Below are 48,834 nucleotides of genomic sequence, written 5' to 3' on the forward strand. Positions count from 1 at the left end.
GCTCAAGGTATTACACAACGCTAAATGAATATTCAGTTAGGTTGCTTGCCTTGATTAAGCTTTGTGTGCTCAATCCTGACAAGCGCCCACACATATTACCTGATCAATTTGTTAAAGAGCGGGCTTGGCCAACCGCACCGTTCGGTGCAACCTGTTGTCTCAAGCGAGGCGCGTATTCTACCGCAACCCGTTTCAGTGTCAACCGTTTTTTTCGTTTGTTTTCACTGCCTTGGCGGAGAAAACAACGCGCGGTCAGCGCTGATGAGGTGGCGTATTCTACAGCGATTCGGATCGCTGTCAACGCCTCGATATCACTTTTTTTGCTTTGCTAATCGCAGCACCATTACCGAGCAGTGCGCACGCTCAACCACCCGCGAGGTAACCGAGCCGATCAGTATGTTTTCCATACGCGAATAGTTGTGACTGGGCATAACGATGAGGTCGACGTCCAGCTTATTTGCCTGCTTGATTATCTGCTTGGCCGCATTGCCTTCACAGATATGTTCATAGCAATGAGCCAACTCCGGAACGGTTTCCTTGATCAATTGCGCAAGCTCACATTCAAGCTCCTTCAACGCCTTCTCAACTGTATCTTCCGGAAAGTAGGCGGCGACCATTGGCATATTGAGCCCGGGCATTACCGACATCACATGCAGCTCGGCCTCAGGCCCTGCCAAATAGCGTGCTGCCTCACGCAACGCTTCCTGCGCTGTATTTCGGTCCTGCATATCAATCGGCAGCAGTATTTTATTAAACATCATGCCTCCTGTGTCTCTGGTGCAGATGCCCGTCTCCGACGTATCTGCAACCATGCCAATGCAGCCAGCAGCAAGAGAGCTGGTAAATACATCCATTGTTTATCCGGTCGATCTGCCTCAACCTGAATGGACAAAATTTCCCAGTCAAAGTCGAAGCCTGCGTCCTGCGCTGCACTGCCAAATGCAACCAGATCAACAATCACGCTGTCATCATTTATATTGAGCACCAGGCCAGCATTCTCAAGCCGCTCGGCTCCACTACTGCCCTCTTCTAACGGCAGACGAATCAGTCGAGTAACTTCATCGCCATCTATTGTCATTCCCCTCGCTTGAATCATCAGGTGGCCATTGGCAGGAACCTGTTCTGCCAGCCATTCAATCTTCTGAGCCGGTTCGTTGATTACAGGTGGATAAACTTCATCCCACCAGAAGCCAGGACGGAACAGTGTAAATGCGATCAGTAACAGCAACAGGGTTTCATACCAACGGCTTTTCACCAGCCAGTAGCCTTGAGTCGCAGCTGCAAAAATCAGCATGGCAATCACCGCAGTCGCAATGGTGACCAGCAGATGCGGAATGCTCTCTATACCCATCAGCAACAACTCAGTGTTGAAAATAAACATAAAGGGCAAAACCGCTGTGCGGATGTCATAGGTGAAACCCTGAACACCGGTTCTGATTGGGTCTGAGCGTGCTATCGCTGCAGCAGCAAACGCAGCAAGCCCTACGGGCGGTGTGTCATCGGCCAATATTCCGAAATAGAACACAAACAGGTGTACGGCGATCAGTGGCACAATCAGCCCCTGCTGAGCCCCCAGGGTCACGATGACCGGAGCCATCAATGTGGATACGACAATATAGTTTGCTGTTGTTGGCAGCCCCATACCCAACAGCAAGCTAATGACAGCAGTGAACAGCAGCATCAGCATGATATTGCCCGCCGAAATGAACTCAACGAACTCGGTCATAACCAAACCGATTCCGGTCAACGTAACAGTTCCCACGACAATACCCGCCGCTGCAGTTGCCACGCCGATGCCTATCATGTTTCGAGAGCCTGTCACCAGCCCATCAAGCAGATCGCAGAAGCCTTCCTTTACCCCCTGTCCAAACGCACCCTGGGCCCGGAACATGGCTTTTATCGGCTTGTGTGTAAGCACAATCACTACCATGAACACAGTTGCCCAGAACGCGGACAGCCCCGGAGAAAAGCGCTCCACTGTCAGGCACCACACGAGTACAAAAACCGGCAGCAGAAAATAAAGACCCGACTTGACGGTCGGTGCTGTTTCAGGGAGTTCGACTATATCTGAGTCAGGATCATCCAGTTTCAGATCTGGGTAAGCTGCGGAGTGGCGAACCAGCCAGAGATAAGCCACAAATACGATTGCGGCCATAATCCAGTAACTGGCACTACCTATGTAACTCTTGGTCCAACCAAAACCATAATAGAGTCCAAGTGAGACAACACATACGCCCACTATAATACCAACCCAGGTCGCCAGCCTCTGAGCAAGGGTACCGCCATCATTACGCTTCGGCAGACCTTGCATGCCCGCCTTCAACGCCTCCAGGTGCACGATATAAATCAGTGCAATATAGGAGATCAACGCCGGCAGAATGGCATGCTGAATTACTTCAATATAGGAAATGCCCACATACTCAACCATAAGGAAGGCTGCTGCCCCCATGATCGGCGGCGTAAGCTGACCGTTAGTAGATGCTGCAACCTCAACAGCCCCGGCCTTGTAAGCGGGAAACCCCACGCGCTTCATCAATGGAATGGTAAAGGTACCCGTAGTTACAACATTGGCGATGGAAGAACCGGATATAAGGCCTGATAACCCTGAAGACACCACCGCAGCCTTTGCCGGCCCTCCGCGCATGTGCCCCAACAGAGAAAACGAGACCTTGGTGAAGTAGTTGCCGGCGCCTGCCTTTTCAAGCAAAGCGCCAAACAGCACGAACAGAAACACAAAGCTGGTGGATACGCCCAATGCAACCCCGAACACCCCTTCAGTAGTCAACCACTGGTGCGACATCGCCTTGTTAAGGCTTGCACCCTTATGGGCAATCACATCCGGCATGTAAGGCCCTGCGAATGTATACGTCAAAAATACTGCCGCAACGACCATCAACGGTGGCCCCAGAGCGCGTCGAGTTGCCTCAAGCAACAGCAGCATTCCCATAACAGCTACCACCACATCCGCGGTGATCGGTGCACCCGAGCGTCCGGCCAGTTCCGCTTCAAAAATGACCAGATAGGCAGCAGAGAAAGCACCCAGGAGTCCAAATATCCAGTCCTGGATCGGGATGTGGAAACGTGGTGAACGTTTCAGCGCCGGGTAAGCGGTATAAGATAAAAATATGGCAAATGCCAGATGGATGGCACGAGCCTTGGAATCATTGATGGCCCCGAAGTCCAGCATAAAAGGAAGTGGCGAGGCATACCAAAGCTGAAACAGAGCCCAGGCCAGTGCAACCCCCCAGAGAAGGCGCCCAGGCAGGCCCTTGGGAGAGCGAGCACCGCTGTCGGACTGTGCGACCAGTGCCTGAATATCGTCATTGGAGGTTTGCTGCTTGTCTTCCTGAGTCACGATCTACACCCTTGTTTCAGACAGAAAGGAGGGGGTGAGCAGGGGGAGTCGCCCCCCTGCTGCCGGTGCTTAAAGCAGGCCGGCTTCCTTGTAGTACTTCTCTGCACCCGGGTGCAGGGGTGCCGTCAAGGCATCTCGTACCATCTCTTCCTTGCTCAGGTTTTCAAAAGCAGGATGCAATTTGCGGAAGGTGTCGAAGTTCTCGAAAACCGCCTTGACCACATTATAAACCACATCATCAGGCACACTGGCAGAGCTTACAATCGTGGCACCCACACCGAAGGTTACAACATCATCAGGATTGCCCTGATACATGCCACCCGGGATCACAGCCTTGCGGTAGTAGCTGTTCTCATTCACCAACATGTCGATGGCCGCGTCATTCACTTCTACCAGATTGCTTTCACAGGAGGTGGTTGCCTCCTTGATTGCGCCGCTTGGGTGGCCAACAACGTAAACCATTGCATCAATTTTGTTGTCACACAGTGCACTGGCCTGCTCTGAAGCCTTCAGCTCAGATGCCAACGCAAAATCGCTGTTGGTCCAGCCCTTCGCCTTCATGATGACTTCGATGGTACCGCGCTGACCTGAACCCGGGTTGCCGATATTGACCCGCTTGCCCTTGAGGTCATTGAAGTTCTTGATACCAGCGTCGGCTCGCGCAACCACAGTGAACGGCTCGGGGTGAAGTGAAAAAACGGAGCGCAGATCCTTGTTTGCCCCCTGTTCGGCAAAGGCATCGGTGCCATTGTAGGCATGGAATTGCCAGTCGGACTGAGCTACACCCATGTCCAGCTCCCCGGCACGGATTGTATTCAGGTTATAAATGGAGCCACCCGTACTTTCGACCGAGCAGCGGATGCCATGCTCAGAACGGTCCTTGTTAACCAGACGGCAGATGGCACCACCTGTGGGATAGTAAACTCCCGTCACCCCGCCGGTACCGATGGTAATAAAGCTTTCCGCACTCGCCGTTGTTGGTGCGGTCAGACCTGCAGCCATTACACCTGCCGCCATCGCGGCTGAGATCAGTGTTTTTTTCAACGCCATGTTCAACTCTCCTGTTTGATCGGAAATCTGCGGTCACGCACCCGTGCCGGGTCGGACTCAGAGCTTTCAGTATTGGCCAGCATTGCGCCGGCATCAACCTGCAACAGAATTTTTTTACTGCAAAAACCGTAACATGGATCGTTTCCACTTCTATCACGATAACGCAATAATTCAGTTATAGTGTCAGCATGCCCACTCACCAGGGAGTCGTTTATGTACAGTCTGCCTGATCTTGAACCCATCCGTGATTTCGACGCCATAGCGGTTCTGACCAGCGGTGGAGATTCGCCCGGCATGAACCCGGCCGTTCGAGGCGTCGTGCGAGCGGCCCTGAACAGCGGCGTGCAGGTATACGGTATTCAAAAAGGATACAGTGGCCTGGTAGCCGGAGACCTGCGCGTGATGACATCGTCCTCTGTCCGTAACATCGTACAGCGCGGTGGCACCATTTTGAAAAGTGACCGCTGTGAGGCGTTCAAGGACCCAGAGATACGGCAGCAGGCCGCAGCCAACCTGAAAAATGCCGGAATAGGTGCGCTGATCGTAATTGGTGGGGATGGCTCGCTGACGGGGGCTCATCTACTGGCTGAAGAGAGTGACATTGCCGTTATCGGACTTCCTGGCACCATCGACAACGATATCTTCGGTACGGAAGACACCATTGGCTTTGATACCGCCGTCAATACCGCCCTGGATGCCATTGATAAGATCCGTGATACCGCCTCGTCGCATGAGCGTTACTTTCTGGTAGAGGTCATGGGCCGAAACTCCGGCTTCCTGGCCACTCATGTAGGTATTGCCGCCGGTGCCGAGATGGTGATTGTGCCGGAGTACCAGGTAAATATCGAAGAACTGGGGCGCCAGCTATGTGAAAATCGCCGAACAGGCAAGGGTTCCAGCGGCATTATTGTTGTAGCAGAGGGACGTGAGCCCGGCCTTACCTACAGGCTGGCTCAGCAGCTGCAGCAGCAGGGCGAAGATCCAAGGGTCTGCATTCTCGGCCATATTCAGCGCGGAGGGCATCCGAGTGGGCATGATCGGGTACTGGCCTCTGGACTGGGTGCCATGGCCGTAAGCTATCTGCTGGCGGGTTATAACGACATTATGGTAGGCGTGTCCGAAGGTGCCATACTGGATATTCCTCTCGATAGCGTAATCCGTTATCGCAAGGGACTTGACCCGCAACTGTTCGAACTGGCGCTGCTGCTGCACAAATAGAAGGGATATCCATGAACACTCTGATTCGGCTATTTTTCAAGGGATTGCTGGTACTGCTGCCGGCCGTTATCACCTTTTATCTGGTATATGCCATTTTCATGGCCCTGAACAACACCCTGTTCTCGGCGCTTGGCCGACTGTTTCATCAGTTGCTGCCCCAGCTCGAGCCTGGCTGGCCCACCACTCTTCTGGCTATCGCCTCGACACTGACACTGATCACGGTAGTGGGCATACTGGCCAATAACTACCTTGGCCGTTATCTGGTCAGGCGATTTGAGCAACTGATGAAGCGGATACCGCTGGTGAAGCTGCTCTATAACGCTGTAGGAGATCTGTTCAACGCACTGTTGGGTGAGGACAAGCGCTTCAACAAGCCAGTACTGGTTTGCTTGAGCGAAGAAGCAGGTGTGCGTGTTGCCGGATTCATCACAGCTGAGGATTTATCACACTGGGGGTTGAATGAAGAGGTAGCTGTTTACCTGCCACAATCATACAACTTTGCCGGAAACCTGATTATCGTCCCTGCCAACCGGGTTACAGCTCTGGACCAGCCGGCCGGGGACGTTACCACCTTTATCGTCAGTGGTGGTGTTTCCTCAAAGAGTCGGGAACATTAGCCAAACCGACTGGCAATGAACGGATTGGTCAGCCGCTCCTGACCGAAGGTCGACATGGGACCGTGCCCGGGTATGAAACGTATTTCATCGCCCAATGGCAAAAGCTTTTCCTTGATCGAGCGGATAAGGGTGGCATGATCCCCCCGCGGGAAGTCCGTGCGACCAATGGAGCCCTGAAACAGAACATCACCCACCAGTGCCAGTGACGAGTCTGCGTGGTAAAACACGACGTGACCAGGCGTATGTCCCGGGCAGTGTATCACCTGCAGTTCAACCTCACCGAAGTTGACACGATCACCCTCTTCCAGCCAACGGTCCGGCGTGAACACATCCACATTCGGAAAACCGAACATCTGACTCTGCTTGGGCAATCCCTCAATCCAGAACTCATCCTCGTGACCCGGTCCTTCAATGGTCAGGCCCAACTCATGAGACAGCGCAGCGGTTCCACCAGCATGGTCTATATGAGCGTGAGTCAGCAGAATCTTTTCCAGCGTTACCCCTTCTTCGGCAATGGCAGCCTTGATAAGGGGCAGGTCTCCGCCGGGGTCGACCACGGCTGCCTTGCCGGTCTGCTCACACCAGAGCAGAGTACAGTTCTGCTGGAACGGGGTTACCGGGATGATGCGATATTTCATAATTCTCCGCGCATGTTCAGACATTTCGCCCCAGTATATCCCCCTGTTGCCAACAGGCCCAGATCAGGTACTGAAGCGATTGATCTGTTGCTGCAGACTGCGTGACAGCTGCTGCAGCTGTTCACCACTGGCCGCCACGGTATTCGCAGCCGCAACAGTGCTTTCAGAAGCTTGGGTGATACGCAGCAGATTGGAGTTCATCTCTTCCGATACCTGACTTTGCTCTTCGGCCGCCGCTGCCACCTGTACGCCCATGTCACGGATGAGCGCCATCTGTTCCACGATACGGCTCAGCTCCTTGCCCGCATGCTGGGCTGTTGTGACACTGGCATCCGCACGTTCCTTGGAACGCTCCATCACTTCAACAGCCCGCTGAGCAGCCGAACGCAAACGATCGTTCATGCTGCGAATCTCTTCGGTAGAGCCCTGGGTCCGCTGCGCCAGCTGGCGGACTTCATCAGCCACCACCGCAAAGCCTCTGCCGGACTCACCGGCTCGAGCCGCCTCAATCGCCGCATTCAGCGCCAGCAGGTTGGTCTGTTCGGAAATGGCCTGGATCTGACCCAGCACCTGGCCGATCTGAACCGTATCACCTTCCAGAGCCTGAATCACCTCAGCCGCTGCATCAACTTCGCGAGCAAGCGCCTGAATACGTTCAACGGTATCTTCAACGTCATGGTTGCCTTCATCAGCCTCATGATCGGCACTTTCAATCGCCGCCGCCGTCTCACCGGCACTACGGGCAACCTCATGCACACTGGCGGCCATCTCGTTCATGGCGGTGGAGAGCAGCTCAGCTTCCTGCGCCTGTGCATCCAGCGCCGCGCTGGTTTCCTCGGCACTGCGGGCCAACTCTTCAGCACTGGCTGATACCTGGGTCGCCGAGCCGGCAATCTGATGAACCAGATCCTGGAACACGCCCAGAGTTTCATCGATACGCCGACCCACCTTGCCCAGCTCATCCCGGCTGGTCAGCTCGGTACGCACCCGAAGATCACCATTGGCAGCACGCTTCATCACGTCACTGATAATATCAAGAGGCATTATTATCGTGCGTCCGATAGGAATCGCACACAGTATCAGAAGGGCCAAGGCAACGAGCAGCTGAAGACTAAGGTGTATGAGGTCTTCCATGAACGCCGCATTCAAGTCATCCATATATACCCCTGTGCCAATCACCCAACCCCAGGGCTCAAAGGATTTGGCCAGCGTCAGCTTTGGCTGAGGCTCGGTACTGCCGGCTTTGGGCCAAAGATAACTAAATGCCTCTACCTTTTTTCCACCGCCGATCATCGCTGCCATCTGCGCAAATACAGGTACCCCATCCGGGGTTCTTGCTGATTTCAGATTACGACCTGCCTGAGACGTATCGCCCCCATGTACCAAAATGTCGGCGTTGGCATTGAGAACAAAGAAATACTCATTGCCGGCATAGCGCATGTTTTCCAACAGGGTACGTGCCTGCTGCCGCGCCTCATCGCTACTCAGCTCACCTGCAGCTACACGTGCCTGCAAGGAAGCTGTCAGGCTCAGGGTAGTGTCCAGTAATGAATTCAGCTGGGCTTCACGCTCCTGCTGAAGTGAGTGGCGCATATCCAGCAGTGCTGTCGAAGTTAGAAACAGCAACATAAAACCGGCAATACCGATCAACAGCCATAATTTGGCACGAACTCTGAGGTTTTTGAAAAACATGGGGGCCTACCTGCTTAATTCATAATTTGCGCAACTTTCGTCGCCTAATGCACACAGATTAACATAGTGTCTATCGAGGTAAAGATCCTTTAAATCAAATGCTTATATGAACACTGCCTAATCTTTAAACACCTAATGCTTCCAGCACCGATACAACTGTTTTGCCCGCTTGCGAGCCCGCTTTGCGTAGATCTCGTCGGTAAGGACGTCAATTTCGCCAAGCGCGTTTAGACGGGCTGCCTTAATGCCTGTGCTCACCTGATCCAGATCCTCTTGCCGAAAACAGGCACGAGCCTCTTCCATCTGCACAGTCAGTACATCCAGGTCATGCAGTCGTCCCAGAGCACTTCCGAGCGCTTTAACCTGGCTAATCCATTTGGGAGCGGTTTCATCCAGCAACCAACCACTTTGGAACAATAGTAACTTGACCCACTTCCTCCAGCGGTGCATCGGCTCCATGGCATGCTTTTGCAGTGCTTCGTGGGCAAGGCTACTGCCCTTGCGGCAGGTTTGCTTCAGCCCTTTGTGCAGATGTCGTTTACTCATTGAACTCAGATCAATGGCCACAATAGCCTGCTCCAGCCTCAGCAGTGTCTGCACAACCTGCAACAATGCCGGTTCATTCACTGTCACATGTCCAAGTACCTGCACCAACCCCGACAACAATCGTTGGCGAACATCCGGCGGGAGGTCTGCACTCACCCAATCCAGCGTTTCCTTCATGACCTGCGCATCGCGACTGGAGGCAAGCGGCTTGGCCAGTCCCTTGCTCAAACGCTCGAGCCTGCTGTAGTCCGTGGTTTTCAGCCCAGGCTTCAGCAGACGCCAGAGCGCACGCAGGCGCTTACTGTCCACACGTGTCTGGTGCACGATCTCGTTCAGTGATTCGGTATCGGCATCAGCCCGCAGCGCAAGTCGGTCACGCATATTGGTTAGCAATTGCAGAGCAATGCAGCGTATTTCAACGTCCAGCGGCTGACTCGACTCCAGCAGTCTCTGCCGGCTTTTTTCAATTTCTGGTTGCATAACGACTCCCTGTTACTAGCCACCTTCACGCTCAACGCTAACCTCGGGGCGCTCTTGATCACCTACGCTGACCTGAACCTGAATCGGGCTGCAACAGACTGGACAATCCTCTGTGTATTCCTGCTCAGGCTCTGTCACTTCGATCATCAGACTGATCGGCTCACTGCACCAGGGGCACAACAGATCGACATTTTCCAGCGGATTCATGGCATCTACTCCTGCTCAAAAGGTGCCGGCCTGACCTGAAAGCAGCCGGCATCTGGTTACAGCATAGACAGTGGTAGCGCTTGTGCCTAAACTAGCCACAGATTCTTGGTCGGGGTGCCCACACTGGATGGGCTGAGATGAGACCCGCTGAACCTGATCCGGCTTGTACCGGCGTAGGAAATCGAGATGACCGTTACTATCACTCCATGCATGCCCATGGCTGGTGCGGTTTTCTCCCGTACTGGAGCATCCGCATGACACACGCACACACACCCATCGCTCTCACTATCGCCGGCTCCGACAGCGGCGGCGGTGCCGGTATTCAAGCGGATCTGAAGACTTTTTCAGCACTCGGCGTATTTGGCACCTCGGTGATCACCGCCCTGACGGCACAAAACACCCGTGAAGTTCGTGCCATCCACGACGTTCCACCCGCCTTTATCGCCGATCAGCTTAATACCGTGCTGGACGATATCCACATCGATGCGCTCAAGATCGGCATGCTCAGCCGTCCGGAAACCATTACAACCATCGCGACTATTCTGCGTGACCGTGGCCTTCGCAATATCGTGCTTGACCCAGTCATGGTCGCCAAGAGCGGCGACAAGCTGCTGGCAGACGAGTCGGTTGAGGCGCTGCGCAGCGAGTTGCTACCGCTGGCGACCCTGATCACCCCCAACCTTCCGGAGTCAGCCGTATTATTGGGCGCGCCGGAAGCGACCGATACGGATGCAATGCTGACACAGGCCAGAGAGCTGCTGGCACTGGGCCCTCAGGCGGTACTGGTCAAGGGCGGCCACCTGACCGACTCGGCAAGTGACGACAGCGCCGATCTGCTGCTGATGGACGGGCAGACCCACTGGCTGCCGGCCAAACGCATCCCCACCGCCAACACCCACGGTACCGGCTGCACTCTTTCCTCCGCGATTGCCGCCGGATTGGCCAGGGGGCGGGATATGCACACTGCCGTGGCCGAAGCCAAGACTTATATCACGGCAGCCATCACGGCAGCCGATCGGCTACAGGTGGGTTCAGGGCACGGCCCAACTCATCACTTCCACGCCTGGTGGTGAGCCTTGGATATTGAACTTCGTCAAGCCAGCCTGAACTGGCAGCAGCACTGCGTATTCAGCGACCTGAATCTGACACTGCCAAGTGGGCAGTGGACCTGCATTCTGGGCCAGTCCGGTGTCGGCAAAAGTTCCTTGCTGCAGCTGCTCTGCGGCATTGCCGACGAGGCCAGCATCAGTGGCGAGATTCACTGCAGTGATGGCCTGCCACTGGCTGGCCGCGTAGCCTGGATGTCCCAGCAGGATCTGCTGTTGCCCTGGCTGAATTTACAAGACAACGTGTTGCTTGGCGCCAGGCTGCAACAGGGCCGCAAACCCTCAGGCGAACAGCGTGAACTGGCCGGATATTTGCTGCAGCAGGTGGGTCTGAACGATCGAGCCACTGCCCTGCCGGGGCAGCTGTCCGGCGGTCAGCGCCAGCGTGTGGCACTGGCCCGCACTCTGTTTCAGGATCAGCCACTGGTCTGCATGGATGAGCCCTTCTCTGCGCTGGATGCGATCAACCGGCTCAAACTGCAGGACTTGGCCGCCGGGCTGCTGGCCGATCGAACCGTGCTGATGATAACCCATGACCCACTGGAAGCCCTGCGCCTGTCGGATCGTGTACTGGTGCTGCAAGGCTCCCCAGCACGCTTGTCGGACCCGATAGTGCCGATTGGAAGCACACCCAGACCGGTCACCGACCCTGCCCTGCTTGAGCTGCAGGCACAGCTGCTTCAGCTGCTGATGGAAGGTGCCGCATGATGCAGGTTCTGCGCCCACTGATCATCACCACCGGATTGCTGCTGATCTGGCAACTGATTGTCTGGCTGACCGATGCCCCCACATTCATTTTGCCCGGCCCCCTGCGCGTGCTGGAAACTCTGTTCAGTCAGTTTCCACTACTGATGAAGCACGCCGGTGTCACCCTGATCGAGATTTTGCTGGGCCTGATGCTCGGCGTGCTGCTGGGGCTGGCGAGCGCTCTCTCACTGGTAACCTGGGGCAGCCTGCGCCGTTGGCTGCTGCCGGTTTTGGTGGTCAGCCAAGCGATCCCGGTATTTGCACTGGCGCCGGTTTTGATGCTCTGGCTTGGCTACGGCATGACCTCCAAAATCGCCATGGCCACGCTGATCATCTATTTCCCGGTGACCGCTGCCTGCTTCGACGGCCTGCGCCAGACGCCCAGCGGCTATCTGCAGCTGGCGCGCACCCTCGGCGCCAGCCGCCGCGCCCAGCTGTTGCAGATCCGCCTGCCCGCTGCCCTGCCTGCCCTTGGCTCCGGCCTGCGCGTCGCCGCGTCAGTGGCACCCATAGGTGCCGTGATCGGCGAATGGGTCGGTTCCTCCACCGGACTGGGCTATCTGATGCTGCACGCCAACGCCCGCATGCAGGTGGATTTGATGTTTGCCGCCCTGCTGGTGCTGGCCTTCATGGCACTGGCCCTCTATTTCTCCGTCAACCTGATCGCACGACGACTCACCCCCTGGCTGGATGAGTCCACGTCGTCCGCACCCCGAGGTACTTCATAATGAAACGATTGACTGCATTGCTCTGTGGCTGCCTGCTCTCAACACAGGTACTGGCAGCCGACAAGGTCGAGCTGCTGCTCGACTGGTTCATCAACCCCGATCACGGCCCGCTGATCGTCGCTCAACAGAAGGGCTACTTCGCCGAGCAGGGGCTGGAGGTGAATCTGGTGGAGCCTGCCGACCCGTCGATGCCACCCAAGCTGGTTGCCGCCGGCAAGGCCGACATGGCGCTGACCTACCAGCCGCAGCTGCACGTGATGGTTGGTGAAGCACTGCCACTGACCCGCATCGGCACCCTGATCGCCACACCGCTGAACTCGCTGGTGGTTCTGGATCAGGGCCCGATCAAGACCCTGGCCGACCTCAAGGGCAAGAAGGTGGGTTACTCGGTGGGCGGCTACGAGGAAGCGCTGATGCGCGCCATGCTCAAGCCGCACGGCCTGACCCTGAACGATATCGAGATGGTCAACGTCAACTGGTCGCTGTCGCCGTCCCTGATCACCGGCAAGGTCGATGCGGTGATCGGCGCCTACCGCAACTTCGAACTGAACCAGATGGATATCGAGGGCCATCCGGGCCGCGCCTTCTACGTAGAAGAGGAAGGCGTCCCCGCCTATGACGAGCTGGTACTGGTGATCAACAACCAGGATCGGGGTGACAAACGCTTCGCCCGTATGATGGCCGCACTGGAACAGGCGACCCAGTACATCGTCAACCACCCGGATGACGCCTGGAAAGCCTTCGTCAGCTACAAGCCAGACGAGCTCAACACCGAACTCAACCGTCGCGCCTGGGCCGACACCCTGAGTCGTTTCGCGCTGCGTCCGGCAGCACTGGATAAGGCCCGCTACCAGCGCGTCGGCGCCTTCATGCAGGAACAGGGCTTGACCAAAAGCAATCCGCCGGTGGCCGACTACGCCATCGTGCCCTGAACACCCACATGGATAGCTTTGAGCCAAACAAAATGGAAAGCCCGATGACCTTTGCCGATTACCGCCAACAGCACCCACAGCAGCCGCTGAGCGAACAGCTGCGCGGCTACGCCGAAACCGACTGGAACCGGGCGGTGAACCATGCGTTCACCGACGCGCTGGGCGATGACCGCCTGGCCGACGAGGTCTATGCCCGCTACCTGGTGCAGGACTACGCCTTCATCGACACCCTAGTCAACCTGGTCGCCCGCACCCTCGCCAACGCTCCGGCGATGCCGCCAAAAGCCGTGCTGGCCGGCTTCCTGGCGGCGCTGACCAGCGACGAGAACACCTATTTCCTGCGTTCCTTCGAAGCACTGGGGCTGAGCGAGGCCGATTACCTGAACCCGGCATTGCACCCGGTCAGCCGGGCGATCATCGACACCATGAAGGCGTCCGAAGTCAGTTACGAACGCGCCATCATCTGCCTCTGCGTCGCCGAATGGTCCTATTTGAGCTGGTCGCAGCAACAGGCGAAAAAGCCGCGCGGCAGCCGTTTCTATCTGCAGGAATGGATCGACATCCATGTGCTGCCCGAGTTCGAGCAGTTCGTCGCCTGGCTGCGCGGCCAGGTGGACAGCTTTACCGACCGCAATGACGCCACGCTGGAGGAACTGGCCAGGCTGTTCCACCAGATGTGCGTGCTGGAACACCAGTTCTTCAGCGCCAGCCTCGACCCCGCAGCCGTAACCGAACAGGAGGTACCCCGTGTCTGCAAACGTATCTGCGAATAAGTCACTGTACGACCATCTAAAAACCCGGTGTGCCGATGACTGGAACGCCTATATCCAGCACGACTTCGTGCGCCAGCTGGGACAGGGAACCTTGCCCAAGGAATGTTTCCAGCACTATCTGAAGCAGGATTACCTGTTTTTGATCCAGTTCAGCCGTGCCTGGGGTCTGGCCGTATTCAAAAGCGAAGACCTGGACAGCATGCGCTACGCCCAGGCCGGTCTCAACGCCATGCTGGATACCGAAATCGGGTTGCATGTCGACTACTGCCGCGACTGGGGCATCAGCGAAAAACAGTTACAGGCGTTGCCGGAAGCCTCGGCCACAGTAGCCTACACCCGCTATGTACTGGATGCAGGATTCGCCGGCGATCTGCTCGACCTGCACGTGGCGCTGGCGCCCTGCATCATCGGCTATGCCGAAATCGCCAACTGGCTGACCGAACAGCCGGATACCCTCCGCGAAGGCAACCCGTACAACGCCTGGATCGAGATGTACCTGAGCGAGGAATATCAGCAGGCGGCCGCCACCGAACGTGAGCTGCTGGACAGGCTGGGGCAGGATCTTCCCGCCAGCCGTCTGGCCGCACTGGAACAGCGCTTTAGCACCGCCACCCGCATGGAAGTCAGTTTCTGGCAGATGGGCCTGGATCTGGCCGATTAAGCCCCCTGACACGCACAAAAAACGATAAAACCGGAGAGTGAGATGAGTACCCAACAGCCGAGTTCCATGCCCCTTAACCAGAGTGCACAGGTCGACAGGGACTCCGTGCAGCCCTTCCCGAAGTCCCGCAAGGTCTATGTTGAAGGCAGCCGCCCCGATATCCGCGTGCCGATGCGCGAAATCACCCTGGACGATACACCGACCGACATGGGCGGCGAAAAGAACGATCCGCTGTATGTCTACGACACTTCAGGCCCCTACACCGATCCGGACGCCTGCATCGACGTGCGCAAGGGCCTGGCACCGCTGCGTGAAAACTGGATTCTGGAACGTGACGACACCGAGCAGTTGGACGGACTGACCTCCGAATACGGCCGCGCCCGTGCCGCCGACTTGCGTCTGGACGAACTGCGCTTCGAGCTCACTCGCAAACCCCGTCGTGCCAAACCCGGAAGAAACGTGACCCAGCTGCACTACGCACGTCAGGGCATTATCACGCCGGAGATGGAATACATCGCCATCCGCGAGAACATGAAGCTGGCCAAGACCAAGGCTGAGGGCAACATCGTCGCCGAGCAGCATCCAGGCCATAACTTCGGCGCCTACCTGCCGGAGGAGATCACGCCGGAGTTCGTACGCCAGGAAGTGGCTGAAGGCCGTGCCATCATCCCGTGCAACATCAACCACCCGGAACTGGAACCGATGATCATCGGCCGCAACTTCCTGGTGAAGATCAACGGCAACATAGGCAACTCCGCAGTCACCTCCTCCATTGAGGAGGAAGTCGCCAAAATGACCTGGGGCACCCGTTGGGGCTCAGACACCATCATGGATCTGTCCACCGGCAAGAACATTCACGAAACCCGTGAATGGATCCTGCGCAACTCGCCGGTTCCCATCGGTACCGTGCCGATCTACCAGGCGCTGGAGAAGGTTAACGGCATCGCCGAAGACCTGAACTGGGAGGTATTCCGCGACACCCTGATCGAGCAGGCGGAACAGGGCGTGGATTACTTCACCATCCATGCGGGCGTGCTGCTGCGCTACGTGCCGCTGACCGCCAAGCGCATGACCGGCATCGTCTCCCGTGGCGGCTCCATCATGGCGAAATGGTGCCTGGCTCACCACGAGGAAAACTTCCTCTACACCCATTTTGAAGAGATCTGCGAGATCTGCAAAGCGTATGACGTAGCCTTTTCCCTGGGCGACGGCCTGCGTCCGGGCTCGGTCTACGACGCCAACGACGCCGCCCAGTTCGCTGAGCTGGAAACCCTGGGCGAACTGACCAAGATTGCCTGGCAGCACGATGTGCAGGTGATGATCGAAGGTCCGGGCCATGTGCCGATGCACATGATCAAGGAGAACATGGACAAGCAGCTGAAGGAGTGCCACGAAGCGCCCTTCTACACCCTGGGCCCATTGACCACCGACATCGCGCCGGGCTACGACCACATCACCTCCGGTATCGGCGCGGCGATGATCGGCTGGTACGGCTGTGCCATGCTCTGCTACGTGACGCCGAAGGAGCACCTGGGTCTGCCCAACAAGGATGACGTCAAGACCGGTATCATCACCTACAAGATCGCGGCGCATGCGGCCGATCTGGCGAAAGGTCATCCCGGCGCGCAAATCCGCGACAATGCCATGTCCAAGGCGCGCTTCGAATTCCGCTGGGAAGACCAGTTCAACATCGGTCTGGACCCGGACACTGCCCGTGCCTACCACGATGAAACATTGCCGAAGGAATCAGCCAAAGTGGCGCACTTCTGCTCCATGTGCGGACCCAAGTTCTGCTCCATGAAGATCTCCCAGGAGGTCCGTGAGCTGGATGATGCGCAGGTCGCGGCGATCAATGCCCAGGCGGAACAGGGCATGAAACAGAAGTCGGAAGAGTTCAAGGACAGCGGCGCCGAGATCTATCACAAGGTGTGACGGCTGCCGGCAGCGGTGCGCCAGGCTTACAAAGGCCTGCGCGCCGCGATCTGGACCGCTCGGCCGCTGCGGATCGATTCATCCGCCAGCACTTCGTAACCGGTCAGGCTCAGTAGCGCCAGCAAGTCATAGTCGTGATAGCGGTTGTGTTCGAAGTAATCCTCAAACAGGGCAGCCATCGCCTTGGCGTCCTGTTTTTCATCCAGTCGATCCTGACCAAATTTATGGGTCAGAAAACTGCCCAACGGCTGGCGCACCATATCAACCAGAATCAGTACACCACCCGGCTTAAGCCAGTCATGCAGTTGCTGCAACAGCACCAACGGCTGATGCAGTTCGTGCAATAAACGGTTCGCCAGCACCGCATCTATGGATTCGGCTTCAAACAGATCTGCCGGTGGGTCATTCAAATCAGCCACACGAATGCTGAAGTCGTAGTCGTCCTCGCAAGCCTGCTCCAGCATGTAAGGGGCTGCTTCAACCCCAACCAGATCCAGCTCGGGGCCGCTCAAGGACAAATCTCGCAGAAACAGCCCCGGGCCACAGCCCAGGTCTACCACCCGGCTGCCACGGGACAAAACAGGCTCTGCATGCTCTGCCCAGAAGCGGCGGAACAGGTCATCATGGTTGCGCGCATGTCCCTCTAGGGTTCGCTGAGCCGCCACAGAACCATCACCACCGTGGTGACGGGTCAAATAGTCCCTGAGGGTTTGAAGTTGATCCGACATTGATATCTCCCAAAAAACAAGGCCGGACAGTGCCCGGCCTTGAATCCTCTTCAGTGCAGCAGCCTGCAGATCAACTCAGCGAACGGCCATTGATATAGGCCTGCTCAGCCACAGCCGTCCATTTTTCAACCTGAGCCCGATAGGCCACGAAGGAGTCATACACTTTCTTGGTGATGGCATCCTTCTGCGCCTCTTCCGCCACCACTTCATCAGAGATTTCACGCAGCTTGCGCATCACGTCTTCCGGGAAGTTGCGCAGCTCGACGCCGTGCTCGCTCACGAGCTGTTCCAGCGCACGGTTGTTCTTCACCATGGACTCGGCCAGCATATCCTGGTTGGCTACCCGCAGTGCCGCACGCACAATTGCCTGCAGATCATCGGGCAGAGCCTCAAACGCTTCCTTGTTGATGAAACATTCCAGCGTGGTGCCCGGCTCATGCCAGCCCGGGTAGTAATAGTATTTAGCTGCCTTGTGCAGACCGAACGCCAAATCGTTGTACGGACCAACCCACTCGGTGGCATCAATGGCACCGGACTGCAGTGACGGGAATATCTCACCACCGGGCAGCAGTACCGGAGTACCACCGGCACGCTTGAGCACCTCGCCACCCAGGCCCGGGATACGCATTTTCAGACCCTTGAGGTCCTCAACGCTGTTGATCTCCTTGTTGAACCAGCCGCCCATCTGCACACCGGTGTTACCGGCAGCTCCGGCAACCAGGCCAAACTGGTCATACACTTCCTGCCACAGCTCCATGCCACCACCGTGGTAGAGCCAGCCGTTCATCTCCTGAGCCGTCAGACCAAAGGGTACGGCAGAGAAAAACTGAGCGGCCGTACTCTTGCCCTTCCAGTAATAGGCGGCACCATGACCCATTTCCGCCGTACCGCGGGAGACGGCATCAAAGATCTCCAATGCCCCGACCAGCTCACCGGCACCATACACCTTCACTTCGATGCGGCCATTGGTCATCTGCTTGATCATATCGGCCAGATGGTTGGCACCCGTGCCCAGGCCCGGGAAGTTTTTCGGCCAAGTGGTGACCATCTTCCATTTGTATTCCGGCGCGGCCATCGCCTTACCGGATACCAGGGTACCTGCTGCGACTGTAGCGGCTCCAGCACCCTGAATGAATTGTCTGCGTTTCACGGCTCTTGTTCCTTATGCTTTATAATTTGTTGTTAAGCGTGGATAACGTTTTTGAAATTAGCATGCTCTCATACAGGCTGCAATTACCTGAATGCAGGCCAGAACAGCACTTGAGCAGCATTGGGCCGATACCGTTTTCGTTGTTATACTCCTGACCTTCTGCTGATAATCGGATGTGACGGAGATGAACTCCTTCAACCTGCTCAAATCAATTGCTGAAGCCCGCTCTGACCTGCGCAAGTCTGAGCAGAAAGTGGCTGACTATGTGCTGGCCAACCCCAATGACGTAATTCACATGCGTATTGTGGATCTGGCATCCGAAGCACAAGTCAGTGAACCGACCGTAGTACGCTTCTGTCGTGCGCTGGATTACGATGGCTTTCAGGACTTCAAGCTGACACTGGCTCAGGGTCTCGCCAGCAACGCCAGCTATGAACAGTTCTCACTCGATTCCAAAGACACAGTGATCGAGTTTAAGCAGAAGATCTTCGACTCCATGATCGGCAACTTGATCAATATCCGCGATCAGCTTGATCCCGGCACCCTGGAAGAGGCGATCGACTGTCTGGCAAAGGCAAACCGGGTCGAGTTTTACGGTTTCGGGGCATCGGCACCGGTCTGTGCCGATGCCCAGCACAAGTTTTATCGGCTGATGGTATCGGCAGCTGCCTATTCCGACCCTCACATGCAGACCATTTCGGCCCTGACGCTTGGTGAAGGTGATGCCGTTGTAGCCATTTCCCAAACGGGCCGTACCAAGGATCTGCTGCATACCGTCAAACTGGTGAAGGACAAGGGCGCAACCGTGATTACCCTCTGTCCGGGCAACACCCCCCTTGCCGATCTGGCAACCATTCCCATTCATGTCGATGTGGAAGAGGACAAGGATCTGAGCACGCTGATGTCCTCGCGCGTCGTACACTTGGTCATCATTGATGTCCTGGCCGTTGGCGTGGCCATGAAACTGGGACCGGTACTGTTGGATCACCTCAAGACCATCAAACGCAGCCTGCGCAGCCTGCGCCAGAACGACAAGCGAATTCCCACCCTGCGCCGCGGATCAGACAGCGAGGATGACGGCGAATAGAGCCGTCATTCATCTCGCTGCAACACGAAGCCTCTACCCTGATGCATACCGGTGATTTGAAATTCGGCGCCGGTTAGGGTAAATAAAAAACTCCTGGAGTGTTTGCTGTCATCGGACAGACACCTTCTGTCTCCCGATAGCGGCAACCCTGAGATCGGAGAGAGGCTATGCTGATACGGAAAGAACAGGATCTGGACCCGATTCAGACTGAGGTTTTCGACATCATGGTTGGATACGATGTTGAACAGAAAATCCGGCGCAAGCAACACGCGACCAAACGCCTGCTTGAGGCCCGAAGAGCCATTGAGCGTCATCAGGAGGAAAAGGAGCTGATGACCTGGCTTGACCGCGAATCCTGGTTCGACGACGAACGCTGAACCAATAGTGAAGCCAGCTTGATTGCTGGCTTCACTCTTTCCGCTCTCAGGAGCGGGGGTAGAGGATATTCAGCGGTACCGACCCACCACCATCGACCACGACGGCGGCATGCTCACGTGTCAGCTGACGAGGTTCTGATACACCGCAGGCATGGGCAATCATTTCAACTTCATGCACCAGGTTGTGGTGAAAGTTGGCTACCCGCTCTGCCTTTACGTCCGGTACCAGCCCTTTGTGCAGTTTGGGGTTGTGAGTGGTAATGCCGGTGGGGCAGCTGTTTTTGTTGCACTGCAATGCCTGAATACAGCCCAGCGCAAACATGAAACCACGTGCGGTCACTACAAAGTCAGCCCCCAGACAGATCGCTGCCGCCACATCGGTCGGGTTGATCAACTTGCCCGATGCGATCACCCGCACCCGGTTGCGCAGGTTATGCTGGATAAGTTTATTGACCAGCAGCGGAAGACTCTCGCGCAGTGGTAGGCCAACGCTGTCCATCAGCGGCATGGGGGCTGCCCCGGTGCCGCCGTCAGCACTGTCCAGGGTAATGAAATCCGGTGCCGACTCACTGCCTCGATTTGACACAGCTTCACAGAATGCATCCAGCCAATCCGTACTGCCCAGCACCAGCTTGAAGCCGACCGGTTTTCCGGTCACTTCACGCACATGTGCAATAAAATCCAGCAGGTCATCAATACTGGATATTTCCGGGTGGCGATTGGGGCTGATCGAGGCCTGCCCTTCCGGAATGCCACGCGCCTCGGCAATCTCGGCTGTCACCTTGTCACCCGGCAATATGCCGCCCTTGCCCGGCTTGGCACCTTGGCTCAGCTTGATTTCGAACATTTTGACCTGTTCAATCGCGGCCATTTTCGCCAGGCGCGCATCGTCAAGCCGTCCCTGTTCATTCCTGACGCCGTACTTGGCAGTGCCAATCTGAAATACGATATCGCAGCCACCGGTCAGGTGATGCTTCGACAGGGCGCCTTCACCGGTATTCATCCAGCAACCCGCTTTTGCTGCTCCCATCGACAATGCCTGTACCGCAGGTGCCGACAGAGCACCAAAACTCATGCCCGAAATATTGAGAAAGGATGGCGCATCGTAGGGCTGCCGGCAGTAGGGCCCAATCCGCATCGGTTGTGTACTGGCCGCATCTTCACTCAGTGTCGGAAACGGGCAGTTCAGGAAGTAATAAGTCCCCGGCTTGCGCAGATCCCGTGTCGAACCAAAGGCCACCGTATTATCAATATTTTTCGCCGCCCGATAGACCCAGGAACGCTGGGCACGATTGAACGGCATCTCTTCACGGTCCATGGCAAAAAAATACTGACGCAAAAATTCGCCCAGTGTTTCGAACAGGTAGCGGAATCGCCCCAACAAGGGATAGTTGCGCCGTATGGTATGTGCCGTCTGGCGCTTGTCTATCTGATACATAATCACGCCAACAATAAGCAGGACAACAATCAGCAACAGCACGACAACACCAATAAGCGCAATAAAGTCGATCGCCAGCATGAAGATGGTTTCGTTCATTTCAGTCCCTGTCAGCCTGGTTGGTGCCCCCTATCCTACCGCTCAGCCAGAGGAACAGCCATGGTCCGGTAGCGCAAAAGGCGGTCTTTCCTCCATTTCACTGAAGGGTTAAGCTGACACGAACAGATGGATGGAGCCACTGCCGTTATGCACGTACAAAAAGTTGTGGTGTTGCACGGTCTCTACATGTCAGGACTGGTGATGCGCCCTTTATGCAGGCGCCTGCATAAACAGGGTTATCAGACACTCAACCTGACCTACAACACACTGTCGCCCGATCTGGATACGATCTGCACTCGAATCGATCAGTTTATCGACAACGAGCCCACCGCTTTCGTCTGCCATTCCATGGGAGGTTTGATTGCACGGCGCTACCTTGAACGCAACAGCAAACAGAGCCACTGGGTCGACTCGGTCATTACGCTGGGCACCCCTCACAAGGGCAGTCATCTGGCTCGTGAGATTCATGATTCCAGGTTCAAGGGGATGCTTAAAAACAGCATCGAATATTTGTTGGCCGACAATCATCACTGGCCCTTTAAAGCCCGGCTATACAGCATCGCAGGCGACCTTCCTGTGGGACTGATGCCTTTGCTGAGCAGGGATTCGATATCCGACGGGACCGTCCTGATTGATGAAACCCGTGTCACCGGCATGACCGAACACAAGGTCTTTCCCCTCACTCACACCAGCCTGATTTACTCACGTCGGGTACTGAATTACATCGTTGAAACACTGCAACGACCAACCTCGACTGTGGCTGATGATTGAGTTGAGCTATGGCAAGCAGCGGGCTTTTAAATTGTCCTTTCGGTGAGTATTGGCCCATTATCCATACTGTATGGTCAAGAATACGGAGCCTCACTCATGCCTTCAGTCAGGCGACAGACACAATCTGAAATAATCAGCCCCCCATTTCGTTGGGGCTGGTTACTGCTGACTTGGGTCTGTATTGCCCTGGCCTTGATCGGCGCCCTGTTGCCGGGATTGCCCACCACCATCTTCGTACTGGTCGCCGCCTGGAGTGCTTCGCGCTGCTCACCCCGCCTGCGCGGCTGGTTGGAACAACATCGACTGCTTGGCCCATGTCTGCACAACTGGGAACAGGGTGGCTTTATCGATCGACGCACCAAATGGACCGCCAGTATCGGCATGTTTGTGGCTCTTTGTATCGTACTAATCAGTATCCGCCACCCTGTATTGCTCCTGAGCATTCTGGTTTTCATCACCATCGGCGCAGTCGTTGTCTGGTCACGACCCGAGCCGGTCATGGACGAGTTAAAGCGGAATGACCACCGCGACTCAACATGAGAGGCCCACACTTCGCGGATACAAAAATGCCCTGCACTGCAGGGCATTTTTCATTGTGACACAGGTATCTTTTATTCCACCGTAACCGATTTGGCCAGATTGCGTGGCTGATCCACATCCGTGCCCTTGAGAACGGCTACGTGGTATGACAGCAATTGCAATGGCAATGTAAAGGCTATCGGATCCAGTATGGCTGGCATCTCGGGAAGATGGATCACATGTACACCATCCTCTGGCTGGATGCTTTGCTCGCAACCGGCAAACACAAACAGTTCACCGCCTCGGGCACGTACTTCCTGTAGATTGGCCTTGAGCTTGTCCAGCATGCCATTGCGAGGCGCCACCGCGATGACCGGCATCTCCTTATCCACCAGCGCCAGCGGGCCATGCTTGAGTTCACCAGCCGGGTAGGCCTCGGCATGAATGTAAGAGATCTCTTTCAGCTTGAGAGCTCCCTCCATTGCCACCGGATACAGACTGTTACGACCAAGAAACAATGCATGGTGCTTTTCGGCAAAGTGCGTCGACATCTGCTCAATCGCACCATCCAGCTGCAGCAGCTGTTGCAGCAGTTCAGGCAATTGCTGCAGGGCTGCGATCAGCTCGGTTTCACGCTCAGCGGTCAGGCTGTGACGACGCCCCAACGCAATGGTGGTCAACATCAGGGCAACCAGCTGGGAGGTAAATGCCTTGGTAGACGCCACCCCGATTTCAGGGCCGGCATTGGTCATCAGGCTAAGATCAGACTCCCGCACCAGTGAACTGCCCGGCACATTGCAGATTGCCAGTGTGGCCAGCACGCGCTGTTTTACTTCACGCAGTGCCGCCAGGGTATCGGCCGTTTCACCAGACTGGGACAGGGTCAACAGCAGAGTCCCCTCAGGCAACACTACCGGGCGGTAACGGAATTCACTGGCCACCTCAACCATACAGGGGATGCCCACCAGATCTTCAATCCAGTATTTGGCTACCATCCCGGCATGGTAGCTGGTACCGCAGGCCACGATCTGCACCTGTTTCACCTGATCAAACACTGCACTTGCGCCACTGCCAAACGCTTGCTCCAGCAAGAGGCCCGAGGCGGTGCGCCCTTCCAGTACCGCCTGCATAACCCGCGGTTGCTCGTAAATTTCCTTGAGCATGAAATGGCGAAACTCGCCCTTATCGGCATTGCCCAGTCCATGCTCGAAGGTGGTCACAGCACGTTCGACCACGTCTCCACTGGCATCAAATACCTGAATGCGCTCAACCTCCAGCACCGCGATATCACCATCTTCAAGGAACATGAAGCGGTCGGTGACCGGCAGCAGTGCAAGCTGGTCGGAGGCGATGAAATTTTCGCCAATGCCAACCCCAATCACCAGCGGGCTGCCCTTGCGCGCGGTCAGCAGTTGCTCCGGGCTATCGGCATGAATCACGCCCAGTGCAAAAGCGCCTTCCAGATAACTCAACGTCTGGCGCAATCCATCCACTAAGGTCAGACCTTGTTTGAGCTCGCGATCCAGAAGGTGGGCAACCACTTCGGTATCGGTTTCCGAGGTGAAGACATAGCCCTGCTGCTGCAGCTCACGTTTGAGCGGCTCGAAGTTTTCGATAATGCCGTTGTGTACCACCGCCAGGCGCTCGCCGGACATGTGCGGGTGAGCATTCTGTTCCGATGGTTTGCCGTGGGTCGCCCAACGGGTGTGGGCGATACCCAGATGCCCGGCCAGCGGCTGCTTCTCACAAGCCTCAGCAAGCGCCTGTACTTTACCAATACGGCGCAGGCGGCTGATCTGACCATGGTCCAGCACCGCCATACCGGCTGAGTCATAACCACGGTACTCAAGGCGACGCAGACCTTCCAGCAGAATTCCGGCCACGGAGCGCGCCGCAATGGCGCCTACAATTCCACACATGCTCAGGATCCTTTCTTCTGCGGGCGCACCCAGTTATCAAGATTGATCTGCTTGCCACGGGCCACCGCCAGCTGGTTGTCAGTCACGGTTTTGGTTACGGTAGAGCCAGCGCCGATGGTTGCACCAGCACCAATATTGACCGGTGCCACCAGCGAGCTGTTGGAACCAATAAAGGCACCATCGCCGATACGGGTAAGGGACTTGTTAACACCATCATAGTTGCAGGTGATGGTACCGGCTCCGACATTAACCTCTCGACCGATCTCGGCATCGCCGATATAGGTCAGGTGGTTGATCTTGGAGCCCTCTCCAATACGAGCCTTCTTGGTTTCTACAAAATTGCCTATCTTGCCGCCTTTGGCCAATTCGGTACCTGGACGAAGCCGAGCAAAGGGGCCGATCTGCGCATTGTCACCCACAGTAGCGCCATCAATCATCGAATTGGCTTCTATACGACAACCTGCCCCAATCACCGCATTACGGATCAGGCAGTTGGGGCCAATTTCAACACCATCACCCAGCAGTACCTCGCCTTCGAACACCGCGTTGATATCGATCAGCACGTCACAACCGGTTTTCAGCACACCACGGACATCAATACGGGCAGGGTCGGCTAAGGTCACGCCTTCAGCCATCAGCATTTCGGCCTGCTGCTGCTGGAACCAGCGTTCCAGCTGAGCCAGTTGCAGACGATTATTGACGCCCTGTACCTCCTGCTCGGCTTTCGGCTGGATGGCGCGCACTCGCATGCCTTCTTCTGCCGCCATGGCGATCACATCGGTGAGGTAGTATTCGCCCTGAGCGTTATTCGCAGACAGACGTGGCAGCCACTCATGCAGCGCCGCAGACGGCAGCGCCAGAATACCGGTGTTCACCTCACGGATCAGCTTTTGCTGTTCGCTGGCCTCCTTGTGCTCAACAATGGCCACCACATCGCCAACTGCATTGCGAATGATTCGACCATATCCGGCTGGGTCTTCAAGATTCACTGTCAGCAGCCCAAGGTCGCCCTGTGAAGCAATACCTGTCAGCTGCTGCAGCGTTTCAGGACGCGTCAGTGGTACATCGCCGTACAGAATCAGTACAATCGAGTCGTTGCCGATCTGCGGCATCGCCTGAGCCACGGCATGGCCTGTCCCCAACTGCTCATGCTGCCAGACAAGATTCACTGCCTGACCCTTCATTGCCTGTTCAACCTGCTCACCGCCGTGTCCAATCACCACATGCAGCGCTTCAGCCTGAAGTGCCCGGGCACGATCAATAACATGCTGCAACATCGGCTTTCCTGCCAGTCGGTGCATCACTTTCGGCAACGCCGATTTCATGCGACTGCCCTGTCCGGCAGCCAGAATCACTACATCCGTTTTCATCATCCACAACTTGTCTGTTTGCGGCCCTGACACCTGTCAGGGCCCATTGATTCAAGAGTTGTCAGGCACTTTAGCGTATACTCGAAATCGATCAATCCTTTTTGTCACTCAAAAATTGACAATATGAACCAGCAGATTTTTGAACAGCTCGGTCTGAGTGAACGTGATGTCAGCATTTACAAGGCCTTGCTTGCATTGGGACCCAGTGCAATACGAACCGTTGCTGAACGCGCAGGTGTCAATCGCGGGACAACCTATGAGTGTCTTAAAAGCCTGCAACAGCGTGGAGTCGTCACCTACCTGCCCAAGGGCAAACGCCGCTATTTTTCAGCGCGAGAGCCAGAAGTATTACTCCAGTTGGCACAAGAGCGACGCCAGCAACTTGATCAGGCGATCAATCAGCTGAAAGGCAGTGTGATACCCGAACTGCACCACCTTAAACCTGAATTCAGCGTCGCCAATGTGGAGTTTTATGAAGGGGATGCCGGGATTGAGCAGGTCCTGCGCGATATTCTCAACCGTGTTGGTGATCAGGATGAACGTGTCTACTCGGTGTTTTCCTCCAAGCCGATTCGACCCCTGTTGTACCGTCCATTTCCCAACTTCACGGCTCAGCGGGTCGCCCGCAAAATTCGCGTGCGGGTGATTGCGATCGGTGATGGAGGTGAGAGCGCCGAGTACTCGGAACGTAAATGGATACGAACAGAGGGTTCAGTTGATGCGGCATACATTGCAATTTACCCACCACGCTGCGCCATTATTTCGTTGGCTTCTGACAATTACCCTACCGCAGTGGTGATCGACTCACGTGAAGTTGCCGCTGCCCAGCAGATCATATTCAACACGCTGTGGGGCTTACTCTAGCGAAAGCACGCAACATGATTTCTGCAACGCTTCATAGCCGTCACGTAATATCCAGATACAAAAAAAGCAGCCCTGAGGCTGCTTTTTGCATGCAGTCGAAAGGTTGGTTATTTACCAATCTTGCGACGAATCTGCTGCAGAGTGCGAAGCTGAGCCGCTGCTTCAGCCAGCTGAGCCGCAGCACGTGAGTATTCGAACTCGCCGGTCTTGTCAGCCATGGCATGCTCAGCATGCTTCTGGGCTTCAAGCGCGGCAGCTTCACTCAGGTCACCCGCACGCAGTGCAGTATCAGCAAGCACTGTCACTTTATGCGGCTGTACTTCGATAAAGCCACCGGAGACGTAGAATACATCTTCCTCACCGCCCTGCTTGCGCAGCTCGACAGGGCCTGGTTTCAGTTCCGTCAGAAGCGGAGCGTGACCCGGATAGATACCCAGGTCACCCAGGCTACCTGTCACGGAGACGAACTCGATCAGGCCGGAGAAGATCTGCTCTTCGGCACTTACGATGTCACAATGAACAGTCATAGCCATCTTGATTACCTCTTAAAAGGTTCCGCGCGGAACTTACAGGCCCTTCGCTTTCTCAACAGCTTCGTCGATGGTGCCAACCATGTAGAACGCCTGTTCCGGCAGATGATCATATTCACCTTTCAGAATGCCGTCGAAGCCACGGATGGTTTCCTTCAGAGACACGTATTTACCCGGAGAACCGGTGAATACTTCGGCCACGAAGAACGGCTGAGACAGGAAGCGCTGAATCTTACGCGCACGGGATACAGTCTGCTTGTCTTCTTCAGACAGCTCGTCCATACCCAGAATCGCGATGATATCCTTCAGCTCCTTGTAGCGCTGCAGGGTCTGCTGAACGCCACGAGCGATTTCGTAGTGTTCCTGACCGATAACCAGCGGATCCAGCTGACGAGAGGTGGAGTCCAGCGGGTCGATCGCCGGGTAGATACCCAGCTCCGCGATTTGACGAGACAGTACTACAGTCGCATCAAGGTGGGAGAAGGTGGTTGCCGGAGACGGGTCAGTCAAGTCATCCGCCGGTACGTATACCGCCTGGATAGACGTGATGGAACCGGTCTTGGTAGAGGTGATACGTTCCTGCAGAACGCCCATCTCTTCCGCCAGAGTCGGCTGGTAACCTACCGCAGAAGGCATACGACCCAGCAGTGCCGATACTTCGGTACCCGCCAGGGTGTAACGGTAGATGTTGTCGACGAACAGCAGTACGTCACGGCCTTCATCACGGAATTTTTCCGCCATGGTCAGACCGGTCAGAGCTACACGCAGACGGTTACCCGGCGGCTCGTTCATCTGGCCGTAGACCATCGCTACCTTGGACTTGTCGAACTGCTCAACGTTTACAACGCCAGCTTCCTGCATCTCATGGTAGAAGTCGTTACCCTCACGAGTACGCTCACCAACGCCCGCAAATACGGACAGACCAGAGTGCTGAGTCGCGATGTTGTTGATCAGCTCCATCATGTTTACGGTCTTGCCTACACCGGCACCACCGAACAGACCGACCTTACCACCCTTGGCGAACGGGCAAACCAGGTCGATAACCTTGATGCCGGTTTCCAGCAGCTCGTTAGTAGCTGCCTGGTCCGCGTAAGACGGCGCCTTACGGTGGATGGCGTAACGCTCTTCTTCACCGATCGGACCACATTCGTCGATCGGCTCACCCAGAACGTTCATGATACGACCCAGGGTGGCAGTACCGACCGGTACAGATACCGGAGCGCCAGTGTTGGTCGTTTCCAAACCACGGCTCAGACCTTCAGTCTGACCCATGGCAATTGCACGTACGACACCGTCGCCCAGCTGCTGCTGAACTTCCAGTGTCAGGCCGGTTTTTTCGACGGTCAATGCGTCGTAAACCTTCGGCACGTTGTCACGCGGGAATTCCACGTCTACAACCGCACCGATAATCTGAACAATACGTCCGCTACTCATGTTCGGATCCTCTTAACTTTTAAACCTGTTCACTGCATCAAACAGCAGCAGCACCACCGACGATCTCGGAAATTTCCTGAGTAATCGCCGCCTGACGAGCCTTGTTGTATACCAGTTGAAGCTCGTCGATCAGGTTGCCGGCGTTGTCGGTTGCATTCTTCATCGCCAGCATTCGGGCTGCCTGTTCACAGGCGTTGTTCTCAACCACGGCCTGATAGACCAAGGACTCGATGTAACGCGTCAGCAGGCCGTTCAACAGCTCCTTCGCGTCCGGTTCGTACAGATAGTCCCAGTGATGGTTGAGCGTCTTGTCATCGTCTTCCGCCTTCAGCGGCAGCAGCTGCTCAACGCCAGGCTTCTGGGTCATGGTGTTCACGAAATCGTTGGATACGATGAACAATTGATCCAGCTTGCCTTCGTCGAAGTTATCCAGCATCACCTTGACCGAACCGATCAGCTGTTCCAGTTCCGGCGCATCGCCGAGACCGCCCTTCGCAGCAACGACGTTACCGCCGTAGTTACGGAAGAAGGTGATTGCCTTAGAGCCCAGTGCACAGATATCGACTTCGATATTCCTGTCGTGGAACTCTTTCATTTTGCTTACAGCTGCCTTGAACGCATTCACGTTCAAACCGCCACAGAGGCCACGGTCGGATGCCACAATAATGAAGCCGACACGTTTGACCTCACGCTCCTGCATGTAGAGGTGCTTGTATTCAGGGTTGGCTTTCGCCAGATGCTGAATAACACCACGGATGCTCTGGGCGTACGGACGGGAAGACTGCATGCGATCCTGGGCTTTACGCATCTTCGATGCAGCAACCATTTCCATGGCGCTGGTGATTTTGCGCGTGCTGCCAATGCTCGCAATCTGCGTCTTAATCTCTTTTCCGACTGCCATAGTTCCGCCTATTAAACTTGAATCAGTATTGGACCGGCCGGTGTATCTGGCCGGTCACCAGCTCTGACGAGCAATTACCAAGTTTGGGTAGACTTGAACTTCTCGATGCCAGCCTTGAACTGAGCCGCGATTTCGTCGTCGTAACCGCCTTTCTCGTTCACTTTCGCCATCAGATCAGCGTGTTCGCTGTTGAAGTAGGCGACCAGGGCTGCTTCGAATGCACCGATCTTGTCCAGCTCGACACCTTTCAGGAAGCCTTCGTTGGCAGCGTACAGGCTCAGACCCATCTCGGCGACGGACATCGGAGAGTACTGTTTCTGCTTCATCAGCTCGGTTACGGCCTGGCCGTGTTCCAGCTGGTTACGAGTAGCATCATCCAGGTCGGAAGCGAACTGCGCGAACGCTGCCAGCTCACGGTACTGAGCCAGTGCCAGACGCACACCGCCACCCAGCTTCTTGATGATCTTGGTCTGGGCAGAACCACCCACTCGGGATACGGACAGACCTGCGTTGATCGCAGGACGTACGCCAGAGTTGAACAGGCTGGCTTCCAGGAAGATCTGGCCATCGGTGATGGAGATTACGTTAGTCGGTACAAACGCAGATACGTCACCACCCTGGGTTTCGATGATCGGCAGCGCGGTCAGAGAACCGGTCTGGCCTTTCACTTCACCCTTGGTGAACTGTTCAACGTAGTCAGCATTTACACGGGACGCACGCTCCAGCAGACGGGAGTGCAAGTAGAATACGTCACCCGGGTATGCTTCACGGCCCGGCGGACGACGCAGCAGCAGAGAGATCTGACGGTATGCCCAAGCCTGCTTGGTCAGGTCGTCAAATACGATCAGCGCGTCTTCACCGCGGTCACGGAAGTATTCACCCATGGTCGCACCGGCGTACGGTGCCAGGTACTGCATGGCAGCCGGATCAGCAGCGCCTGCAGCGACAACGATGGTGTGATCCATCGCACCGTGCTCTTCCAGCTTGCGCACCACGTTGGCGATGGTGGACTGCTTCTGTCCGATCGCAACGTAGATACACTTGATGCCGGTACCTTTCTGGTTGATGATCGCATCGATCGCAATTGCGGTCTTACCGATCTGACGGTCACCGATGATCAGCTCACGCTGGCCACGGCCAACCGGTACCATCGCGTCAATCGCTTTCAGACCGGTCTGAACCGGCTGATCTACGGACTGACGTGCAATTACACCCGGCGCTACCTTCTCAACCGCGTCGGTGAGCTTGGTATTGATCGGTCCCTTGCCATCGATCGGGTTACCCAGCGCGTCAACAACGCGACCAAGCAGTTCCGGACCAACCGGCACTTCAAGAATACGACCGGTACAACGTGCGGTCATGCCTTCGACCAGACCCTGATAGTCGCCCAGTACTACGGCGCCGACAGAGTCGCGCTCCAGGTTCAGTGCCATACCGTAGACACCGCCCGGGAATTCGATCATCTCGCCGTACATAACGTCGGCAAGACCGTGGATCAGGATAATACCATCGGATACGCTGACGATGGTGCCCTCGTTACGGGCTTCAGAAGACACATCAAGTTTCTCGATGCGCTTCTTGAGAATCTCGCTGATCTCAGATGGATTCAGTTGCTGCATTGTTATTCCTCACACTCAGGAATTCATCGCTTCGGCCAGTTTCGCCAGTCGTGCGCGAACGGAACCGTCGATCACAAGGTCATCAGAGCGAACAACCACACCCCCGATGATGGACTTATCCACCTGGGATGTAAGCTTCACTTCACGACCCAACTTGGTGCTGAGGGCCTTGGCCAGTTTCTCCTGCTGTGCATCTTCAAGCGGGAAAGCCGTGGTCAGGTCAACATCGACCTTTTTCTCCAGATTGGCTTTCAGGCGCTCGAACTGCACGGAGATCTCTGGCAGCAGGCTCAGCCGGCCGTTTTCGGCCAACAGACGAACAAAGTTCTTGCCTGCTTCATCCGCCTTGGCATCGAGCACTGACAGTACAACGTCAGCTTTTTGCTCGCCGCTCAGGGACGGATTGCTCAGCACTCGGGTCATCAGGCTGTCACTGGCCGCCATGGCGACAAGTGACAGTGTCTGAGACCATTGATCGAGGTTGCCCTTCTCACGCGCATATTCGAATGCGGCTTTGGTGTAGGGCCGGGCGACTGTATTGAGTTCAGCCATCGTAAACCTCGCTTAAAGCTCAGCTGCCAGTTTCTCAACCAGCTTAGCGTGCGCTTTTTCGTCAACAGAGGCTTCCAGAATCTTTTCAGCACCGGCAATTGCCAGTGTAGCCACCTGAGCGCGCAGTGTTTCGCGTGCACGGTTGACTTCCTGTTCGAGTTCAGCCTGAGCAGATGCTTTCACACGGTCGGCTTCGACACGTGCCTGCTCCTTGGCTTCTTCGATGATCTGGTTAGCCCGCTTGTTGGCCTGTTCAATGATGGCGGCTGCCTCTTCCTTGCTTGCACGCATTCCGTCAGCTGCTTTTTCCTGTGCCAGCTGGAGATCACGTTTAGCACGGTCGGCCGCATCAAGCCCTTCGGCAATCTTCTTCTTACGCTCAGCCAGGGCACCGGTAATCGGTGGCCAGACGTATTTCATACAAAATACGACGAAGAGGAAGAATGCAATGGCCTGACCAATGATGGTGAGATTGATATTCACGCCATTACCTCTCGCGGTTGTCTGTTCAAGTAGTTACCCCCGCAGGGGCGCAGTGCCATTCGAACTACTTAATTAAGCAACAGCGAACAGGACGTACAGACCCAGACCAACACCGATCATCGGGATCGCGTCAACCAGGCCCATTACGATGAAGAACTGAGTACGCAGCAGAGGAACCAGTTCAGGCTGACGAGCAGCACCTTCCAGGAACTTGCCACCCAGGATACCGATGCCGATAGCAGCACCAATAGCACCCAGACCCAGCATCAGCGCAGCAGCGATATACAGCATTGCTTCCATTTTTTCTCTCCAACTATTTTCAAGGTTAAGTTAGTTAGTTTTGCAAAGGTAAATCGGTTGTTCAGTAAACTCTATCCGTTACAACTCAGTGATCATCATGCGCCATGGCGAGGTACACAATTGTCAGCACCATGAAGATGAACGCCTGCAGAGTAATAACCAAGATATGGAAGATCGCCCAGGGTACAGACAGCACCCACTGCGCCCAAAACGGCAGCAGCGCGATCAGGATGAAGATCATTTCGCCCGCGTACATGTTGCCGAACAGTCGCAGTGCCAGTGACACCGGTTTGGCAAGCAGACCAACCAGCTCAAGGAACAGGTTGAACGGAGCAAATATTTTCGGCAGCGGCTGGAATGAAAGCTCAGCCAGGAACCCGCTCACACCTTTCTGCTTGATGCTGTAGTAAACAATCAGGGCAAACACGCTCAATGCCATGCCGCCGGTAGCGTTCACGTCAGTGGTCGGTACAATTTTCATGTACTCAACACCCATCTGCGCAAAGATGTAAGGCACCCAGTCAACCGGCACCAGGTCCATCAGGTTCATCAGGAAAATCCAGACGAAGATGGTCAGTGCCAGTGGGGCAATTACGGCATTCTTGTGGTGAAAGATGCTTTTAACGTTCTCATCGATGAACTCGATCAGAGTTTCAACGAAGTTCTGCGCCCCCCCAGGAACACCGGCTGTCATACTTTTGGCCACCTTGCGGAAGAACCATATAAACAGCAGGCCCAGCCCCACGGACCACAGCATTGTATCGACGTTGATCGCCCAGAAACCCATCTCTGCCGCTTCCTGCGCACCGTGCGCGAAGCTCCAACCGTTTTCGGGATGATTCCCGAACGTCAAGTTGGTCAAGTGATGGGAAATGTATTCTGAGGATGTAACTGTTCCACTTGCCATTCTCAGTATCTCTCATTCAAAGTTTCAGGAACTGTGTCTGCACTGCTTCAGCTGCAGTATCCATCCGGATAGCTGCAGCAGTATGAAGGTGCCAAATAGGGGAAATGGGCTCAAAGGCTGAACCAGCATGAAGGTTGCACTGAACAGCGCAACCGCCAGCATCATTTTCCCTATTTCGCTCGCATACATACGAATCACGATGCGATGGGCGTTATCGGCGTCCTGGCTGGAAAATGCCCGCCAGGCAAAATACAGATTCGGAATCAGGTAAAGCAGACCACCCAGCAGGGCCGAATATGCTTGTGTCACCCCGAGCAACAAACAGGCCATAGATACACTGAGTATCAACACGGCCTGTTGCAGGAAGATTCGCTTGAATCCCTTGATGCTGCGCCTGTCACGTACACTGACAGCCGCTTTTGGGACTTGCTCCGCTGTACTCTTCCTCAATCCTGATCCTGTATCGTCCGAAACAGTGCCCAAATAGCGGGCAGATTATAGGCATTCCCCCCCTGTTTCTCAACTGAAACCCGGAAGATTTGCACTAAGGTCTTACCCTAAGCCAGTACGACTGGATATTACCTGATGCGGGTCAGCCAATCAGCTGCAGGATTGCATCGAGTTCATCACGAGACTTGAAATTGATTGAAATCTTACCCTTGCCGCTTGCCGTCGCATTGATCTTGACGGGTACAGAAAAACGCTGAGACAGCTCTCCTGCAAGCTGCTGCAGCTGTTCGTCTGGCTGCTTTGACGGCTTTTCTTCGGCATCAGCGGGTTGCTGAAAACGCTTCACCAACAACTCGGTTTCGCGTACCGAAAGCCCTCTGGTGACGACCTCATCTGCCGCCTTGATCTGAACCAGCCCTTCCAGGGCCAGCAATGCCCTCGCATGGCCCATTTCGATATCGCCATACTCCAGCATTTTTTTGACCTCATCAGTCAAATTCATCAACCGGAGCAGGTTGGTAATCGTGGAGCGGGACTTGCCAACGGCATCAGCGACCTGCTGCTGGGTCAGCTCAAACTCGGTCTGCAGACGATGCAGCGCGATCGCTTCCTCGATTGGGTTGAGATTTTCACGCTGAATGTTTTCAATCAGGGCCATGGCGATGGCCGCTTCATCGGGCACATCGCGGATAATCACCGGGATTGTGCTCAATCCCGCCATCTGTGCCGCTCGCCAGCGCCTCTCACCTGCGATGATTTCGTAACGTCCCTCCGCTACCGGCCGGACCACAATCGGCTGCATGACGCCCTGGGCACGAATCGAGTTTGCCAGCTCTTCCAATGCCTGAGGTTCTAGATCACGCCGCGGCTGATAACGACCACGCTGGATTTCATCCAGTGGCATCTGTCGCAAGTCACCCTGCTTGTCTGCGGCCTGACGTGCCTCGGTCTGTTCCGCGTAAGGTGAGTCTTCTGCCGCCACATCAGACAGCAACGCATCCAGCCCGCGCCCCAGTCCCCGTTTTTTCGCTACCATCATTCAGCTTCCTGTTCCGTTGTCACCACCGCCTCTGCGGTGCGTTCCCGATCCGTACGGCGAATCAATTCACCAGCCAGAGCCAGATAGGCCAGAGCCCCGCGGGAGCTCTTGTCATACTGCAGCGCCGGCAGACCATGGCTTGGCGCTTCAGCCAGACGCACATTACGGGGGATCACCGTGCGATAGACCTTATCCCCGAAATACTCCACCAAGTGAGTGGATACATCCTTCGTCAGGCTCATGCGCGGATCGTACATGGTGCGCAGTATGCCCTCGATCTTCAGCTCCGGATTAAGGCGCTGATTGATCTTGTTGATGGTCCCGACCAGTGCACTGATCCCCTCCAGTGCATAGTACTCACACTGCATAGGAATGATCACACCGGATGATGCCGCCAGTGCGTTGACCGTCAGCAGATTGAGTGACGGCGGGTTGTCGATCAGGATGAAGTCATAGTCATCCATCACCGGCATCAGTGCCATCTTGAGCCGGAATTCACGCCGCGGGAGCTGCAGCAGCTCAACCTCGGCAGCCGTCAGGTCGCCATTGGCACCGATCAGATGATAGCCGCACAGGGTATCCTTGATGATCGCATTGGCGGCATCGGTCTGATCTGTCAGGAGCTCATACACCGAATGTTCCAGTTGATGCTTGTCGATGCCGCTGCCCATGGTGGCATTCCCCTGGGGGTCCAGATCGATCATCAGTACCCGTTTGCGGGTCGCGGCAAGAGATGCCGCCAGGTTGACGCAGGTGGTGGTTTTACCCACACCACCCTTCTGATTGGTGATTGTGATGATCTTGGCCACGTTCAGATTCTCCCAAGGATCAGCAGGTGTCGCTCGCCATCGGTATCCGGCAGGTTAAGCCGGTGTACGTCCTGCAATGAAAACCCTGCCGGTATCTGTTCGAGTTCGGCTTCAGGATACAGTCCTTTCATCGCCAGAAACACTCCACTTGGCGCGGCCAAATGACCGCTGAGTGTCAGCATGTCAGAAATGGAAGCAAAGGCGCGTGAAACTATCATGTCGAAAGGGGCTGCCTCTACCTGTTCCACTCGACCGTTGATAACGGTCAGATTATCCAGCCCCAACTCGATTCGCACCTGCTGCTGAAACCGAGTCTTCTTGCCGTTACTGTCCAGTGTGGTGACATCAAGATCGGGACGGCAGATCGCCAGCGGAATACCGGGCAGACCGGGGCCACTGCCCACATCGAGCAGACGTCCCGAGCCAATCCAGGGCAGAATGCTCAAGCTGTCCACCAGGTGACGGCTGATCATCTCCTGCGGATCACGTACAGCGGTCAGGTTGTATGCCTTGTTCCACTTCACCAGCAATTGATGATAGGCCAGCAGGCGCTCGACTTGTGTTTCGTTGAGGTCGAGTTTCAGTTGTTTCAGCGCCTGCTCCAGCGTGTGGCGATACCGATCCATCAATGTTGCACCTGTGTCCTGTTATGGCTGAGTTGGCGTTTTTTCAGATATACCAGCAGCAACGAAATCGCTGCAGGTGTCATACCCTGAATGCGTGAAGCCTGTGCCAGGGTTTCCGGGCGCTGTTGATCCAGCTTGAGTTTCAACTCATTGGACAGACCACTGACCTGACTGTAATCGAAATCATCCGGCAAGCGAGTGTTTTCCTGGCGGCGCATCTGCTCGATTTCAGTCTTTTGCCGCTCGATATAGCCGGAATATTTGAGCTGGATCTCAACCTGTTCTGCGGCCTGAGCGTCATTGATCGGCTCGCCCTTGAGCCAGGCCACATCGTTGTAGCCCAACTCGGGGCGCTTGATCAGGTCGGCCAGATTGTATTCTCGGGTCAGCTCACTTTTCAGACGGCTGCTGAGTTGCTCTGCTTCGACCGTAGCGGGATGTACCCAAGTATTTTTCAGGCGTTGCAGCTCCAGCTCCATCGCTTCGCGCTTGGCCTCGAACCGCATCCAGCGTTCATCGCCGACCAGCCCCAGTTCACGCCCCTTTTCGGTCAAGCGCAGATCGGCGTTGTCTTCACGCAGAATCAAACGGTATTCCGCCCGACTGGTAAACATGCGATAGGGCTCGGAGGTACCCAGCGTGATCAGATCATCGACCAGAACACCGATATAGGCTTCATCGCGGCGAGGATACCACTGCTCGCGCTCAAGTGCGCGTGCTGCTGCGTTGTAACCCGCCAGCAGGCCCTGAGCGCCGGCTTCTTCGTAACCGGTCGTTCCGTTGATCTGACCGGCAAAATAAAGACCACTGATATGTTTTGTTTCCAACGTATGACGCAGATCCTGCGGGTTGAAAAAGTCATATTCGATGGCATAGCCCGGTCGGGTGATATGTGCATGTTCAAAACCGCGAATCGAACGAACCAGCTCCATCTGTACATCAAACGGCAGACTGGTGGAGATGCCGTTGGGATATAGCTCATGGGTAGTAAGGCCTTCAGGTTCAACAAAAACCTGGTGTTGATCCTTGTCCGCGAAGCGATTGATCTTATCTTCGATAGAGGGGCAGTAACGAGGTCCAATCCCTTCGATCACGCCGGTATACATGGGCGACCGGTCCAATCCGCCACGAATAATGTCATGGGTACGGGCGTTGGTATGGGTGATGAAACAACTGACCTGCTGTGGGTGCTCATCCCGGCTGCCCATGAAAGACATGACCGGTGTTGGAGTATCACCCGGCTGAGGCTGCATGACGGAAAAATCGACACTGCGGGCATCGATGCGCGGAGGTGTGCCAGTCTTGAGCCTATCGACCCGTAACGGCAATTCTCGTAATCGCTGTGCCAAACGGATTGAAGGCGGATCACCGGCGCGGCCACCGGCATGATGATCCAGTCCGATATGGATAACACCTCCGAGGAAGGTACCTGCAGTCAGAACCACGGAACGTGCGTGAAAACGAATGCCGGTTTGAGTCACTACCCCCTTGACCTGTTCACCTTCCACGATCAAGTCATCAGCCGCCTGCTGGAAAATATGCAGGTTAGGCTGATTCTCCAGTATCGAACGAACGGCAGCCTTGTAGAGGATACGATCAGCCTGGGCGCGTGTTGCACGTACAGCAGGCCCCTTGCGGGCATTAAGTACCCGAAACTGGATACCCCCTCGATCAGTTGCCCGTGCCATCGCGCCATCAAGCGCATCGATCTCTTTCACCAGATGACTCTTGCCGATCCCGCCGATGGCTGGGTTGCAGGACATCTGACCCAGCGTTTCGATGTTGTGTGTCAGAAGCAGAGTTTTGGCACCGATGCGTGCGGATGCCAAAGCGGCTTCTGTTCCGGCATGTCCGCCGCCGATCACGATTACATCAAAGTGGTCAGGGTAATCCACTGCACAGGCCTCACAGATTGTGTTGTCGAACTGACCGCATGGGTCGGGTGAAAAGGCTGACAAGTATAGCGTTCTGAAGTGCTGCAGGAAATGGTCAAATATTGAACAGCTCTTTTTCTTCTTATATATATGTAAGGATAAGTAAGGTTTATATATAAAGATGATTATTGTTTGTTATGTATGGTCAGCCACATTTCCGTTGATAGTGCGGTTTTTTGCATGTATTTCATATGGTTAGACATCGTCAAACCCTGTATACCCTTGCCCGTGTGACTGGTGACGCCCTTGGGATGAGGTGTGTGTAAAACAGCACCATATCCACAGCCTGAATTGTTCCACCGTTTGTGCACAGATGGTTCCGGGACAGGAACACAGTTTCCGGACAGGCTGGTGTGAATTGTATATTCATGTGGTTAAGAGCAGAGCAAGCTGTACGTTGGCTGTGAATTGATTTCGAAAACACAAACAAGTGCTGAATATCGTGAAGATAGATCTGTTGATAAGTCTGTGTGTGGTATGTATAACATGAGCAGGTTTTATTGCAGGATGGGATTGGTAAGTTATGCCATGATAACAGAGTAAAAGCATTAATCTATTTAAAAACAGTAATTTACGAATTCTTTGATTGTGTATAACGAGGATTTATCATAAAGCCAACCCTTGTTTTGCACAGGCTATCACAATGCCGGTCAATAAATGTCCAGCAGGGTTAGGCCCGGAATCAGTGACACATGTGGGTAAGATACCGAAAAAAAAATTCGGCTTTGCCTGTGGGTAAGTAGCAAGAAACGCTAAAGCCGCTGCAAAGCGATAAAAACAGGGGGAAATGAAGGTGGAAAGGCCGACGGTGCCGGCCTTGATTGTGCAGAGCTTACTGGCGGATGCCTTCAATACTCAAAATCAGTTCGACTTCCTGTGCAGCAGGGCCAAGATCCATATCGATATTGTAGTCCTTCAGGCGAATGCTGGTGCTGCCTTCGAAACCTGCGCGGTATCCACCCCAGGGGTCTTCACCCTCACCCAGATGTTGGGCATCAATAATCACTTCGCGGGTCGCGCCGTTCAGTGTCAGGTTACCCTTGATCTCCAGCGCGCCATCCTCAGACGCAGTCACAGAAGTAGACTCAAAGCGTGCAACGGGATGAGCGTCCACATTGAGAAAGTCTGCGCTGCGCAGGTGTTTGTCACGTTCGGCATGATTTGAATCCACGCTGGCAGTATTGATATTGACGCTCACACTGCTGTCTTCCGGTGATTCGGAATCCCAGTTGAAGCGACCATCAAACTCATTGAAGCGGCCGTACAGCCAGCTGTAGCCCAGGTGGCTGATCTTGAAATTGACAAAAGCATGCTGGCCTTCGATATCAATGGCATATTCCGCTGCCTGTGCTGTCACAGCAGACATTGTCAGCATTGAACCCAATGCCATACCGGCAAACAGTTTATTCATTATGACTCTCCTTGGTATTAGTGGACCCCGGCCTCAACATGCGGATGAGGGTGGTGTCACGATCAATGAAATGATGCTTGAGTGCACCCAGAATGTGCAGGGCTACTAACGCAAGTACGCCCATGGCCAACCAGTAATGCACAGCCCCTGCGCGATCGGCCTGACCAGGAAGTCCGGTGATCAGTGCCGGCAGTTCAAACCAGCCAAATACACTGATACCCTGGCCCTTGGCGGTCGAGATCAGATAACCACTGATCAGAATGGCAAACAGCATGAAGTAGAGTAGAGCATGAGCGGCATGGGCAAGACGAACCTCCCAGTGGCGATGGCTGGGAAGTGTCTTGGGTTGAGGGTTTGTCAATCGCCACAGCAGGCGTGCAACAAGAACAGCGGCCAGACTTAAACCGATACTCTTGTGCCAGAATGGTGCAAGCTTGTACCAGGGGCTGTAATAGTTTAGTTCGACCATCCACAGCCCCAAGGCAATAAGACCGAACACTGTCAACGCAACCAGCCAATGCAGCAGGATGCTGATCAATCCATAGGACTCTATTGTGTTACGCAGGGCTGGCATTCTTCTCCTCCTGATTCAGTGCAATGATTGTCACACTAAAAGGAGAATCAATTAAGCCGTCTGAATGGTGCAAATATATCAGTTTTTTTGATTGTTCTACCCTGTATGGTTTGCAGCCAAACCCAACAAAAAAAGAATCATTATGGCCAAGATAGAGCCAATACTTTTCAATTTTTTGTTAGCGAACTTGAAGTCAAACTTCCCGACTACAAATAGCACAAGGTAAACAATAGCGGCACTCATCAGCAAGCGGCCCAGTAAATTCCCTACAACATAGGCGTCCATTAGTGTATTTCCTTTTAATTATTGGGAAGAGGTTTCAAGTTACTGATTATTTTAGTCAGCATTGGATGGATGTGTTCTGACTTTCCCTGAGCGGTAACAGCAAAAAAAGCTACGGAGCGTCCTGAAGGCATCATACCGGCAAAACTGAGCGCTTCGTAATCCACCCCTTCAGATCTCAAAGACAGAAGCTCTTCATAACCTACGATGTCGCCATAGGTTACTTTTTCCATTTTTCGCATGACTTCAGGATTCATGGCACTTGCGCTCTTGCGTACAGTTGCCAAAGATTTCAGTGCAATCAAAGGTAAAAGTTCCTTTTTGATCGTGATATCAGGCACACTGACAATATCAATACTTGTGGGTGGATAATAGTCCTCAGGTGTACTGAGTATTATCGCATGGGTATCACGGCGGCGTTGAGTTTCCCAGTTCCATTGTGGTCGCGCGGGTACAAATATTTGAAGGCCTGCTTCGGGTACATCTGTCACGGCAAAGGGGCGTTTGGCCCGCTGCTCTTCGGCCTGTGATGGCACCGCGATAAAAAAATGTATGAATAAGGTGACTAAAGCTAAAAGGTTCAGACGGTTTCTGGACATGATTAATTCTTCCTGATTATCAGTCGTTATAAAACGGAGGCGTTCATCCTGAATAGCGGATAGTACCCTACTGAGTAGCCTCAGTAGGGTCAATAAGTCAATATGACCGTTTTAATTTTTCAATCCAAAGGTTCGATTCGCAAGCTGCCTTCCGGCTTTAATGTCAGCTTCGCTTTGCGCCAACCCAGCCCATCTTCAGACATCTGATTATGTAACTTGAGCAGTGCATTTTCTGAAGCGGTGCTGTCAGGTAGCATAAATCTATGAGCAGTATCATTAATAATATAGTCACTGACCATTGATACTTTGTTTTCGGCTATTTCAGCCGTAACAACAACGGCTTGCCATCCCACTGGAAGTTTACCGTCTAGTTCTGAAGAAATGAACTTACGAACTTCCGAGTCGCTAAACGTGACAGGGGCCAATAATTTTTCAGGCATTTCATCAACCCGGATAACCGCAGTATAGGTGTCTGGAGACTGCTTGTTGGCGGGGTCTATTATATCGAGCATCGGAATATTAAAGGTGACAGTTTTGCCGTTATTGGACAAAGAACCGTTGGTATCCTTTACCTGTTCGCCAGTGAAGGCGATATGAAAACCCTCACTACCAACTTCTTCTTTAAGACTTTTGATCATGGCCTGTTGCATTTCAGCAGGCATATCTGGTGGGAACATGTCCTCATTGAACTCGGAAATGAAAGTGTTGACGTCAAGTGTGAGTTTGATAACACCTTTATCTTCGGTTTCTACATCAATCGGCATAGGTTTGGATTTTTCTGTACTGCCGATATCGATAAAACTGACTTTGCCCTCTTGCAACCATGTGTCAATTGAAAATTGAGTGACGTGATGGCAAACAGTGCTTCCGTCTGCATGAGAAGTGAGTGAACCGCCCTGTTGCTCACAATTTTTATTTGGGTTGGGGCCTGGCTTTCCTGTATCAGCACCCTGCAGAGTACGAATGTCGAGTTGTTCCGATTTCAGATCGAAATCCAGGCTGACATCAATGCAGCCGCTTAGTGCAAGTGCACAAACGAGAGAAAGGAGTAACTTAGGCATTTTCATGTACACATCCTTTTGAAGTTGAGAAGTCCATCAGGTGGCTTGCGCAGCCCTGAGCATATCGATTAAAAGAGTAATTCTGAATGGAATTTTTTGTGTCGTCCAGCGGCGAGCTTAATTGTTACCCCTGTAATTTGATTTCAACAATGACTGGTTGAGATAATTAGCGTTACACTTTGCCCAAGTGTTTCTATCTTGCGCCATTTTTTATGTGGGTGTCAGATAAATACTGTCACTGTTCATCTAGCTCAATGCTTCCAACCGTGGTCTATTAAAAATTCAAATATCATACAATGGCATTTAATCCTGTCTCAATGAATAAAATATCTTATCTTCGCTACACGAATACTCATAACCTCGACTGAAAATATTTATATAGTGCTCCATATTAAATTCAATATTACAGATATCATTCAGTACGTACCAGTTTATATTGTAATCATAGTGAATATGATAAACTGCTTCATTTATAGAGTAGTATATCTTTTCTTTATATTTTAAGTTATCTATAAATATATCGTTTAAACATACATTAATTTCGCTATGCAGCGAATCTTGCCTCTTTATCTTTAAGAGCTGATCTTGATTGCAAAATTCAACTTCCTTTATATTTTTAATTTCATTGGCCAGTTCAATAAAATTATTTTCTCTCAATATTTTTATTTTTTCTTTTATATCAAAAAATATTTCTTCTTTAATGATTTTATCTGGGAGAGGGATCTTTTCTGAAAATAATTTGACCTCAATAAGTCTTGATTTTGTTCTATCACTTAAATTCATTTTTTCAAGTATTAAATCATAATCATGCTCTGTTAAATCCACTTCGAATAAATAATCGAAGTGGTTCATGTCATAGTTCTTTTTAGTATCCCTAAAAAGAACCCACTCTTTAACAATATTACGAATCATCAGTTAAGTTCCAATGATGGTACTACAGGTGGGTCTATCTGCCTTCAACTTTCTCAGCATTATTTTTAGCTATAAAAATATCTTAGTATTTCAAGGTTATTTTAAAATAAATCGGAAGAGATGGGTCCATGACATATCATTGCTGTTGATACATCTGACTCCATCCAGATCCAGTCATTCCAGTTTTCAATCAGCCAACCTACAGTAATACTCCTTTCAGGGTGAAGTGATGTAGCTGGAATTAGACGGAAAGGGTTTATACCACCCTTACTACCAGAAATTCTTACAATAGAAATTGGAAAATCGTTATCTCCAATCCATTCACAAATCATGAATATAACTACTTCATCACACCATGAATCATCTTTCAACTTTATTAGAGAGCCTCTTCTTATGCTTTTTTCTATCGGCTCATGAAGTAGTCTTTTCCAGTCAAGTTTCATTATTTAACCTTCTAACCTTGGTCGTTATTTTGGGAGTGAGTAAAAAACGCCGTTGGGTTAAGATCTTTTTATACTAACACCATCAGCTTCTTGGAATAGTTGAAATACCTTTTTTGCATAATCTCCAAGTGAGTCTTCAACTAAATCAAAATCCTTCCACTCCACTTCAACAGGCAGATCAATCCAGCCTGTGAGACAGTCCCAAAGAGCATCCAAATTCTCACCATAATAGATTGGAAGCTCAAGTTTTTCTTTTATTTCTATATATAAATCATATTCTGAAAGCATATTTGAACCCTCTAATACAAACAATTAAACCTCACTTTATTTTAATAAATGCCTCATAATGGTCTTTTTTATAGGAGGCCAACTGATGAATAGATGAATCTTCCAATTCAATTACTGGAGTTGGTTGAAGCTCATTCTTAGGGTGACTGTAAACCCGTACCTGCTGGTTACCATTGTACTCTTCGATTATAGGCTTAACTGCAATGTTTTCTGCGCTTTCGGTCAGCCATTGAATACTGGCAGAGGTGTCCAGGTCAGTGAAAAATCGATTGGGTCTCCTTGACGTAGAGCCCGGCTGATTCAATGTGTTTATATACTTCTCATTTCATTAACGGGGGTATACTTTATCCCTGTCATACCTGAATTTTTCATTTTTTCTACAATATCTGAGCGCAGCATTAAAGGTCTGAATCCTCCGTTTAGATGCACATAAAACATCTTTTGATTTTCCGGTATCTCATCATTCAATAGTACATAGTGCTCGATTGATCCTATTTGCAACTTTCCACTAGTGTCTGTCTCAATCGTAAAAAGAGAGTTTTCCTCATCAAATACTGGCAGCATATCTCTGGGGCACAGCAAGTAATAGGACTCCGGATAGGGTTCGCCTTTAATCGTCACCGCTGCCTCTGTAAAGTAGGCTTCAACGGCGGCCTCTTCGAACAACGCCCTGAGGCGGAAAGACACAAAAAAAGAAATTCCCACTTTAAACAGATCGAGCAAACGCCCCTCAGGCAGGGTATAGTGCTCATCAAACCAGGCTCCCTCCCCTTGGTAGTTTTCAATCTGAATGACAGGCAGGGTTGATGTCGGCAGCAGGTTCGGGTCCTGATAAAAGCGAAGAGAAGCAAGCCTTACCCACTCCCATACCGACCTTTCATCTCCTAAAAACCATTCCCTTGTCGATTCGGTATAGGTGAGGTTATGCCGTGACGATATTTGCGTAATTTGTAAGTAGTCCACTTTGACTCCTCCTATTGCCATATTTGGGGTTCACAACCAGCGCTGGTGTCAGAATAACTGCCGCGATGGATGAGCGACGCTTGTCGCGTGGCGTGTCGGCTTATTCCAGAGGCTCTACCTTGACTCCGCCCTGTGATTTGAATGTGAGCCTTGCCTTGCGCCAGGTATGTCCATTCTTGGCCATCAGGCGTTGCAACTTGATCAGCGCGTTCATGGGACCGATGTTGTTGGATGGGGTGAAGCGCTGTGGGGCGCCATCCGTGATGTAATGACTGATCATGCTGACGGCTCGCTTGCCGTCCTCTTCGAACAGTTCGGCAACGACGATCAGTTCCTTCCAGTTCGAGGGGTGTAGCCTGGCTTGTTGACGTCGTTCTTCGTCTTCGCGCTTGTACTTGTCGTAGAGTTCCTGGCCGATGGATTCGATGGTCTCTTTTTCATATTCTTCATCGAGCTCGGGTTTGTAGGCGAAGTCGATACTGTGGGTGCCGTCGCGGGAGACTTCGATGGTGCAAAGGTTCCAGTAGTCAGGACTATTTTCATTATTAATAACTAGTTTTCTTGCTACCTTCTGGATAAATCACATCGATAAACTCGGGCTTCAGAACGGGCGTTTCATCTCGTTAACTGGGGTAAATTTCATCCCCGTGATGCCTGCAGACCGAATCTGTTCCACAATATCAGAGCGCAGCATGAGGGGACGATATCCACCATTAATATGTAGATAAAACAACTTCTGTTCTGCTGGGATTTCATCAGTTTTCAGGACAAACGTATCAATCCTTCCAACAGATGATTCCCCAGAGGTGTCGTAACACGTCATAAATACAGATTGCTCCTCATCAAATACCGGCAACATATCTCGCGGAGCGACAAGGAAAAATGGCTCCAGATACTGCTCTTCCTCAATGGTGACAGACGCTTCTGTGAAAAAGGCTTCTGCTTCGTTCTCCTCCAGTAACTGCTTTAATCGAGACGACACAAAATTTCTAAGTCCCAGGGAAAAATAGTCTAGAAGCCGTCCTTCAGGCAGACTGTAAGCCCTGTTAAAACGGGCATCGTCACCTCTGTAATCTTCCAGCTCAATTATAGGAATTGGTTGAAGCTCACACTCAGGGTGATTGTAAAATCGTCGTCCTGCCAGCCCGGTCCAGACATTAGCGGCATTTCCGGGTGCCGTTTTTAGAAACCATTTGCGGGTGCTCGCGGTGTAGGTAATACAGTGGCTTGAGATTAATTCGCTGATTTCGAAATATTCCATATAGTGCTCTGTAAGTACTTATAAAATGGTTTACTGCCCGATCTGCTCTCGTATTACGCGTACCGGCAAGTCCATGCCTCTGATCAGCTTGTCGTGATGAATGGGCCTATTGGTGTCGCTCTTCGCAGCGGTCGCTCACCGGTTGCAGGTTGTCGTCTACCAGTAAAAGCCATACAGCGGCATTAAAACGGCTGATCATCGGCAAAGGTTCGGAGCGTCAGTCCCGCCCGTTCCAGTTGGATGACCCACTCATCCGCCTGCTCTTGGCGTACTGCCAGCGCGTAATAGCTGTCGTCGCCGGTATCTGGAGAGATCAGCCGGAAGCCCCGTTCGTTGAGCCATAGGTGGAAGCGGTACAGCACCTCCCAGACCCGGTGGGAACTGCTGAAGCTTAGCGGGTCCGGCTCGAACGCCTCTTCGATCGCCAGAGTACGGGCCAGATCGGCACAGAACGACAATGCGCTTTCGTCATCCTTCCAGTCTACATGCAGCAGTACCAGGCGACGATAGGTCTGCAGCAGTTCCATCTCCCACTGGGCCGTCGACAGGGCACAGAGAAGATCGGCGACATCGAACTGCTCCTCTTCCCACTCGTCGTTCAGCCACTGAACCAGAGCATTCCACAGAGTGGCCTGCAGGCTTTTGGGCAAAGTGGCTGCCATCCGTTCGAACAGCGGCTGCCAGGGGGCAAGCAGCTCGGGCGCGGGCTTGCGCTTGGGCGAACGCTTGGGTGGCTCCGGCAAGGCCGGCTCTTGCAGTGGCTGCAGGATGACCGGCTCGCCCCGGTATTGGGCGCAGGCCTGCATCAGATCGGTGGGATAGAACTCATGGTCGATGAAGCTGCTGTCATCGATATTCAGCGCGGCAACCACGGCGGCGGCGGGGTAACACCAATAGCCTTTCCATTCGCCTTGAAGGCGTTCTATTACAGGGTAGCGTTGTCTCGGTATTTTATTTTTCAGCAGCAGTTTTTCCCACTGATCCAGGTAGCGGGCGATCATGCCGGGGCGCTTGTCCGGTGGCGCATCGAACACCGCATAGAGGCTTTTGTAGACGGGTTTGTGATTTATATCATCAGCTAATGGGCGTGTGGGGTCATATATGCTCAGGAGACGGTCGATAAAGAGATCATAGCCAGCTGACATGGCGCGGGTGTTACGTCCGATCTCATCCCGGCTTTCACCCAGAGCATGGCCAAAGGCGAGGAGGATGCCGACCTCAATCGGATTGATAATGTCCATTCTGGCCTTTTCCATCCCGCAGGTATGGATACTCTTCTCTAGAAGACGCAACCGCTCACGGGTTTGCAGATAGACAGGACGCATGGAATCGATGCTGTCGCCACGCAGGTAGAGTGCTCGTAGAAGATCCAAGGAGTGGCCACATGAGTATTGATAACTGTAAACCCGTACCTGCTGGTTACCATTGCACTCTTCGATATATTTCAAAATATAGGCTTCACTGCACTCTTCTTCTGAGTTATCAATTAACCACTGAACACTATATGACGTATCGATATCAAGGTCGCTAAAAAATCGGTTGGGCCTCATCTATCTCTCCTTTTGGTAAAACTGATATTCGGAGCCGGTGCGGTCTAATTTTACCTTCGATGTGGAGCCTGACTGCTCATGAGTCTCATAGAATTTTGTATTACGGATTGCATAGAGATTCGTTAATCTCCAGAAAAACGCACAGTTTCAACATTTTTGTTCTTTAAATAATCAATAAGTATGATCAGTTCATATTTAAATTCTATTCTTCCATGCTCTTTAAATTTTTCAAACTCGGCTATTAAATTTGCAAGAGAAGCTCCATAGAAAGTTTCATCAGCTAAGTAGTAATCCTTTATTTTTCTCAGTTGTTTATAATTTTTATAATCATCATATGAAAAAATACTTTTATGAAGCGTCTCAGACATAGAGATGATCTTATTTTCTTTTTCTGTATATATCAAAATATCTAATGACATGACTATTCAAACTCTTCTAATATCTTTTATGAAGTAGTCTTCGCCACATCTACTCTGCGACACTTCAGTCAGCCATTGAATACTGGCAGAGGTGTACAGATCAGTAAAAAATCGATTAGGTCTCATTGGTTTTCCTTGACGTAGAGCCCGGCTGATTCAATGCGGCTATATACTTCTCATTTCATCAACGGGGGTATACTTTATCCCTGTCATTCCTGAAATTTTCATTTTTTCTACAATATCTGAGCGCAGCATTAAAGGTCTGAATCCTCCGTTTAGATGCACATAAAACATCTTTTGATTTTCCGGTATTTCATTATTCAATAGTACATAGTGTTCGACTGATCCTATTTGCAACTTTCCACTAGTGTCTGTCTCAATCGTAAACAGAGAGTTTTCCTCATCAAATACCGGCAACATATCTCTGGGGCACAGCAAGTAATAGGGCTCCGGATAGGGTTCGCCTTTAATCGTCACCGCCAC

General features: G+C 53.4%; 54 protein-coding genes and 1 riboswitch. Of the genes, 15 read left to right on the forward strand and 39 right to left on the reverse strand.

All coding sequences use genetic code 11. From position 1 onward, the window contains the following. Window positions 1–332, forward strand: a 332-nt coding sequence (locus tag BLV48_RS19240) for a hypothetical protein (protein WP_217633042.1), incomplete at its 5' end; no start/stop codon positions are given. Here BLV48_RS19240 and BLV48_RS16250 read toward each other — a convergent pair. From BLV48_RS16250 to BLV48_RS16260, 3 genes are all read right to left on the reverse strand, one after another. After that, window positions 312–758 (reverse strand): universal stress protein, encoded by a 447-nt coding sequence (locus BLV48_RS16250; protein ID WP_175527709.1) that lies wholly within the window; start codon window positions 756–758, stop codon window positions 312–314. The genes BLV48_RS19240 and BLV48_RS16250 overlap by 21 nt on opposite strands. Continuing rightward, entirely contained in the window at window positions 758–3,355 is a 2,598-nt protein-coding gene (locus BLV48_RS16255) for a TRAP transporter permease (RefSeq protein WP_091827848.1), read from the reverse strand. The genes BLV48_RS16250 and BLV48_RS16255 overlap by 1 nt, the downstream gene beginning before the upstream one ends. A 69-nt stretch (window positions 3,356–3,424) precedes the next feature. After that, window positions 3,425–4,405, reverse strand: coding sequence for a TAXI family TRAP transporter solute-binding subunit (locus tag BLV48_RS16260; protein ID WP_091827849.1), 981 nt, complete (start codon window positions 4,403–4,405; stop codon window positions 3,425–3,427). A gap of 213 nt (window positions 4,406–4,618) precedes the next feature. On the opposite strand from BLV48_RS16260, the gene pfkA reads away from it, so the two are divergent. Together pfkA and BLV48_RS16270 are read left to right on the forward strand one after the other, a co-directional pair. After that, complete coding sequence (pfkA, locus tag BLV48_RS16265; RefSeq protein WP_091827850.1) at window positions 4,619–5,623, forward strand: 6-phosphofructokinase; 1,005 nt, start codon at window positions 4,619–4,621, stop codon at window positions 5,621–5,623. Window positions 5,624–5,634: 11 nt separating this feature from the next. After that, window positions 5,635–6,240 carry a DUF502 domain-containing protein gene (locus BLV48_RS16270; protein ID WP_091827851.1) on the forward strand — a complete coding sequence of 202 codons (606 nt, stop codon included), beginning with the start codon at window positions 5,635–5,637 and terminating at the stop codon, window positions 6,238–6,240. Here BLV48_RS16270 and BLV48_RS16275 read toward each other — a convergent pair. The 4 genes from BLV48_RS16275 to BLV48_RS16290 form a co-directional block, all read right to left on the reverse strand. Beyond that, complete coding sequence (locus tag BLV48_RS16275; RefSeq protein WP_091827852.1) at window positions 6,237–6,878, reverse strand: MBL fold metallo-hydrolase; 642 nt, start codon at window positions 6,876–6,878, stop codon at window positions 6,237–6,239. The genes BLV48_RS16270 and BLV48_RS16275 overlap by 4 nt on opposite strands. Window positions 6,879–6,941: 63 nt before the next feature. Beyond that, window positions 6,942–8,570: a methyl-accepting chemotaxis protein gene (locus tag BLV48_RS16280; protein WP_091827853.1), complete on the reverse strand. Its 1,629-nt coding sequence runs from the start codon at window positions 8,568–8,570 to the stop codon at window positions 6,942–6,944. Between the two features lie 132 nt (window positions 8,571–8,702). Next, complete coding sequence (locus tag BLV48_RS16285) at window positions 8,703–9,596, reverse strand: CHAD domain-containing protein (RefSeq protein ID WP_091827854.1); 894 nt, start codon at window positions 9,594–9,596, stop codon at window positions 8,703–8,705. A 15-nt stretch (window positions 9,597–9,611) separates the two neighbouring features. Continuing rightward, a complete protein-coding gene (locus BLV48_RS16290; RefSeq protein WP_091827855.1) occupies window positions 9,612–9,803 on the reverse strand; it encodes a zinc ribbon domain-containing protein in 192 nt (63 codons plus the stop codon). A 100-nt stretch (window positions 9,804–9,903) separates the two neighbouring features. Beyond that, a riboswitch (TPP riboswitch) is annotated at window positions 9,904–10,000 on the forward strand. 57 nt (window positions 10,001–10,057) lie between these two features. Here BLV48_RS16290 and thiD point away from each other — a divergent pair. From thiD to thiC, 7 genes are read left to right on the forward strand one after another with little or no spacing between them, the layout of a single operon-like run. Then, window positions 10,058–10,876, forward strand: coding sequence for a bifunctional hydroxymethylpyrimidine kinase/phosphomethylpyrimidine kinase (thiD, locus tag BLV48_RS16295; RefSeq protein ID WP_091827856.1), 819 nt, complete (start codon window positions 10,058–10,060; stop codon window positions 10,874–10,876). Between the two features lie 3 nt (window positions 10,877–10,879). Beyond that, window positions 10,880–11,617 carry an ABC transporter ATP-binding protein gene (locus BLV48_RS16300; protein ID WP_091827857.1) on the forward strand — a complete coding sequence of 246 codons (738 nt, stop codon included), beginning with the start codon at window positions 10,880–10,882 and terminating at the stop codon, window positions 11,615–11,617. Then, window positions 11,617–12,384: an ABC transporter permease gene (locus tag BLV48_RS16305; protein ID WP_091827858.1), complete on the forward strand. Its 768-nt coding sequence runs from the start codon at window positions 11,617–11,619 to the stop codon at window positions 12,382–12,384. The genes BLV48_RS16300 and BLV48_RS16305 overlap by 1 nt, the downstream gene beginning before the upstream one ends. Continuing rightward, window positions 12,384–13,316, forward strand: a complete 933-nt coding sequence (locus BLV48_RS16310; RefSeq protein ID WP_091827859.1) for an ABC transporter substrate-binding protein — start codon at window positions 12,384–12,386, stop codon at window positions 13,314–13,316. The genes BLV48_RS16305 and BLV48_RS16310 overlap by 1 nt, the downstream gene beginning before the upstream one ends. Window positions 13,317–13,324: 8 nt before the next feature. Further along, window positions 13,325–14,089, forward strand: a complete 765-nt coding sequence (locus tag BLV48_RS16315) for a TenA family protein (protein WP_091827860.1) — start codon at window positions 13,325–13,327, stop codon at window positions 14,087–14,089. Then, a complete protein-coding gene (gene tenA / locus BLV48_RS16320; RefSeq protein ID WP_422730702.1) occupies window positions 14,064–14,750 on the forward strand; it encodes a thiaminase II in 687 nt (228 codons plus the stop codon). The genes BLV48_RS16315 and tenA overlap by 26 nt, the downstream gene beginning before the upstream one ends. Window positions 14,751–14,792: 42 nt before the next feature. Continuing rightward, window positions 14,793–16,682 carry a phosphomethylpyrimidine synthase ThiC gene (gene thiC, locus BLV48_RS16325; RefSeq protein WP_091827861.1) on the forward strand — a complete coding sequence of 630 codons (1,890 nt, stop codon included), beginning with the start codon at window positions 14,793–14,795 and terminating at the stop codon, window positions 16,680–16,682. A 26-nt stretch (window positions 16,683–16,708) separates the two neighbouring features. On the opposite strand, the gene BLV48_RS16330 is transcribed toward thiC, so the two are convergent. After that, complete coding sequence (locus BLV48_RS16330; RefSeq protein WP_091827862.1) at window positions 16,709–17,410, reverse strand: class I SAM-dependent methyltransferase; 702 nt, start codon at window positions 17,408–17,410, stop codon at window positions 16,709–16,711. Between the two features lie 70 nt (window positions 17,411–17,480). After that, window positions 17,481–18,560, reverse strand: coding sequence for a TRAP transporter substrate-binding protein (locus BLV48_RS16335; RefSeq protein WP_091827863.1), 1,080 nt, complete (start codon window positions 18,558–18,560; stop codon window positions 17,481–17,483). A 184-nt stretch (window positions 18,561–18,744) separates the two neighbouring features. Between BLV48_RS16335 and BLV48_RS16340 the strand changes: the two genes are divergently transcribed. Further along, a complete protein-coding gene (locus tag BLV48_RS16340; protein ID WP_091827864.1) occupies window positions 18,745–19,647 on the forward strand; it encodes an SIS domain-containing protein in 903 nt (300 codons plus the stop codon). Between the two features lie 167 nt (window positions 19,648–19,814). Further along, complete coding sequence (locus BLV48_RS16345) at window positions 19,815–20,024, forward strand: PA3496 family putative envelope integrity protein (protein WP_091827865.1); 210 nt, start codon at window positions 19,815–19,817, stop codon at window positions 20,022–20,024. A 46-nt stretch (window positions 20,025–20,070) separates the two neighbouring features. On the opposite strand, the gene BLV48_RS16350 is transcribed toward BLV48_RS16345, so the two are convergent. Further along, a complete protein-coding gene (locus tag BLV48_RS16350) occupies window positions 20,071–21,561 on the reverse strand; it encodes an FMN-binding glutamate synthase family protein (protein ID WP_091827866.1) in 1,491 nt (496 codons plus the stop codon). Between the two features lie 147 nt (window positions 21,562–21,708). Between BLV48_RS16350 and BLV48_RS16355 the strand changes: the two genes are divergently transcribed. Beyond that, the gene (locus tag BLV48_RS16355) at window positions 21,709–22,332 is read left to right on the forward strand and encodes a PGAP1-like alpha/beta domain-containing protein (RefSeq protein WP_091827867.1); all 624 of its coding nucleotides are present in this window, start codon (window positions 21,709–21,711) and stop codon (window positions 22,330–22,332) included. A gap of 96 nt (window positions 22,333–22,428) precedes the next feature. Beyond that, on the forward strand, window positions 22,429–22,872 hold the full coding sequence (locus BLV48_RS16360) for a YbaN family protein (protein WP_091827868.1): 444 nt from the start codon (window positions 22,429–22,431) through the stop codon (window positions 22,870–22,872). Between the two features lie 71 nt (window positions 22,873–22,943). Here the strand turns inward: BLV48_RS16360 and glmS are convergent, their stop codons facing one another. Both glmS and glmU read right to left on the reverse strand, forming a co-directional pair. Next, a complete protein-coding gene (glmS, locus tag BLV48_RS16365) occupies window positions 22,944–24,770 on the reverse strand; it encodes a glutamine--fructose-6-phosphate transaminase (isomerizing) (RefSeq protein ID WP_091827869.1) in 1,827 nt (608 codons plus the stop codon). Window positions 24,771–24,772: 2 nt separating this feature from the next. Further along, window positions 24,773–26,140, reverse strand: a complete 1,368-nt coding sequence (glmU, locus tag BLV48_RS16370) for a bifunctional UDP-N-acetylglucosamine diphosphorylase/glucosamine-1-phosphate N-acetyltransferase GlmU (RefSeq protein WP_091827870.1) — start codon at window positions 26,138–26,140, stop codon at window positions 24,773–24,775. Between the two features lie 123 nt (window positions 26,141–26,263). Between glmU and BLV48_RS16375 the strand changes: the two genes are divergently transcribed. Then, complete coding sequence (locus tag BLV48_RS16375; RefSeq protein WP_091827871.1) at window positions 26,264–27,004, forward strand: TrmB family transcriptional regulator; 741 nt, start codon at window positions 26,264–26,266, stop codon at window positions 27,002–27,004. A 107-nt stretch (window positions 27,005–27,111) separates the two neighbouring features. Here the strand turns inward: BLV48_RS16375 and BLV48_RS16380 are convergent, their stop codons facing one another. The 27 genes from BLV48_RS16380 to BLV48_RS19040 form a co-directional block, all read right to left on the reverse strand. Then, window positions 27,112–27,537: a F0F1 ATP synthase subunit epsilon gene (locus BLV48_RS16380; RefSeq protein WP_091827872.1), complete on the reverse strand. Its 426-nt coding sequence runs from the start codon at window positions 27,535–27,537 to the stop codon at window positions 27,112–27,114. Between the two features lie 33 nt (window positions 27,538–27,570). Continuing rightward, the gene (gene atpD / locus BLV48_RS16385; RefSeq protein WP_091827873.1) at window positions 27,571–28,968 is read right to left on the reverse strand and encodes a F0F1 ATP synthase subunit beta; all 1,398 of its coding nucleotides are present in this window, start codon (window positions 28,966–28,968) and stop codon (window positions 27,571–27,573) included. A 37-nt stretch (window positions 28,969–29,005) separates the two neighbouring features. Continuing rightward, entirely contained in the window at window positions 29,006–29,869 is an 864-nt protein-coding gene (atpG, locus tag BLV48_RS16390) for a F0F1 ATP synthase subunit gamma (protein WP_091827874.1), read from the reverse strand. A gap of 74 nt (window positions 29,870–29,943) precedes the next feature. Continuing rightward, window positions 29,944–31,488: a F0F1 ATP synthase subunit alpha gene (atpA, locus tag BLV48_RS16395; protein ID WP_091827875.1), complete on the reverse strand. Its 1,545-nt coding sequence runs from the start codon at window positions 31,486–31,488 to the stop codon at window positions 29,944–29,946. Between the two features lie 15 nt (window positions 31,489–31,503). Continuing rightward, on the reverse strand, window positions 31,504–32,040 hold the full coding sequence (locus BLV48_RS16400) for a F0F1 ATP synthase subunit delta (protein ID WP_091827876.1): 537 nt from the start codon (window positions 32,038–32,040) through the stop codon (window positions 31,504–31,506). A 12-nt stretch (window positions 32,041–32,052) separates the two neighbouring features. Beyond that, entirely contained in the window at window positions 32,053–32,523 is a 471-nt protein-coding gene (locus tag BLV48_RS16405; protein WP_091827877.1) for a F0F1 ATP synthase subunit B, read from the reverse strand. Between the two features lie 72 nt (window positions 32,524–32,595). Then, window positions 32,596–32,823 (reverse strand): F0F1 ATP synthase subunit C, encoded by a 228-nt coding sequence (gene atpE, locus BLV48_RS16410; RefSeq protein WP_091827878.1) that lies wholly within the window; start codon window positions 32,821–32,823, stop codon window positions 32,596–32,598. 85 nt (window positions 32,824–32,908) lie between these two features. Beyond that, window positions 32,909–33,730, reverse strand: a complete 822-nt coding sequence (gene atpB, locus BLV48_RS16415; RefSeq protein WP_091827879.1) for a F0F1 ATP synthase subunit A — start codon at window positions 33,728–33,730, stop codon at window positions 32,909–32,911. A gap of 24 nt (window positions 33,731–33,754) precedes the next feature. Beyond that, entirely contained in the window at window positions 33,755–34,180 is a 426-nt protein-coding gene (locus BLV48_RS16420; RefSeq protein WP_091827880.1) for an ATP synthase subunit I, read from the reverse strand. 142 nt (window positions 34,181–34,322) lie between these two features. After that, entirely contained in the window at window positions 34,323–35,216 is an 894-nt protein-coding gene (locus tag BLV48_RS16425) for a ParB/RepB/Spo0J family partition protein (RefSeq protein WP_091827898.1), read from the reverse strand. After that, entirely contained in the window at window positions 35,216–36,028 is an 813-nt protein-coding gene (locus BLV48_RS16430) for a ParA family protein (RefSeq protein WP_091827881.1), read from the reverse strand. The genes BLV48_RS16425 and BLV48_RS16430 overlap by 1 nt, the downstream gene beginning before the upstream one ends. 2 nt (window positions 36,029–36,030) lie before the next feature. Further along, the gene (gene rsmG, locus BLV48_RS16435; protein ID WP_091827882.1) at window positions 36,031–36,654 is read right to left on the reverse strand and encodes a 16S rRNA (guanine(527)-N(7))-methyltransferase RsmG; all 624 of its coding nucleotides are present in this window, start codon (window positions 36,652–36,654) and stop codon (window positions 36,031–36,033) included. After that, window positions 36,654–38,549, reverse strand: a complete 1,896-nt coding sequence (gene mnmG / locus BLV48_RS16440) for a tRNA uridine-5-carboxymethylaminomethyl(34) synthesis enzyme MnmG (RefSeq protein ID WP_091827899.1) — start codon at window positions 38,547–38,549, stop codon at window positions 36,654–36,656. Before mnmG ends, rsmG begins: the two co-directional genes overlap by 1 nt. An 871-nt stretch (window positions 38,550–39,420) precedes the next feature. Then, on the reverse strand, window positions 39,421–39,999 hold the full coding sequence (locus BLV48_RS16445) for a YceI family protein (protein ID WP_091827883.1): 579 nt from the start codon (window positions 39,997–39,999) through the stop codon (window positions 39,421–39,423). After that, window positions 39,992–40,573 carry a cytochrome b gene (locus BLV48_RS16450; protein WP_091827884.1) on the reverse strand — a complete coding sequence of 194 codons (582 nt, stop codon included), beginning with the start codon at window positions 40,571–40,573 and terminating at the stop codon, window positions 39,992–39,994. Before BLV48_RS16450 ends, BLV48_RS16445 begins: the two co-directional genes overlap by 8 nt. 96 nt (window positions 40,574–40,669) lie before the next feature. After that, a complete protein-coding gene (locus tag BLV48_RS16455) occupies window positions 40,670–40,858 on the reverse strand; it encodes a hypothetical protein (protein WP_091827885.1) in 189 nt (62 codons plus the stop codon). Window positions 40,859–40,872: 14 nt separating this feature from the next. Further along, window positions 40,873–41,454: a hypothetical protein gene (locus BLV48_RS16460; protein WP_091827886.1), complete on the reverse strand. Its 582-nt coding sequence runs from the start codon at window positions 41,452–41,454 to the stop codon at window positions 40,873–40,875. 119 nt (window positions 41,455–41,573) lie between these two features. Beyond that, window positions 41,574–42,521 carry a hypothetical protein gene (locus tag BLV48_RS16465; RefSeq protein WP_091827887.1) on the reverse strand — a complete coding sequence of 316 codons (948 nt, stop codon included), beginning with the start codon at window positions 42,519–42,521 and terminating at the stop codon, window positions 41,574–41,576. A gap of 297 nt (window positions 42,522–42,818) precedes the next feature. Further along, on the reverse strand, window positions 42,819–43,427 hold the full coding sequence (locus BLV48_RS16470; protein WP_091827888.1) for a hypothetical protein: 609 nt from the start codon (window positions 43,425–43,427) through the stop codon (window positions 42,819–42,821). A gap of 101 nt (window positions 43,428–43,528) precedes the next feature. Then, on the reverse strand, window positions 43,529–43,870 hold the full coding sequence (gene imm45 / locus BLV48_RS18820; protein WP_139253949.1) for an Imm45 family immunity protein: 342 nt from the start codon (window positions 43,868–43,870) through the stop codon (window positions 43,529–43,531). A 57-nt stretch (window positions 43,871–43,927) separates the two neighbouring features. Continuing rightward, window positions 43,928–44,182: a barstar family protein gene (locus tag BLV48_RS16475; protein ID WP_217633043.1), complete on the reverse strand. Its 255-nt coding sequence runs from the start codon at window positions 44,180–44,182 to the stop codon at window positions 43,928–43,930. A 285-nt stretch (window positions 44,183–44,467) separates the two neighbouring features. Continuing rightward, window positions 44,468–45,121, reverse strand: a complete 654-nt coding sequence (locus tag BLV48_RS16480; RefSeq protein ID WP_091827890.1) for an imm11 family protein — start codon at window positions 45,119–45,121, stop codon at window positions 44,468–44,470. A 100-nt stretch (window positions 45,122–45,221) separates the two neighbouring features. Next, window positions 45,222–45,401 (reverse strand): hypothetical protein, encoded by a 180-nt coding sequence (locus BLV48_RS16485; protein WP_091827891.1) that lies wholly within the window; start codon window positions 45,399–45,401, stop codon window positions 45,222–45,224. Window positions 45,402–45,722: 321 nt separating this feature from the next. Continuing rightward, window positions 45,723–46,382: an imm11 family protein gene (locus BLV48_RS16495; RefSeq protein WP_091827893.1), complete on the reverse strand. Its 660-nt coding sequence runs from the start codon at window positions 46,380–46,382 to the stop codon at window positions 45,723–45,725. A 182-nt stretch (window positions 46,383–46,564) separates the two neighbouring features. Next, a complete protein-coding gene (locus BLV48_RS16500) occupies window positions 46,565–47,932 on the reverse strand; it encodes a DUF6630 family protein (protein ID WP_091827894.1) in 1,368 nt (455 codons plus the stop codon). Window positions 47,933–48,054: 122 nt separating this feature from the next. Then, window positions 48,055–48,351 carry a hypothetical protein gene (locus tag BLV48_RS16505; protein ID WP_091827895.1) on the reverse strand — a complete coding sequence of 99 codons (297 nt, stop codon included), beginning with the start codon at window positions 48,349–48,351 and terminating at the stop codon, window positions 48,055–48,057. 165 nt (window positions 48,352–48,516) lie between these two features. Beyond that, window positions 48,517–48,834, reverse strand: a 318-nt coding sequence (locus tag BLV48_RS19040) for a hypothetical protein (protein WP_175527710.1), incomplete at its 5' end; no start/stop codon positions are given.

This window comes from Marinobacterium iners DSM 11526 (assembly GCF_900107855.1).
In the GTDB taxonomy this organism is placed as follows: Bacteria; Pseudomonadota; Gammaproteobacteria; order Pseudomonadales; family Balneatricaceae; genus Marinobacterium; species Marinobacterium iners.

Coding starts and splice junctions, on each gene's coding strand:
- BLV48_RS16250 (WP_175527709.1), bottom strand. CDS start 758: ATGTTTAATAAAATACTGCTGCCGATTGATATGCAGGACCGAAATACA.
- BLV48_RS16260 (WP_091827849.1), bottom strand. CDS start 4,405: ATGGCGTTGAAAAAAACACTGATCTCAGCCGCGATGGCGGCAGGTGTA.
- pfkA (WP_091827850.1), top strand. CDS start 4,619: ATGTACAGTCTGCCTGATCTTGAACCCATCCGTGATTTCGACGCCATA.
- BLV48_RS16270 (WP_091827851.1), top strand. CDS start 5,635: ATGAACACTCTGATTCGGCTATTTTTCAAGGGATTGCTGGTACTGCTG.
- BLV48_RS16275 (WP_091827852.1), bottom strand. CDS start 6,878: ATGAAATATCGCATCATCCCGGTAACCCCGTTCCAGCAGAACTGTACT.
- BLV48_RS16280 (WP_091827853.1), bottom strand. CDS start 8,570: ATGTTTTTCAAAAACCTCAGAGTTCGTGCCAAATTATGGCTGTTGATC.
- BLV48_RS16285 (WP_091827854.1), bottom strand. CDS start 9,596: ATGCAACCAGAAATTGAAAAAAGCCGGCAGAGACTGCTGGAGTCGAGT.
- BLV48_RS16290 (WP_091827855.1), bottom strand. CDS start 9,803: ATGAATCCGCTGGAAAATGTCGATCTGTTGTGCCCCTGGTGCAGTGAG.
- thiD (WP_091827856.1), top strand. CDS start 10,058: ATGACACACGCACACACACCCATCGCTCTCACTATCGCCGGCTCCGAC.
- BLV48_RS16305 (WP_091827858.1), top strand. CDS start 11,617: ATGCAGGTTCTGCGCCCACTGATCATCACCACCGGATTGCTGCTGATC.
- BLV48_RS16310 (WP_091827859.1), top strand. CDS start 12,384: ATGAAACGATTGACTGCATTGCTCTGTGGCTGCCTGCTCTCAACACAG.
- BLV48_RS16315 (WP_091827860.1), top strand. CDS start 13,325: ATGGATAGCTTTGAGCCAAACAAAATGGAAAGCCCGATGACCTTTGCC.
- thiC (WP_091827861.1), top strand. CDS start 14,793: ATGAGTACCCAACAGCCGAGTTCCATGCCCCTTAACCAGAGTGCACAG.
- BLV48_RS16330 (WP_091827862.1), bottom strand. CDS start 17,410: ATGTCGGATCAACTTCAAACCCTCAGGGACTATTTGACCCGTCACCAC.
- BLV48_RS16340 (WP_091827864.1), top strand. CDS start 18,745: ATGAACTCCTTCAACCTGCTCAAATCAATTGCTGAAGCCCGCTCTGAC.
- BLV48_RS16345 (WP_091827865.1), top strand. CDS start 19,815: ATGCTGATACGGAAAGAACAGGATCTGGACCCGATTCAGACTGAGGTT.
- BLV48_RS16350 (WP_091827866.1), bottom strand. CDS start 21,561: ATGAACGAAACCATCTTCATGCTGGCGATCGACTTTATTGCGCTTATT.
- BLV48_RS16355 (WP_091827867.1), top strand. CDS start 21,709: ATGCACGTACAAAAAGTTGTGGTGTTGCACGGTCTCTACATGTCAGGA.
- BLV48_RS16360 (WP_091827868.1), top strand. CDS start 22,429: ATGCCTTCAGTCAGGCGACAGACACAATCTGAAATAATCAGCCCCCCA.
- glmS (WP_091827869.1), bottom strand. CDS start 24,770: ATGTGTGGAATTGTAGGCGCCATTGCGGCGCGCTCCGTGGCCGGAATT.
- glmU (WP_091827870.1), bottom strand. CDS start 26,140: ATGAAAACGGATGTAGTGATTCTGGCTGCCGGACAGGGCAGTCGCATG.
- BLV48_RS16375 (WP_091827871.1), top strand. CDS start 26,264: ATGAACCAGCAGATTTTTGAACAGCTCGGTCTGAGTGAACGTGATGTC.
- BLV48_RS16380 (WP_091827872.1), bottom strand. CDS start 27,537: ATGGCTATGACTGTTCATTGTGACATCGTAAGTGCCGAAGAGCAGATC.
- atpD (WP_091827873.1), bottom strand. CDS start 28,968: ATGAGTAGCGGACGTATTGTTCAGATTATCGGTGCGGTTGTAGACGTG.
- atpG (WP_091827874.1), bottom strand. CDS start 29,869: ATGGCAGTCGGAAAAGAGATTAAGACGCAGATTGCGAGCATTGGCAGC.
- atpA (WP_091827875.1), bottom strand. CDS start 31,488: ATGCAGCAACTGAATCCATCTGAGATCAGCGAGATTCTCAAGAAGCGC.
- BLV48_RS16400 (WP_091827876.1), bottom strand. CDS start 32,040: ATGGCTGAACTCAATACAGTCGCCCGGCCCTACACCAAAGCCGCATTC.
- atpE (WP_091827878.1), bottom strand. CDS start 32,823: ATGGAAGCAATGCTGTATATCGCTGCTGCGCTGATGCTGGGTCTGGGT.
- atpB (WP_091827879.1), bottom strand. CDS start 33,730: ATGGCAAGTGGAACAGTTACATCCTCAGAATACATTTCCCATCACTTG.
- BLV48_RS16425 (WP_091827898.1), bottom strand. CDS start 35,216: ATGGTAGCGAAAAAACGGGGACTGGGGCGCGGGCTGGATGCGTTGCTG.
- rsmG (WP_091827882.1), bottom strand. CDS start 36,654: ATGGATCGGTATCGCCACACGCTGGAGCAGGCGCTGAAACAACTGAAA.
- BLV48_RS16445 (WP_091827883.1), bottom strand. CDS start 39,999: ATGAATAAACTGTTTGCCGGTATGGCATTGGGTTCAATGCTGACAATG.
- BLV48_RS16450 (WP_091827884.1), bottom strand. CDS start 40,573: ATGCCAGCCCTGCGTAACACAATAGAGTCCTATGGATTGATCAGCATC.
- BLV48_RS16455 (WP_091827885.1), bottom strand. CDS start 40,858: ATGGACGCCTATGTTGTAGGGAATTTACTGGGCCGCTTGCTGATGAGT.
- BLV48_RS16460 (WP_091827886.1), bottom strand. CDS start 41,454: ATGTCCAGAAACCGTCTGAACCTTTTAGCTTTAGTCACCTTATTCATA.
- BLV48_RS16465 (WP_091827887.1), bottom strand. CDS start 42,521: ATGAAAATGCCTAAGTTACTCCTTTCTCTCGTTTGTGCACTTGCACTA.
- BLV48_RS16470 (WP_091827888.1), bottom strand. CDS start 43,427: ATGATTCGTAATATTGTTAAAGAGTGGGTTCTTTTTAGGGATACTAAA.
- imm45 (WP_139253949.1), bottom strand. CDS start 43,870: ATGAAACTTGACTGGAAAAGACTACTTCATGAGCCGATAGAAAAAAGC.
- BLV48_RS16485 (WP_091827891.1), bottom strand. CDS start 45,401: ATGATCAGTCATTACATCACGGATGGCGCCCCACAGCGCTTCACCCCA.
- BLV48_RS16495 (WP_091827893.1), bottom strand. CDS start 46,382: ATGGAATATTTCGAAATCAGCGAATTAATCTCAAGCCACTGTATTACC.
- BLV48_RS16500 (WP_091827894.1), bottom strand. CDS start 47,932: ATGAGGCCCAACCGATTTTTTAGCGACCTTGATATCGATACGTCATAT.
- BLV48_RS16505 (WP_091827895.1), bottom strand. CDS start 48,351: ATGTCATTAGATATTTTGATATATACAGAAAAAGAAAATAAGATCATC.